Origin of the sequence: Pseudoalteromonas sp. ECSMB14103, assembly GCF_000813065.1 — a bacterium.
Classification (GTDB): domain Bacteria; phylum Pseudomonadota; class Gammaproteobacteria; order Enterobacterales; family Alteromonadaceae; genus Pseudoalteromonas; species Pseudoalteromonas marina.
Genome location: NZ_JWGY01000006.1, coordinates 173,015 through 230,685, shown reverse-complemented (window position 1 = coordinate 230,685; position 57,671 = coordinate 173,015). Strand labels below are relative to the sequence as shown.

Below are 57,671 nucleotides of genomic sequence, written 5' to 3'. Positions count from 1 at the left end.
CACATCTTCAAGACCGACCAAGCCTAGTTTTGCTAAAATTGGGTAAAGGTCAGGCTCATTTGAATAACCGTTGATACGTAACCAAAAGCGTACATTTTCAACAGCGCTCAGCTGAATGTTAACACCCGTTTTATGGCCTATAAAAAGTAAGTCGTGGGCGAACTCTTCATAGTATTTATTTATTGAGCGTTCTTGATACAAAACCTCGCCTTCATCAGGCGCAGAAAAGCCAGCGATGATACGCAATAACGATGTTTTACCAGCCCCATTAGGACCCGCTAATTGCATGATTTGACCGCTTTTAAGGCTAAAATTAAGGTCCGCAAACAAACAACGTTCTTGCTTGATGCAGGAGACGGACTTAATGTGTAACAAGATGACGATTCTCTCTGCCAAAAATTAGGCGTTAGTCTACCATAATGATAGGGTAATACGAATATTGCTTTAAAATCGATTCACTTAAAATAGAGAAAACTTGATTTAAAATAATGAATACGCCAACGCAAATAACATTATCCAATTCATTGGTTATCAATTCATCAACTAATAACCAAACCAATGAGTTACCACAATTACCAAGTGAAGTACTTGCGGCTAAAAACATTCAATTTTCAAAAGACTCTATCACGCTAGAAGTGCTGGTTAATAAGCAATGGCAAACGCTCAGACTAGGCACAAGCAATGCCCCTCAATCTTTAGATAAAATTGCTAGCGCGCGCATTCAACTAAGCGAAGACGGAAAGCAGCTATCTATTTTGCCAAATGTAGCAACAATTAAACTTAACCAGCCTGCCCAATTACAACGCTTATTAAATTTTATTAGTACCGGCGCAGAGGTTGAAAGCAAGCCACTTTCAGTTCAGCTTGCTTTAGCGCCTACACCAAAGCTAATTATTGATAAGCTCAATGCTAATATTGCCATTAATAAAGATGTTGCTCAGCTTCTCAGCACAGAGCAACCTTTAAAACTAGCCATAAGTACCAACAGTAAAGGCGCACAAATTGATGTTATTAACCGCTTTGCTGATACCGTTCATACCCAGCCGTTAAGCCAAACAAAGCTAGTTAAAATGCTAGCAAGCTTGTTACCCAATGCACAACTACAGGCAACGCCTAAATTAGCTATTTTAACGCATCCGCAAAAATCAGGCTCTTTCACCACGCAAGTAACAAACACGCAGCTTGCTGAACTGCCTAACTCGCCCGTGAAAGTGACTGTTGCAAATCAAGCCGATAAGCTTGTAATAACAACACAAGCTCAAAGCGTAAAAGTGATGCTGAGTAACTCTTTCACTAAACCTTTTAATGAATTACTTACTGCGCAACACGCTAATTTACAAACCGCGCCAGCGCAGTTCAATAACACCACGAAAGTAAGTCCGCTGGTGAGTAGCCATAGCCCTATAAAGTCTTGGCTGCAAACTAGTTTTAGTGATTTAAAAACACGAATCAATGATGCAGTAAATTATTTTGAAAACAAATCGTTTGCAAACGAAAACAAAACTCAAATCGCACCATCACTCACCTTACAAAAACAGTTTATCGCCCCGTCCTCACTAACAAGTAGAATTAATTTAATTGAAAATGCAGGTATACAAGTTGCTAATAGTGCGCAAAAGCCAAGTACTGAACTTGTTAATATTTTACCTAAGCATTTCTCTCAATTACCCCCTATTGTGCAGTTAACACAGCTAATAAAAGCAAATGTTGCTGTTTGGCAGCCTCCTGGTGGCAAAGTTATCAGTAGTCATTTGCATATACCCAATGCTAATACAACAAATACACCAGAAAATAAGCAGCCACCAATCGAAAAAGTCTCAGCCCACAGTAAAACAGAGGTAGGTACACAATCAGGTGCACTGTTAAGCACTCAAATAAAGGCAGAACCCGCAACCAAAAATACAGAGCAAGTATTAAAAAACCAAACAGTGCAAGTCCAACCCACCTTGAGTAACGACCTACAAAAACAAACGACAATTAAAGAGTTAAATTCTCTTCCTGTTACAAAAGTGGGGCTTAGCCATGCTCAACAAGCTAATGCAGATAACAAACTGGCTACCCTCCCTATCCTAAAAGCCACTAGCCCAGCAACCCAACAAACACGTGCTGTAGCTTCTATACCAGCAAGTAACCCCCTATTTAGTGCAGTATTTAGTAACACAACGACTATTGCCTCACCAAGCCAAATGTTGCAACCTATTGAAGCTAAAATATTAACGCCGCTTTTAAAGCTGCCACCATCGCATAATTCAACTCACAAACTCACTGAAGAAAAAATTTCAGTGAGCAGTCAAATAGCCGATATTCAAGTTAAAGCGACTAAGCAAACACCTGACCTCAATGCGCTGGTTAATCAAGCTTTTAATCGTATGGTATCAAGCAGCAACGTTAGCCCGAATGCCGTACAAAGAGAGATATTAGCGACACTGCAACCTCACAGCCTCACGCATGACACCCTGCAAAGTAGCTTTACCAAAGGGCTTGAGCAGCTAGCGGTTAGTATTTTGGCGGCGCCTATTATTAACCAATCTGTAGCCCCTATTACCTTTGACTCAAAAACAGGCATTGATGCATTACTACAGGTACTTATGCCTACGTTTAAAGCAGGCAAAGCAAGTTCAAAAATACTAGAGCAACTTCAGCAATCACAAGTGCAAGCGCTTGCTGGAGAGCTTACTCAGGTTAAAAACACGCTCACACAGGTAAGTATTTCAACACCAAATCAGCAACCCGAAAGTAACCCGCTGGCACAGTTTTTACTTCCGATGAAATTACCCCCAGAAGCGGCACAAACAGAAATAACGTTAGGGCAATATAAAAAACCATCGGCCGATAAACTAGAGCCTAAAAATGTCTGGTTTGTTAGATTAAATTTTGATTATGCAGATCTCGGTCAACTACAAATTACCGCCGAGCTAATGGACAAGTCGCTCGATTGCCAATTATTAGCATCAAGCCAAGAAGTGAGTGCCATTGCCCACCCTCACCTTGATAACCTGCGCTCAAAACTGGCTAAACACGGCTTACAAGTTGCTGAACTAAACCTAAAACGAGGGGAGGCAACCCATGCTGCTTTTTATAAATCCCATGCAATTATTAATATTAAGGTGTAGCTATGAGTGATTCCCCTAAGAGCAAGTCGGCAATTGGCCTTTTATACGAAGCAGGAAGCACGCCTTCAGTGAGTGTTAAGGGGTTTGGGGAGTTGGCGGAAGAAATAATCGCTGCAGCAAAACAAAAAGGGATCATGATCCACGAAGATCCTGATTTAGCTAAAACCTTATCGCACCTCGAATTAGGTGAAGAAATTCCAAAAGAGCTTTATTTTGTGATTGCAGAACTGATTGCGTTTTCGTATGTATTACGTGGGCAGTTCCCACCAGGGTGGCAGGACTTTCAAGGTAAGCTAAATATAAAAGCTTAAAATTGAAAAAAGGCGCAAAGCGCCTTTTTCATTTACTTTGGTAAATTAGTCATTTTTTTCTGCTCAAGCATTTCTTTCCAGTGCATTACTTCGCTGGGTAAAATAGGGGTTTTACCTTCAAAGCCAGCCACTTCAAGCATTTCTTCAATACTTATAACACCTTTTTTGCTTTTAAATACGCCACGTACGTACGCAATCGCATGCAAACCACGATCAGAATGAAATTTCTGCTCGATGTAAAAATACTTATGATCCCAGCCCACTAACTTAGTGCTAATAGTGTATTTTTGCATGGGTTTAATATCACGAATGTAAGTAATAGCTGTTGCATTAACAATAGGAAACCAACGTCGTTTCATTATTTGTTTTAGCAAACCTACTCGCTCAGTCATCCACGTACGCGACAAGTCCATCATGGCCAAATAGCGCGAATTAGTTAAATGTAAATTAATATCACAATCTGTAGGAAGTGCTTTGTAATCAATATCTACCGTATCGAGTAAATCTTGATAGTGTTTATTACGCTTAATTTTAAAAAATAATAATAGGAGTCGAATATATAAGTTCACAACAAAGGTCTTACCAGCAAAATTTTACTGAGTGTATCACAAGCACTTGCTAAGACGTATGTTCTCCCTTACTCTTTATTACTCATATATATAAAAATAAAATGCTTATGAAACCTCTACTACATATAATTACGTTTATTGGATTACTCGTACCAAGCTATTCAGCGCTAGCTGATTTTTCATTACCCGGCAAAGGCACTATTACCTACTCAACGGGTATACAGAAAGAATTTGACTTTGGTTTTGCTTGGCAACAAAAAGCTGAACAATTTAAAATTGGCGCTAAAAGCTACAATATGCAAAGTATTCCAAGTTCATACTCAGTTGCAATTACACTATCAAAAGATGAAAGCCAGGTATGGGTTCAAGAGTTTAACAATGGTTTTATTGAAGGGTTTAATTGGCAAATTGGTGAGCATACTGTGTCACTAAAAAAACAAAAGTTTAGCGACCGAGTAAAAGGCGACTATGTAATTGAGCTTAACAACCGTAGTTACTTTTTTACGCGCAACAATGCCAGTATTGTTATTAACTTTAATGAAGACGGTATAGAAACGATTGCTATTGATGGTGTTACAAAAAACATGGGGACTAAAAGCTAGTCCCCTGTTTTAATTTTAGAGTCATCTAAACCTTAACGGTTTTTCTGTTTATACCGTAGTCACGCAACTTATTTGCCACTGCGGTATGACTAAGCCCTAAACGTTTAGCTAGTTGCCTTGAGCTTGGGTAAGCAGGGTAAAGTTTACGCAGCAACGTTGCCTCAAAACGCTTCACAGCTTGATCAAGCGAGCCTTCAAAGTCTGACTCCAAATACCCTAACTCATGTGTAAAGGTAGGTAGTTGTAAATGCTCTAAACGTAACTCGCTATCATCTAACAATGAGACTGCGCGGTAAATAGCATTTTCAAGTTGGCGAACATTACCAGGCCACGGATATTCTTGTAAAAAACTCAAACACTCTTGTGATAATAACGGAATAGCATGGCCATTTTGCTGGGCATATTTTTGGATAAAATGCTCTGCCAGAGGACCCACATCGGCTTTGCGGTCTCGTAACGGAGCAATTTCGAGAGTTAATACATTAATTCGATAGTACAAGTCTTCTCTAAACACACCTTCTTGTACCATTGCGGGCAAGTCTTTTTGAGTAGCGGCTACAATACGAACATTAACCTTTACTTCGTTCTCATCGCCTACTTTTCTAAACGTTCCGTCTTGTAAAAAGCGCAAAAGTTTAGTTTGTAACTGGGTCGACATTTCACCCACTTCATCTAAAAATACGGTACCGCCGTCAGCTTGCTCTAGTACACCGCGTTTAGGAGCTGCATTTTCTTCGTAGCCTGCATAACCAAAAAGCTCAGACTCCGCTACATCATCAGGTAACGACGCGCACGAAAGCGCAATAAATGGTTTAACAGAACGGTTTGACGCATAATGACACGCTCGCGCAAGTAACTCTTTACCTGTGCCTGTTTCACCCGTGATGAGTATGGGTGCTTCTAACTGTGCCATTTTTCGTGCTTCACGTACAACACGGCGCATAGCAGTACTAAAGTTATGAATGGTGGCAAAGCTTTCTTGTCCGTAGCGTCTAAATGCACTAACTTGCTGACCTAAACGGCTTTGCGACTTAATGTTAATAACCGCACCAGCTAAAACATCGCCTTCACTGCCTTGTGGCACGGCAATTGGTAAAATATCTGCAATAAAGTCTTCGCCAGCTACTTCAACCCGAGTCGTTTGGCCTAACACTTCCTTACCTTCTAACCAACGCGTAAAGTTAAAGCCCTTTAGTAGGTTATTTATGTTAGCGCCAATAACTTCTTTTTCACTTAACTGCAGGTCTTTACAGGCAGCATCGTTGCATAAACGGACCCAGCCCTTAGCATCAATAGAAATAACACCATCAGGTAATGCACGTAACAAGGTATTTAATTCGTTATGCTCTCGCTCAGAAGGGAGAAATGCGGTAGTGCGTACATCATGCACACCATCAATCAGACGGATAGAAGGCATGATTTTTTGAAACTGCTCAAACTCTATTTCTGGAAAGCTCACATACATACGGCAATTGACAGAATCGACCTCAATGCCTTTTAAATCAACACTGTAGTTAACTAAAATATTAAGGATTTCTTGGGCTATACCGATCCGATCAGCACAGTGAATATCTAGACGCATACATCCTCAAAGCAGGAAAAACTAAATTAGCCGAATAATACGCTAAGTCGCTTTGATAAGGTAGCTTATTGTAAACATTTTTGGACAAGTCTGCGTTTTAATTAACACATAAGAATAACAACATAAACACGCTACACAGCAGAGCTAGCCTGCTGCGTAGCTAAATTACTTTTAACCTTGAGGGTAAGCAGACCATTCTTCGCCATCAAGTTGTATGTAAGGTCGTTTATTCACGTACATCATGATTGTGCCCGCATTTTCGGCAACTTTTGGGGCTTTTGGCAAGTTTTCAACTAAATTGGCAATGCTGTTATTACCCCCAAAAACATTTGTCTCAAGTGTTTTTGCAACAATTTCAGATAAGGCAAAGTAACTAGTCGATTCGTTAATCATAATCTGCGAGTAGCTTTTAACGTCTGGGCCAATAAATTTAATAGCAGCTGGTACAGATACAATAGTAGGGCTTGGTATTTCACGAAGGCCAGCAAACTGTACCTTGTCACCTTTTAATGCTGCACCATGTTCGGGTACTATCATTAACATGACATTACGGCCGCGCTTTTCAAGGTTTTGAATAAAACGCTTAATATCAGATAATAAATTAGCGTGCCTGATTGGGTAACTTTCAAGGCTATTCATGCGTTTTTTATTGGCAAGCTGGTTACCATCGTGAAGGCTTGTTGTGTTGTAATACATTGCACACGGCTCACAATCTTGCGCTTCATTTTTAAGCCAACTATCTAGCACTGCACCGTCAGAATAAATAGGACTGTCGTCAAAGCCGTATTGCGCTACTGGAAGTGAATCAATATTAAGTGGTTTATCGTTTAGGCCACCAAAGCGATTAACCAAACCTTTAAAGTCATCGAAGTGGCCATCGTGGTTCATCACAACGCTGCTTTGATACCCTAATTTTTCTAAATTTTTAAATAGATAACATTGCTCTGGTGCATCACTAAATAAAGCCGTTTGGCTTGTTTGCCCACAACTTGCGCGTAAAAGCCTAATAGCTGCAGGCCCGCTGTATGATGTTGCTGAGTTAAAATCTGAAAACACCACATCAAAATCATTAAACATATCTTCAACACTAACGCCAATAGCGTTCAAGTCATCAATCGCCATTGAACAAATATTTAAAACGATGACATCGAACAGTTCGCCATTAACTTGCGAAGGAAAATGGCTAATTAAATGGCTTTGTTGTTGATAAAAGTCTGACAATTTTTGATCAGGTGTTTGGCTTTCGCGCGTGATGACTTGTGCTTGATTAGTAGGCTCATTTCTAATTGTTGTATTTGTAGAGTAGGCATTTACTACTGTGCCTGATTGTTCACCCTCTCCTTGCCATCCTATCAAAAGCAGCCCAACAATTGTTATTGTTGTAAAACGTAGCCACTGAGATGTATACCAAAAACACACGGTAATAACGAATAATGCCAATAGCATATCTACACTGATGACACGTGCTAAAAGTTCAAAAAAATAGCCAAAACTGAAATCTTGAACATTACCAGCTTGCTTTGTCAGCCTATTTATTGGGGGCAACCAAGAGTCTTGGTAAAGTATGACAATCGCAAAAATACCACCAAGTACATGTTTTAACTTTTCAATAATCGCTTTTTTAAATTTGATTGCTAAAAGTGCTGCAAGGGCTGCATTGGTTAATACATTAAAATCAATTGCGCCGTAATAAAACAAGGCAAATTTAGCTAAGAAATAAAGATTCCACGCTCCTAAACCTGATAATTTCACTGCTCATCCTTCTTTTTTTTATTCGGTGTATAAGGTTCAAGTACTTCGTGTTTAAAAGTAAGCTTGTAATAATATGTTTTTACTCTGGCCAATATTTGAGTTGCCGACATACAAAGCACAATACCGACTATAAGTGCCAAAATAACGGTAATAAAAAGCTGATTAATACTCATTGGTTAAGCCTTTAACCTCATTACAAATGACACAGCATCGGGGCGCGCATCATTTGTAAACTCAGGGGTGTCTAACGACTCAGTAATCCCTTTTGACACACCGGGTTCAAACTTATAGCTATCATTCTCTGTTAACTGTTTAGAATAGTCAGTAACCTGTTTACCGCTATAAAGCCGCCTTAATTGCTTACATTCTTGCTGTATATGAAAATGATCTGAAATAACATTTTGCTGCACAAAAAAGTCACTCGTTTGTAGCTTGAATAAATGCTTAATTGCATTATTTACGTCGTTCTCTCTACACGCATGCAAGTACAAATACACGGTGTTATCTGCAAGGCTAAATACATCCCCTTCACGCTTAATATGAAACAAGTGTAAAGGGTGAATGGGCTCTATGCGGGGTAATAACTCAAGCTTAACCAACACGCCGCTAACACCCAGATTAACAGCCGAGTCACTATGAACCTCTACTTGGCGCGTAAATTCATCAAAAGGTAAATAGCCTTTAGAAAACGTATTTTCAGTATATTTCAGAACGTGCTCGACAGATGGCGGTAACGGTCTAGAAAATTGAAACCCTTGAATAGATTGAATTTGAGATAATAATCGCGAAGGTTCAGAAAAGCTATACAAAATAAGGTTAACGCCTAAAGTTAAAAATAAACATTCATCTTGATGGCGAATAACGCCATCAACATTTTGTACTACCAATTTCAACCAACGACCGCAGCTTTTCCTCAGTTCAAAGCACTGTTTACCAAGCAGTGCTAAATCTGTGTAACGCGTAACAGCAAACACCAATGTTGCCGCTTTTAATTTGGGGCCTTTGTCAAACAGCTCATTATTGTCTTTTGCGGTATAATAATGCGTAGGCAATTTTGTACCGATTGGCACCGCGCTTTGCACTAACCAGACATCGTCCTCATCTGGAAAATGCGAGCCATTGAATACTTTTAGATCGTTTACAGTTCCCTCTTGTACCAAAAACTTATTATCTTCAAGCGACAGTTGAAACTGCATATCAGCAAATACACCCGTAGTGTGGTGCCAATAATCGTACTCTAAAACGCGGGTAGCGGAATCATTATCTACAAAAATTAATCCATCAAAAGATTTATTAAGCTGCCTTATTAAAAATCGATAGTGTGTTACTTCTGGACCAGATAGCAAAAATAATAAGGTAACCCCTGTTTTTTTTGCAAACTCACTGTAATCGTTCATTATTGTTTTTGTGCTAGCTTCGGTTGCTGCACTAAGTAGCTCTGTGTTGAAGTGGATAAACACTAGCGCATTTTTTAATTTTTTATACGCGCCTATCTCTTTAATTATACCTTTGTTTATTCGCTCTATTGAGTAATGCTGTGTCTCAGATGAGAGAGAGAATGGATGAACTTTACTACGTTTGTACGCAGTATTAATTGCTGCAGAAAATGACGACTCAAAAAAAGATTCAACGTCTTGAGAAACAATGTAAATATCGTTTGCGCAATTTTGGTTAATTGCATGTAAAGCAAATTCAATTACAAAATTATCTAAAGGCGCTAAAACAGCATAACTTGAAGCCGATTTTAACTCTTTTGCAGCCGGCTCTAAACCCGTTATGTTAAAGTTATGCACTTAAAAAGCCCTCAAAAAAAATACTTTTTTACTAGTTTTGCCTGCTATTCTATATATAATAGCCAAATATTGTCCACTTTTAATAAAAATAAATATTACGCTTACAAAGGTTGTAATGAATAATTTAGCTACAAAAAGCTCACAAATACTCACATCAAGTGACATAGAAAACCTAGCTCGCCGTTTTGGTGGGAAAAGTGACGACTATATAGAAATTATGAATACACAAAAAAATCAAAAAACAATTAACAAGTATGCGCTATTGAAAGAAATTGATGACGCATTAAAAACATCTAAAGAAAAAAAATAAAAAAGGTAAACTCCATTGCAAAGGATTTTTATTAAAGGTATCAAAGGCGGCATAGGTAGCACATCAGTTGTTGCAAACTTAGCGTGCGTTTTGAAAAAATCTGATGTTGATGTGGTTGCCATAGACCTAGATACTAAAAGTGACCTTGGTTTACACTTTGGCCTTAAGTGGACAGCCACAAAAGGTTGGAGCAACGAGAGCACTTTTGACGATGCGTTATTACATTTTCGCAAAGACAGTGATGGCGTTCTTTTTTTACCCCATGGCGATAATGAATCAACGTTAGATGAAATTATATCCACAATTAACAATTGCAAAAATCTGGATTATAAAGAATCTGCTTGGATAATATTCGATTGCCCTTCACACATTAATATTTCTCACTACCCGTTGGAAGAAAACGATATTGTTATTGAGCTAGTCACTTGCGATGCAATTTGTCATAGCCTCATATACAAGCGCCTACAAACCCTTAAGTCAGTAGAGTCAAGTTGGAAACACTTTTTTGTTGTTAATCGTTACAACGCAGCCTCAGTGTTAGAATTTGATCTATTTTCTCTTTGGCAATCTACATTGCCATTTATGGCGCCGTTTTTTATCAACAGTGATGAAGTTATTAAAGAGGCCACAGCTAATCGTAATGTAGCCCTTAATTGCGCACCATACAGTGTAGCGAACGATGACTTTGAAACACTGGCTGGTTGGCTTGTAAGTAAGGCGGCGAACTGACGATGAGCTTTACTCTTTTTTACAAAAGGCCCATACACAGCACATTGTATATTCTATTGAGTATATTATTCACTGATAAGCTTGTGCGTTACATTTTATTTAAATTTCATAGTTACTTTAACCAGCACAAGGTTAATGTAATTGAAGCATTTTTAATGCCCTTTATAACTTTGTTCGGTTCATTATTTGTGAATATAAAAAAGAACAAAGATAACTTTGAGTTAGCGTTATATAACTATTATCCACACTTAAGGCTACCATACAGAACTTATATCTATTCCAATATTATACGCTTTGTTATTCAGAGCATATTTTTGCTTTTTGCTGTTCATAAACCCAAAAGAAAATCAGTGTCTATAAAAAAGCATGCTGTAAATTATTTTTATGACGGGGTCAGTTACAGCCTAAGGCAACTTCGTTGGTACGACCTTAAATTAGGCCGATTAATAAGGCGCCTTTTTTCCAAAAACAACAAGCCTAAAAAAAGTGCTTTTAAAACAATGGCCGACGCTCGTATTTGGCAGAACAAACTTATTAAATACATCGTTGTTGCACTGATATTATTCTTGCTTGCCATATTTGTTACCATTCCCTTTAGCCTTGAAGCGCAAGCAGTGTTTATTAGCTTTATTTTACTGGTTGCTTACGCGCTCAAACGCGTTAAAGGCCATATGGCCACGATTGTAATGATTACCTTATCTGTCACTACATCTTCGCGGTACTTGTGGTGGCGATACACTGAAACACTTAATTGGGATGACCCTTTAGCACTTACATTAGGTGCAGGCTTGTTACTAGCAGAAACATACGCATGGATGGTACTTATTTTAGGTTTTTTTCAAACCATTAATCCACTTGAAAGAAAACCTGTCATGTTGCCAAAAAATACTGACCTATGGCCAACGGTAGATATTTACATTCCTACTTACAACGAGCCTTTAAGTGTTGTAAGGCCGACTACCCTTGCCGCATTAAGCATAGATTGGCCAGCAGATAAGCTGAAAGTCTATATTTTAGATGATGGTAAACGTCCTGAGTTTGGTGAATTTGCTAAACAAGTGGGTGCGGGTTATTTAACAAGACCAGATAATAACCATGCAAAAGCCGGAAATATGAATAGTGCTATGCGCTACACAGATGGTGACTATATTGCCATTTTTGATTGCGACCACGTACCTGCTCGTTCATTTTTGCAAATGACCATGGGACAGTTTTTAAAAGACAGTAAAGTGTGTTTAGTACAAACACCACATCATTTTTTCTCCGCAGACCCATTTGAGAGAAACTTAAATAACCACAGTCAAATTCCAAATGAAAACATGTTGTTTTACGGGCTTATTCAAGACGGAAACGATATGTGGGATGCTACGTTCTTTTGTGGTTCGTGTGCGGTACTCAAAAGAGAAGCGCTTGATGAAATAGGTGGCTTTGCTTTTGAAACCGTCACCGAAGATGCCCATACTGCACTGCGAATGCAACGCGCAGGTTATAAAACTGCCTATATAAATATTCCTCAAGCTGCTGGCCTTGCCACTGATAGCTTATCGGCTCATATTGGCCAGCGAATACGTTGGGCACGGGGCATGGCGCAAATATTTAGGCTCGATAACCCGCTGTTAGGCAAAGGCTTGAACATCCCTCAGCGACTTTGCTACTTAAACGCTATGCTGCATTTTCTATCAGGTATTCCGCGCATTGTATTTTTAACCGCGCCCCTAGCACTCATATACTTTAATGCATACATTATTTACGCGCCATTTTTAGCTATTTTTATCTACGTTGTACCTACACTTATTCAAATAAAAGCAACTAACTCACGAATACAAGGTAAGTATCGCTATTCGTTCTGGGGCGAAGTTTACGAATCTGTGCTTGCTTGGTACATATTAAAGCCAACAACAGTTGCTTTGTTTAATCCAAACAAAGGTAAATTTAACGTTACCGAAAAAGGTGGATTAAACGATAAAGAGCATTATGACTGGGGTATTTCTAAGCCATATTTGGTTTTACTCGCTATTAATTTAGTCGGTATGTTAGTCGGTATTTTGCGCCTGTTTTTTGGCGACCCTACGCAAGTTGGTGTACTGCTGATTAGTATGGGGTGGGCGCTTTATAATATTATCATTTTGGGTGCTGCGGTTGCCGTGGCAGCAGAAGCACGCCAAGTTAGGCATTCACACCGCATTAAAGCGAACTTCCCAGCGGGAGTTCGTTTAGCAAATGGCCACACGTTAAAAGTAAGAATTACAGATTACTCCGATAACGGCGTAGGAATAGAAACCGACCATGCACATGCTTGTCGTGTAAACGATAAAATAGAATTATTAATGAGCCGCGGTAATAAGCAATTTTCGTTTACTACCCATGTTTGTAATACTCGTGGTAATCAAATTGGCTTAACCATTAAAGATTTATCTCTTGAAAAACAGCGCGCGTTTATACAATGTACATTTTCACGAGCTGATGCGTGGCTTGACTGGCAAAATAACTTTAGACATGACCGCCCATCTTACAGTTTTAAAGAAGTGCAAAAAACAAGCCTCAGAGGGTTTAGTAACTTGCTCTTCCACGCACCAAGAGTGCTTCAACCTATCATTCAGTTTATGACTAATTTAGTTGTATACGTAAACTCATTTACTCCAAAAAGACCAATAGTGCATAATAATTATGATTAAAAAGTTGCTTAATATATCCCTAACATTGTCGCTTATTTGTTGCGCTTATTTTGCGCATGCAATTGAGCCATTACAAAATAAATCAATGTTCATTAATGGATACCCTGAGAGCGCTCAGGTGTCGAGTTTACGCTTAGAGTTTGAAGCGTTAGGCTTTACAGGCTTTAGGCTCAACGGGGTAAATAATAACTCCCGCGTTGACTTTACAAACCGAATAGATAAATTGAGCACCAATTTAAAGCTTAACTTTTCGTATACTAACTCGCCTTCATTAATCGCGAATGTTTCGCACTTAAAAGTATACTTTAATGATAATTTAGTCACTGTTTTACCTATTAACGAACAACTTAGTATTGTAAAGAACACAGTGCAGCATAGCCTCGATCTTAACGCTAAATACATTCAAGATTACAACCAAGTACGCTTTGAGTTAGTTGGTTATTATGACCTTCGTTGTCAAGATTATTTCAGCCGCACCATTTGGACTGAAATTAATAGATCAAGCAACATTATGCTCGACCAAAAGCAGCTTGCTATTGATAGTCGTTTAGAATACCTTCCTGAGCCGTTTTTTGATGAAAAGGATTACAACAAGCTTAACCTTCCATTTGTATTTGCTAAAACACCCAATACCCAAGCTATTGAGGCAGCAGCAACGCTATCGAGTTGGTTTGGAGCCCAAGCTGATTGGCGTGGATTTAATTTTCCCGTAACGTTAAATAAATCGCCTGATCAACACAGTGTGGTTTTTATTACTAATGATTCAAAACCTGATTTTTTGAAAGATTACCCAGATGTTGAAAAACCAACAATTGAAATCATTTCAAACCCATTTAATCGTTATTATAAAATGTTACTCATATTGGGCCGTGATGAAGCTGATTTAAAAACAGCGGTGACTGGCCTTGCATTTGGCCACAAAGTAATGACAGGAAGAAGCGCAAGTATTGAAGCCATAAATCAGTTGCCACTTCGAAAAGCGTATGATGCACCACGCTGGCTTAGAAGCGATCGTCCAGTGCATTTTGACGAGCTTATTGACTACCCTACACAACTACAGGCGCAAGGCCTTAATAATGGTCCTGTAAAACTAAACATTCGCTTTGCACCTGATCTATTCACGTGGCGTGAAAGAGGAATACCTATTACTCTTCAGTACCGTAGCACGCCAGAATCAGAAGCCATCGACTCTCGTTTAAATATGCTAATAAACCAAGAATTTATAAGTGGTTTTTTACTCGATAAAAACAACGATTTATTACAAACAACACAAGCGTTGTTGCCACTAGTTGCCAATACCGACACCACACAAAGCACAGAAGGCTTTTCTGTAAATGGCATTAATTTAGCTAACAGAAATGAGCTTAACTTTGACTTTAGGTTTGGTGTACTCAAAAAAGGCGAATGTGCTGTTGCACCTCCTGGCGGTGAGTTTGGTGTTATTGATGGCGATTCAAGCATTGACGTAAGTGAATTTGATCACTATATCGCATTACCAGATCTGAACGTATTTGCTAATAGTGGCTTTCCTTTTACCAAATATGCTGATTTACAACAAACACTTGTGCTTATTGATGAAAACCCAACACCAAATGCTTTAACCGTTTTATTTAACTTAACGGGTCACTTTGGCGCGATCACCGGTTACCCAACCCATAGAATGAGTGTTGCTCATTTAAATGAGGACGCTGATTTAGATGATAAAGACATACTCGTTATTGCTAAACCTAACAGTATTGCTAATGACTTAGATGAAGATGCACAAACAAATGTTTTGCTTAACAATAATCAGCGCGCAATTAAACAAGCAATTTATAATGGTGCATACGACGAACAAACGACCGATAAAGTAGAGGTTAGTATTAAAAGTAGTGGCGATATGGCTGTTATAACAGGGTTTCAATCACCGTTTGATTCAGACCGCTCTATCGTCTCGTTGAGTGCTACGACGCAAAATGCATTTACTATACTTGACGATGTTCTAATGAACTCAGAAAAATTAGCTCAAGTAAAAGGTAGTGCAGCCATTATCAACTCACAGGGTATTAAAACCATTCAAGTAGATGAGCAATACTTTGTAGGCCATATCCCAGTCCATACATTAGTGTGGTTTCACTTATCTGATCATCCATTTATTTTGGCATTACTGTCTATTTTAACGCTATTGCTGATCTCATTTATCTTATGGCGATTATTACAAGCACTAACTTACAAGCGTTTAGCTGAAGGAGACGAATAATGAAATCACTCGTTAATATGTTTTTTACTGTGATGGCACTATTTGCTTTTAATGCCAACGCACAAGTTGAACAGTGCCAACCTTGGCAGTCGTGGCAAGTGTTTAAAAATCATTTTATAAGCCAAGACGGCCGCGTTATTGACTTGGGCAGTGAGCAAAGTATCACAACCTCTGAAGGCCAATCATATGCACTATTTTTTGCGCTTATTGCCAACGATAAAGCCGCTTTTGATTCTGTTTTAAATTGGACCCAAGAGCATTTATCAGAGGGCGATTTAAGTACGCGTTTACCAGCATGGAAATGGGGGCTAGATAAAAACCGCGTAGGGGGGATTTTAGATTCAAACCCTGCGTCAGATTCAGACCTATGGATTGCCTACAGTTTATCGCAAGCGGCAATTTTATGGGATGAACGCCGCTATAGTATTTTAGCCGCAGTGCTTGCTCAGCGTATAATCAGAGAAGAAACCGCCTACATAACGGGCCTTGGCCTTTCTTTACTCCCCGCACCTGCCGGTTTTGAGTTTGACAATGAGCGCTATAAGCTAAATCCTAGCTACTCGCCGTTATTTATTTACCAGCAATTTAAAAAGCTTTATCCACATTCACCGTGGCACCAACTGCACGAAGGATCAGCTAAGTTAATTTTAGATACTGCACAGCAAGGCGTCAGCCCTGATTGGGTTATGTTTGATTCAAACCGCGGTTTTTACTACGACAGAAAAAATACAGATTTAGGTAGTTATAATGCAATTCGTGTTTACCTTTGGGCAAGTATGATGGCAAAAGATGCACCCTACAAACAAGAGCTTATTGCTCAGTTTACACCGTTTGTGGACACCATTGAAGAGCGTAGCCATGTCCCTTTAAATACGTATGCTCAATCAGGTAAATCTGAAAAAAGAGGGCCTTTGGGCTTTAACGCTGCCCTGCTGCCTTTGTTAGCAGAGCAAGGTAATGATGAGCTGGTAATGGCTATTCAGCAAAAGCTAATGATTGATAAGTCTTTTACACAAACACGTTATTACGACAGTGTATTGCATTTATTTGGTGAAAGTGCTGTAAACAAGCGCTTTAAAATAACGGCTGATGGAACGCTACAACCTACTTGGAGCACTGAATGTCGTTAAGGTTGGCCTTAGCTTGTACATTGGCACTAAGCACTAATTTAAATGCCGCAACAATAAATGATATTGATACACAATCGGTTGATTGGTTATTAAACCAAATTAGTATTGGTGAAGCACAACAAAACAAAAGACTTGTTGAAGATAGTCTGCAAAAATTGGTTGCAATTGCCCCTACGCGAATAGAAACGCAATGTGCGCTTGCACATTACGACTTTACGAATGGCAATACAGACCAGGCAAACTTGTTATTAAATAAGCTTGATAACCAACTAACACAACAAACACCTTGCGTAAAAAAACTCAAGGTTATGTCTCGTATTCAAGGTAAAGACAAGGCAGTAATTCAAGAAGCAAAGCTCCTTGCTCGTGCCGGCAGATATGAACAAGCACGTCAAATTTACAATAAAATATTTAATGATGTTTATCCTACTTTAAACTTTGAGCTTGAGCATTTAAGCTGGTATGCACAAGACAGCGCTCAATGGCAAGGGGTTAAAAATGGTTACAAGCAATTATTAAAACGCTATGACAACCTAGGCACTATAGAAGTTGCTTATGCCAGACATTTGCTAAGACGTAACCCACGCGATAAAGCAGCTATGCGTATTTTAGGTAAGTATGGATCGACATCGGGTTTTAGTGATGAAGTTGAAGGTATTTGGCTCTCTGCATTAAAAAACATGCCAATAAACAGTAATACTGACATGCAATTTCAGCAATACTTTATACTTTACCCGTTTAGTAATAAGGGAGAGTTACAGTATCAAGACTTTAAAAAGCAATTAAAAGCACGCCAAAAATTATTAGCCGATCCTGCTTATCAGCTTTGGTTAAAAGGCAATAAGCTACTCGAACAAGAAAGGTTAAATGCAGCAGAACCTCTTCTATTAAAAGCCTTAAAAGGCCGCCCTACTGACGGCGAAATCATGAACAGCTTAGGCATACTTTATCTACAACTAGGTGAGCATGGTAAAGCCTATAATTATTTTACACGTGCACAAAAATACACTGCCGACTTTGCAGAGCGAAATACCCTTAAAAGCATGGCTAAAACAGCTAAGTTTTGGCTGTATATTCGCCAAGCAAGAGACGCTATAGATAGCAGTGAATTTAGAGTTGCTAAATTAAAACTCGATTTAGCCGCCGCATTAGAAGAAGAACCTAATACCGTATTGGCAAATCGTGGCACCTTACAATTTACCCAAGGGCTATATTCACAAGCTGCGCTTACCTACCAAGTGGTGCTTAAAAGCGAGCCGTTAAACGAAGGCGCCCTATTTGGCTTACTTGAAATTGCAAAGCTTGAACAAAGTGAAAAAACGCTCACCTCTTTTTTTAATCGACTTTCATTTTCACAAAAAGAAATATTAAGATCGTCATATTTAAGCTCATTAAGTAGCGTGTATAGAACTAAGGCAACAAAGCTAACTGAAGCTGGTGAATTAGAAGAGGCTGAAAAAATATTAAAAGAGGCTATTCAAGCAACACCAGAAGAGCCTTGGTTATATTACGACTTAGCGTTTATATATCAACAAAAAGGACTCACCGACAAAGCCCGCTCATTGTTTAATAATGTATTGTGGCAATTTCCGCTAAATTCACAGCTTAGGTATAGCCATGCACTGTTTTTGCGTGCTTTAGACGATTACCAAGGTGCGCTTGCTACGCTTCAGTATATTCCATTTAAATCTCGCGATGCTGACATTGTATCTCTTGAACAACAGTTACAACTTAATGAGTCTTTAGCACAAAGCGAACGTTTTATTAATTCTCAAAATAAAGCGGCTGCTATTTATCATTTAAGTGCGTTAGAAGCGCAAAATTTAACGCCACCAATGAAAGCTGAGCTAGCACGAAGCTGGTTTAGCATAGATGAACAGAACCACGCTTTAAAACTCATGCGTGACGCCTTAGCTGAAGACACCTCATTATCAGCCTATTGGCATATGTTGTATGGAGAATGGCTTTTAGCACAGGGTAATAAAGCTCAGACTACGGATTGGTTTAATCACTATCGGCTTCCTGAAAATGCCTCTGAGAGTGAAATAGATCAGTTTGTGCAATTACAAAATGCCTATTATTCTGAGTATTTTAGTGGCAGTGATCTTATTGCGAAGCTAAATCAGCTTGATCAAAAATACCCAAGTTCATCAGCTACAACAACTGCGCTAATAAATGCAAACTTAGCACTTGAACAAAACCAATCTGCGATTATTTTATACGAACAAAAAGTAAAAAATAATCAGCTAATTGAACCTCAAGCTTTAATGGCAATATCTAAAGCCTACAGAGCGCTTGGTGATGATTTCCAATCGAAAGAGGTCACACAACTCGCCATTGAACAAAGTACAACGCAAGAAAGTTATTTTCAGCGTCAAATTATGGAGTCGTTAAACGATTTTAACTACGCAGGTGATGCCCTTTACTTAGCTGAACAGCTTATTCAAAAAGCACCTAATGATTTAGAGCTTCGTTATTTAGGCGCGCAAGTTGCTGCTAATTTTAATGAAACAGAGCAAGCACAAACGTGGTACGCACAAACGCTTTCACCTAATCGTCAACTAAATGAAAAAGAACTCTACGCATCACTTTCGCGCATTAATGAAAACGACGAGTGGTATATAAACGGTGCCAAACGAGAACTACTCAGCCAACAAAACAAAAACCAAGCCTACATTGCTGTTGGTGTAAATTTTAGCGGACAAGTAAGTACTGAAAGTGAGGCTACATTGGGCGCTGGTATAGTCCCTATTGAAGCGTACTTTCCGCTTTGGCAAGGGCAAGGCTTTGTAAAAATAGATCCTACAAGTATTAGCGCTCAAACAACACGATTTGACGAGCAATTTGCTGGCAGTCGATACGGACAAGGCGCTTTGTGTATATTTACCTGTGGTATTGACGAAGTAAGTCCTGAGCAAGATGGCGTTGATATTGGTATTGGTTGGCAAAACGAAAACTGGCGCGTAGATATTGGCACAACACCACTGGGCTTTTTAATCGAAGACATTGTATGGGGTGTTAATTACTCGGACGACTTTGGTGACTTTGGCTATAGCATTGAGTTAGAAAAACGACCAGTAACCAGCTCAGTACTCGCCTATGCAGGCCTTGAAGACGTTAATACTGGTAAAATTTGGGGGGGTGTTCGCTCAACCGGTTTAACCGCTAATGTTTCTCATGATTTAGGCGGCAATTGGGGATTTTGGTCTAGTGCTGACTTTACATTGTATAAAGGTCAAAACGTAAAAGATAACCAGCGCTACCGCTTGATGGGCGGCACCTATTATCGTGTGATAAGCAATCAAGACCGCGAATTTACAGTGGGTGCAAGTTTATTGCATTGGGCCTATAAATTTAATTTAAGTGAAGAAACCTGGGGCCACGGCGGCTACTACAGCCCACAGAACTATATTGGGTTATCGGTTCCTTTAACCTATGATGCACGATGGGGTGATGACTTTGTATACCGCGTAAAAACAGGCGTGTCGTATTCACAAACTAAAACGCAAGCAATCGACTTTTTCCCTAATGATCCTGACCTTCAAGCAGAGGCCTTTGTGCGTCAACTTGAAACCGGTGTAGATCCTGCCTTTGATTCAGATACCAGTGCGGGCGTATCGTACAACTTAGAAGGCAGCTTTGAATACAGAATAACCCCACATTGGTTCTTTGGTGGTTATTTAGCTATTGACCGTTCTGACTTTTACGAACCTAATTTTGGCCAACTGTATATCCGTTACTACTTCAATCCTGTTTACGGGACGCTCGAATTTCCGGGTACACCTATTATCCCTTATGCTGAGTTCTAACTTAGCATAAGGTGATACACCGCTCAGTACTTCCCCTCGCCTTGAGGTATATGTATACTTGTGCGCAATTGTAGCTAGGATAAGGGTGTGTCTCTTACCTTGTGGTGTTATAGCCATACAGCAAATCATTATCTTAGATACAAATAATATACTGGTGGTCGAGCACTTTAACCTTATAAACAGGCTAACTTAGCTAAAGCAAAAAATTATAAGGCCATCACAACAATTCTTTAAGTTAGGAAGTAAATATGAGTTCAGCTCCAGATAGTGGCTGGTTTGGCCACCCTAAAGGACTTTCGACATTGTTCTTCACTGAAATGTGGGAACGAATGAGTTATTACGGTATGCGAGCTATGCTCGTATTATTCATGACAGCAAGCTTACAACAAGAAGGCCTTGGCTTTACGGTTGCATCAGCGGCTGCAATTTATGGTTTGTACACAGGTGCAGTATACTTTTTAGGCTTACCTGGCGGTTGGTTAGCAGATAGATTATTTGGCGGCCAAAAAGCGGTTTGGTACGGTGGTATTATCATTATGTGTGGCCACATTATTTTGGCCGTTCCACATGAATATTCATTTTTTATTGGTTTAATTTTTGTTGCAACAGGTACGGGCTTACTCAAGCCAAATATCAGTGCAATGGTAGGCCAGTTGTACAGCGATGCTGATGAGCGTCGTGACGGCGGTTACGCTATTTATTACATGGGTATTAACTTGGGTTCTTTAATAGGCTACTACGTATGTGGTTACTTTATGGAGAACGTAGGTTGGCACTGGGCATTTGGTGCAGCAGCTGTTGGTATGGCCATTGGTTTAGTACAATACAAACTTACCCTTAATAACTTACCAGAGCACAGCGCTTTACCTGCTAATCCATTAAGCGCTAAAGGCACTTCACGTACTTGGGGCGCTATCGCGTTGTTTGTGGCTGTTGTTGCGGGTGTTACCATAGCCGCTATGACGGGTGCCATTATTATAAACCCTTCAGTTGTAGCCGGTTATACAGCTGTTATATTTACTGTTATATTCTTTGTGTACTTTGGCCTTATTTATTTTAAAGGCAAATTAACAGGCGAAGAAAAACAAAGAATGTGGGCACTATTTTTAGTCTGTGTTGCCTCTGCATGTTTTTGGTCTGGTTTTGAGCAAGCTGGCTCTTCATTAAACCTATTTGCCCGCGATTACACTGACCGACTTATTGGTACTTTTGAAATTCCAACTACGTGGTTTCAATCTTTAAATTCAATATTTATTATTGTCTTATCGCCATTTTTTGCTGCGCTTTGGATAAACCTATCTAAAAAAATGATATCGCCTACTTACAGCGTAAAATGTGCATTTGGCTTGATCATCATGGCCTCAGGCTTTTTAGTCATGTTTATGGCAGCACATTATGCAGCAGAAGGCTTAAAAGTAGCGCCTTACTGGTTGGTTACTACGTACTTTTTACACACAGTGGGTGAGCTTTGTTTAAGCCCTGTGGCATTAAGTGCAGTGAGTAAACTGTCGCCTCGTCGCTATACGGGCCAGTTAATGGGTGTGTTTGTTTTAACTTACTCTATTGGTAATGTTATCTCGGGCATACTTGCAGGTAACTTTGATCCTAATAACGTTCAAGAAATCCCTACCCTATACTTACAAATTGCATTATTTAGCATTGGTGTAGGTATTGTTTTAGTGCTTATGAGCTTTAAAGCGAAAATATGGGAAAAACAAGGATTAGAGACCTAATTCGGTTAATCCTTTTGTACTAATAATTATTTACTGCATATTCCAAATGTAGTAACAAATAAAAAATGCCCCCATAATTGTTATGGGGGCATTTTTATACAGCTATGCTCCCATACTTTTAACTGATATTATGCATTAATAAATTGTTAAATTAGACACCCGAGGACTGCTGTATATGTTATTGGACAAGTTATTAAAAATAGCTGCAATACCATTTTTGCTCTTTATGTTAAGTGCATGCGGTGGTGCGAGTGATGCAGTAACGGTTAACCCAAATGATCCTGTTGAACCCGAACCAACCCTACTTTCTTTAACTGCTGCTAACGGCTTAAACTCAACGTTAGATAACGGGGGTTTTGAATTAATTATCCCTGCAAATATAGCTTCATCAAATAGCGAAATCACTTACGAAAAAACGACGCTAGATGATGCCAACGCACAGTTAAACATTATCTCTGATTTACACACTCTTATACCCGACCCTGACATTTCATTTTCAGACTCCTTTACTATTAGAATAAAAATACCTGAAGACTATGTACTCGGTGGGCAATTATTCATAGCCAGACAGTTAGGCCTAAATAGGTGGGAAACGATTACTAACTCAACCGTAAGCGATGATTATGTCAGTGCACAAGTGAATCAAGTCGGCACTTATGCAATTCAAATGCAGCGTAAAGAAGCATTCGCCGATATTGGTCCAACATGTGAGGCGAGCGCAACAACACAATCGGTACGCTTTGTTCATGTAGCAGACTTACATGCTCGTTTTGGGTATCAGGAACAATACTTTAGCCGTATTAAAGCCTATTACAATCAAGTCGCCAACCAAACACCACACACCCTATTTACCAATGGTGGTGACGATTATGAAAAAGGCACGGTAGCAGAGCAACTTTCACAAGGTACAGCAACCGAAGAAGCCATTAAAGCGATGCAGTTTGACATTCGTGTTGTGGGAAACCACGACTATGCATGGGGACCAGAAAAACTACTGAGCTATTCGCAAGATGATAAAGCGATTGTGCTTGCAAGTAACACTCGCTATGAAGGGGAGCAACTTCAAGATTTTGCCGCTGTGAGCTTTGCAAAAGTGCAAGTGGGCTGTGTTACCTTAGGTGTATTTGGCATGACGTCGGTGCCATGGAATGAATTAGATGAGCCACAGCAAGACGATCCAATCCCAGATTTTATAAAACAATTTAAAATGAGCTGGGAGTGGCAACAAGTCGCACAAAGCATTGTAAACCAATACCGTGATGATGTTGATTACATGGTAATGCTAAGCCATCTAGGAGTAGGCCTAGACACAGATATGGCAACTGACGTTGCAGGTATTGATTTAGTATTAGGGGGCCATACCCATGGCGGCGAAAGCTTTGATACACTAGAAAATGGCGCCATTGTTATTCAACCTGACTTTTATGCAAAAGGGATAACCGACTTAACACTTGAGTTTAATTTAGCTGATAAAACATCACCTGTTGTGAACTATCAAACGATTGCCACTGAAACCATCACTGAACGTGATGAACCAACAAAGCAAGCCATTGATGAAATTATGGGCCGTTACGCGCCTGATGCACAAACCGAAATAGCTATTTCAGAAAACTACCCTAGTGCAATTGAGTTAGCTGAAATAACAGCATTAGCCGCGCAACACGAAAGCTCAATCACAGCTGCACTTTTAAACCCCGAACTGGTTCAAAAGCGTTGGACACCCGGCACGCTCACACAAGAAGATTTTCACGAAGCATTTTACGTAGAAAGACAGCCTTCAAATACACCCGGTTTTAACGCAATATATAAAGTGACAGTAACAGGTACAGACTTAACATCTATGTATGCAAGCCAACCTGACTGGTTTTTACTCACACCCGAAAACATTCAAGCAACCAGCAATTATGATGTCGCTTTATTTAAAGGCGCAGCGCTTAACCCTGAATTATTTTTTAATGGTGTCACATTTTCAAACGTAGAACCCATTGCCGAAGCATGGTGGTTACTAGATCAGTACGCCCGATTTAGAACAAGCCAGTGCTTATACCTAGATACCAACAATCAACTGTTTTCATGTACAAACGAAGAAAACATAACGGTATGGAATTTTGATAATACAGCAAGCCCACTTGCAGCAGATTTTGGACCTTCAGTACTCAGTTACTTCGATCCTGAAGAAAAAGACTGGGGCCCAGAAGAAACTCAATATAAAACCACTGCCGAACTGGGCATTAGTGATTTGAGTGATGGGCCGTCAGGTGTAATGGCATTTTCAAGGCATGCACCAACCGAAGGCCTACATATTAACTTAAACACACCCGCTAACGGCGATTATGCCGCTGATGGCATGGTTTCAGACTACACACTTGTAATGGATTTATACTGGCCAGCAGAAGGCCAAGATATTTACCGTGCGGTTGTTCAAGCGGATACCGTTAACTACTTAACCGACGATGCCGACATATTTATTGACCCAAGTGGGGGTTATGGTAAATCAACCAGCGACAGCGGCTATTTTGGCAATACACAACCCGACTCTTGGCATCGTGTCGCTTTAGTATTTTATACTGCACCTACCAATGGCGTATTTGAAGTGTACGTAGATGGCGAACTAGTGGGTGTAAAGGAAGATGGAGAAATAAACAACCGCTGGGCACTCAAAGACGCAGTACTGCTGTTTAATGATAACAACTTTGAAACCGAGCCAGGCTACTTAAATGCTATGCTTTATGCCGGTCGTGCAATGAGCCGCGACGAAATAAAAAGCTTAGGTAATGCGCAGCAAAAACTCACTTACGAGCAAGCAACACGCGTACTTAATCAAACCATTGAACGCCATTACCAAGCTGCGCCTGAAATAAAACCAAACTTGTGGTTACAACAGCGTAGCAAGTTTTTTGGTGAACGCGCCAAAAATGTAAACAATTAATTACACTTAACCCTATTTCATACCACTTCAAAAAAGAGAGTTTAGCTACTTAAACTCTCTTTTTTATTACTATAATTCATAAGCTTAATCAAAAAACAGCCACTAAAACTGTTTACTTTTACAGCGTGAAAATTTTCTACTGTATTGACTCAAAACAACTTGGCCACAAGCGTCCTATAAAATTTACACACCACTCAATTACTAAATACCCGGCTGCTCTTCCCCTAAATCTAATTCTGGTTAATTATCTTGCCATTAACACAACAACAAATAATCACAGTGCTTACATTGTGGGAGTAATTAAAATGAGTGAAGTAACTAACTATTTAGGTTTAGTCGGTATTGAATTTACTGAATACGCCACGCCTGATGCAGATTACATGGACAAAGTATTTACTGACTTTGGCTTTTCAAAGCTTAAAAAGTTTAAAGGCAAAGACATTGTTTATTACAATCAAAACGACATTCACTTTTTACTGAACAACGAGCGTGAAGGTTTTTCAGCCGAATTTGCTAAAAGCCATGGCCCTGCAATTTGTTCAATGGGTTGGCGTGTTGAAGATGCTCAAAAAGCATTTGAAACTGCAGTAGAGCGCGGTGCAAAACCTGCAACCGATTCTACACACAAAAACCTTCCTTACCCTGCAATTTACGGTATTGGCGATAGCCTAATTTACTTTATTGACCAATTTGGCGATAAAGGCACCATTTATGAAAGTGACTTTGAAGATTTAGCAACGCAAACGGTTGTTGAAGATAAAGGCTTTAAGCGCATCGACCACCTAACTAATAATGTTTATAAAGGCACAATGGAAACATGGGCAAACTTTTATAAAGATGTGTTTGGTTTTACAGAAGTACGTTACTTTGACATTAAAGGTCAAAAAACGGCGCTAATTTCATATGCGCTTAAATCTCCATGTGGCACCTTCTCAATTCCAATCAATGAAGGTAAAGGCAACGACAACAACCAAATTGACGAATACTTAGGTGAATACAATGGCCCAGGCGTTCAACATTTAGCATTTTTAACTGACGATTTAGTTAGCTCGCTAGACAAGCTAGATAAATCAACTATTGCAACGCTCGATATTATTCCTGAGTACTACGACACCATTTTTGACCGTGTGCCGTGGGTAAAAGAAGACAAAGACAAAATTCGCGAACACCAAATACTGGTTGATAGCCAAAGCGAAAATTGTTACCTACTACAAATTTTCTCTAAAAACTTATTTGGCCCAATTTTTATAGAAATGATTCAACGCGTTGATGATGGCGGTTTTGGTGAAGGTAATTTCCAAGCGTTATTTGAATCAATTGAACGCGATCAAGAGCGCCGCGGCGTTTTATAATCTTTTTGAGTAAATTAAAAGCAGCGACCTTCGCTGCTTTTTGTCGTTTTAATATTTAAAATGTATGGCTCAAAGTGCAAGTATGCTTAAATAAATACTTCGTTGTTGCCATACAGTTAAACCAAAGGAAATGTAATGAGCCTAATTAACGAAACCCATGATATTAATTTAACAAGCTGGGTAGAGTCAGCGAATGTCGCCAATTGCGACTTCCCTATTCAAAACTTGCCATTTGCCGAGTTTCGTCGCAAAGGCACTAACGAAGTATTTCGTGGTGGTGTTGCAATAGGTGATCAGGTTATCGACCTTGCAAAACTAAATGAGCTAAATATATTTACAGGCGACGCTAAAATAGCACTCGATGCAGCGAGCGAGTCAACGCTAAATACATTTATGGGTTTAGGGCAGCAATACTGGTCAGCACTTCGTTTAGCCCTTTCAAAAGCATTACGCGAAGGCGCTGAATGTCAAAAAGATATTGCGAGCGTATTAATATCGCAAGCTGAAATTGAATTTTCATTACCATGTCGTATTGGTGACTACACCGACTTTTACACCTCTATTTATCATGCAACGGCAGTAGGTAGTTTATTTCGCCCTGATAACCCACTATTGCCAAACTATAAATGGGTACCAATTGGTTACCATGGCCGTTCTTCATCTATTGATGTGTCTGGGCAAACATTTCACCGTCCTAAAGGACAAACTAAAGCACCTGATGCTGATGTACCCTCATTCGGCCCATGTAAACGCCTTGATTACGAGCTAGAGCTTGGCATTTACTTAGGTAAAGGAAATGCGCTTGGCGATGCAATTGCAATCGAAAATGCAGAAAATCATGTATTTGGCTTTTGTGTGTTTAACGACTGGTCGGCACGTGACTTACAAGCTTGGGAATACCAACCATTAGGTCCGTTTTTAGCGAAAAACTTTGCATCAACAGTGTCTCCTTGGATTGTTACAACAGAAGCACTCGCACCGTACAGAACAAGTTGGACCCGTGATGAAAACGATCCTCAACCTATGGAATATCTAGAGTCTGCCGCTAATCGCGAGCAAGGTGCATTTGATATTCAAATGGATGTAAAAATTCAAACCGAAAAAATGCGTAGCGAAGGGCACTCTCCTACCCGCGTATCTACCTCTAGCTTTAAGCACTCTTACTGGACTGTAGCTCAAATGGTCACTCACCATACGGTTAACGGGTGTAACTTTATGCCGGGTGATATGCTGGGTTCGGGTACGCAATCGGGCCCTACACATGAAGAAGCGGGTTCTTTACTTGAACTTTCTCGTGGCGGTAAAGAAAAAATAACGCTAAGCAATGGCGAACAACGCAGCTTTTTAGAAGATGGCGATAACGTTATTATGCGCGGCTGGTGTGAAAAAGAAGGCTTTGCGCGTATTGGTTTTGGTTCAGTTGAAAGCACGGTTTTAGCCGCAAAATAATCTCAATCAAACATACTTAAATGAAAGGGCTGCTTTTAAAAGCAGCCCTTTTTTATTAATTTTTGAACAGTTACAATTTTTTTCTGGCTTTTTAAGCTCAGATTGATACATTATTCCGGTTAGTAGCCAGTGTTTATATGCCATGTCAGTATTTATAAAGTCTTACAAAAAACTTTTTCCAGCTCGCCAACTCCTTATTCGTCAAAATGGCGAGGTTAAGCATGTTGTTTTAGCGCCTTGGTTACAACTTTTTGCAATAGTGCTTATTTTAGCAACACTTGTTTGGGTGAGCATTTCTAGCTTTCGTGTATACACACAAACTAACCATATCTCTGACATAGAAAAAAATCAGCTTAACAAACAAGTACTATGGGAACAAAAAGTTAGCGAGCAACAACGTCTTCACGAGCAACAACTCAAACAGCTAGTAACTCTTGAACAAAAACAAGCGCTACTTCAAAGCATGATCGAATCTTTACCTGCTTCAATCAGTCAAGACGTTATTCAGTTAGGTGAAGAGCTTGAGTCACCTATTAACGAAAATAAAAGCGAATTTCATGAACCCTTAGTTGATGAAGACCCAAATGCTAAGCAAGTTGATTTAGGTAAGCCTATTAGTTTTGAAACACGTTTGGCACATTTAAATGAGCAATACGAACAAAGCTTTAATTACCTAGACAAAAAAATAAACGAACGACATAACGCTATTTTAGCCATGCTTAAAGGCGCAGGCCTTGATGCCGCTTTGGAAGAACACCTAGCAATTAACTCTTTGCATATTGCTCAAGGTGGCCCGTTTGATGTATTCGATGAAACAAATATACCCGGTCATTTTTTGGCTATAGTTGATAAGTTAGTCGCGTTAAATAATCTAGAAAATTTATTAACTGAATTACCTAACACCCTGCCCTTACCCGCTGCAAAATATTATATTTCAAGTAGCTTTGGCTTACGCAAAGACCCAATGAATAATCGCCGAGCATTTCACAAAGGCGTAGACTTAGCGGGTTGGCACAAAACCGAAATTTTTGCTCCGGCCGACGCTGTGGTTCTTCGTGCAGGGCGTAATGGCGGATATGGTAACTTTATTGAACTTGAACACAAAAATGGCTTAGTAACTCGCTTTGGCCATTTAAATAAAATAAAAGTGAAAAAAGGCCAGCACATTGCCAAGCACGATGTAATTGGTTTAATGGGGAGCACTGGTAGAAGTACTAGCACTCATTTACACTACGAAGTATTGGTTAATGGCGAACAAGTCAATCCTCTAAAAATAACAAAGGCGCTTTCTCGTGTTCGGTAGAAAAAAATCAACAAGTACTAACCTAAGAAAGGTTAATCATACCCCCTCTATTATTTCTGAAGATGTGCGCCTTACTGGCACTTTAATAAGCCAAGGTGAGGTTCAACTTGATGGTCGCATAGATGGCGACATAAAAGCCGAGCAGTTAGTTATAGGCTCCTCCGGTGTAGTTGAAGGAATTGTTGAAGCAGTAGGCATTGTTGTTAAAGGCACTGTTATTGGTTCTATCAATGCAAGCGAAGTAAAAATACAAAGTGGTGCTCACGTCCATGGCGACGTATTTCATGATTCATTGAGTATAGATGCTGGCGCTATAATTGAAGGCAACTTAAAGCAACGCACTGAAAAAGAGACGGTAGAGTTAACTGCTGAACCAATTGAAAAAGAAGTTAAAACACTGATTGAAGAAGATGACAGCGGCTTGTCGTTTGTAAATAAACAAGCCACGGATAAAAGCGAGCGGTAGGCTATTTTTTCTCAGTAATATACATTGTAATATCTGCAGTGAACACGAGTTCGTTGCGGGTATTATAAAGCTTTACTGGTACTACTAAATCTTCTTTATCAATCCACTGGCGTGGCAAATCAATTTCAGCAATAGCCGTAACGTCTGTATCAACCTTTGCCAAATATTGTACGGTCATTCCCTTGGGTATCCAACGATGGGTTTTTACCGGTACAGTCGCGTCAACCATCACCCCTGCACATAACTCAGCCAAATTACACTGCGCAATTGCATGAATGGTTCCAATGTGGTTATGAACACTACGACGATTTTTAACAACAGCACTACAGTGCCCTTCTCGCAGATCTAATACGTAGGGCTTCATTGAGCCAAAGTAAGGTGCTTTAAAACAAACAGCTTTAGTAAAAAGCCAATTGCCAAAGGGTAAGTTTTTAAATTTATGCCACGTTTTAACTAGTGGTGATTGATTTGCCATTTTTATTATCCAGTTACAGTTACTTTATTAACGCTAACACATCAGACCAGTTTAAAAAAGCCGTTTTAATTACTGCTTTTATTATGTGTTTAACAAAAAATACGAATGACGACGTATGCATAGGCCAAAAGCCCTTTCTTTTTTACGAGTGCCCCCCTAAAATACGCGAAAAAGGAGACTCAATGCATACACAGCCCGCAAAACCTAATCTAACTTTATTACTTATCTTAGCGTTGCTCGTTATTTTTTGCCCTATGGCTATTGATATTTATCTGCCCGCTTTTCCTACCATAGCAGAGCAATTCTTGGTGACTGAGCAACAAGTGCAGCAAACTGTTGCCATTTTTATGTTAACCGTTGGACTAGGTCAATTAATTGCAGGGCCATTAGCAGATAGATTTGGCCGAAAGCCTGTCGCATTAGTGGGTATTAGCTTATATGCAGGCTCTGCGTTACTTGCTTACTGTGCCCCTTCGTTTGAAGTATTACTTTCTGCTCGTGCATTACAAGGGTTAGGTGCATGCGCCACATTTGTTGTCGCTTTCGCTATTGTAAGAGATAAATTTGGTAGCGAACGTAGCGGCCAAATTATTACCTACTTAAATGGCATTGTGTGCTTTATTCCTGCGTTAGCGCCCATTTTAGGTGCTTGGTTAACTGTTAAGTTTGGCTGGGAAATGAACTTCTTATTTTTAACTGGGTTTGCATTGGTAGGCTTTATTGTTACGTTTTTCTTTTTTAGAGAAACACGACCAGCCGATAGCGTTTATAAGGGGCATATTCTCGATTTAAGACGCTTTATACCTATTATTTCAACGCCACTATTTTTATTTAATAGCTTGCTTTGCATGGTTACTATGTCGGTTATTTTAGTGTTTGTCACCCTCGCACCTGGCTGGATAATTACTGAACTTGGCGGAAGCGTAGCTAATTTTACATTTTGGTTTTCACTTAATGCCGTTTTAAGCATTATTGCCAGTTTTATTATGCCACTGTACATCAAACGCCACCCCAAACGTGCTTTAAAAATAGGGTTACTGCTATTGGTTGGCTCGGGGTTACTTATGTTCCTGTTTAGCCAATATAAATCAGCTTTGGCGTTAATGATCCCCATGTTTGTGGCTGCATTTGGTTTTGCGCTCACTCTTGGCTCTGCAGCAGGAAGAGCATTAAGCTTGTTCCCTAAACAAGCGGGCACAGCTTCAGCGTTGCTTGGTGCAATGCAAATGAGTGGGGCAAGTTTGCTGGTATTTATTACTCAATTTTTACAGTTGCAGACCCCTATATTAATTGGCGTCCACTTTTTATTATTGGTCCCTTTTAGCTATTTATTGTTTCGCAAAGCGCAGTTTTCATAACCCCCCCCCCAACAAAAATACATCATTAATGGGTAAGTAATTTTTATTTACCCCTTTCACTGCACATTAATCACCCAATCAGAATTATTTCATTTTTATTAACAATTCACTATTGCAATCTAGGTACAACTGCTCTATCGTTGAATTAAGTTAACACATGGTTAACAAGATAATTCTAGGATGTAAAAATGAAAAAAAATAAACTTGCCTTAGCATTAATTTTATCTGGTCTATGTACTGCAGGTAATGCAAGTGCACAAAACGATCGTTTCATAATTCAAGTCGATAACAACAAAAAAGGTGTGGTAAAAGCACTTACTAAAAAACTCGGTGGTGATATAAAAGTTGACGGTAATGGGTTTATTGCCGCTAAATTTACTGGTCACGATTTAACAAGCTTAAAAGGTTTACTAAATAACCCTCACATAAAACTTATTGAAGAAGACCAAAAACGTGTTCCTTTATCATTATTCAATGATGACGCCGGCAATGCAATGCAACAACAAATTACACCGTATGCTGTTTATCAATCTCAAGCTGATCAGGTAACATTTGACGCGAATGCGGGTATGAAAGTATGTGTTATTGACTCCGGTTTAGACAGCACAAACCCTGATTTCATTTGGGGAAATATCACTGGCGATAATGACAGCGGCACAGGTAACTGGTTCGATAATGGCGGACCACACGGGACTCATGTGGCGGGTACTATAGGTGCTGCAGATAACAACTTAGGTGTTGTAGGCATGGCACCAGGCGTTGCTATGCACATAATAAAAGTGTTTAACGAATCTGGCTGGGGTTATTCATCAGACTTAGCACAAGCTGCTAACTTATGTTCTCAGGCAGGTGCAAATATTATCAGCATGAGTTTAGGTGGTGGTGGCTCGAATAGTACTGAGTCAAACGCTTTTGCTAATTTCACTAACGCTGGAGGCCTTGTAGTTGCAGCGGCAGGTAACGATGGCAATAACGTTCGTTCATATCCAGCTGGTTATCCATCAGTTATGATGGTAGGCGCAAATGATGCAGATAATCAAATTGCTGACTTTTCACAATTTCCAAGCTGCTCATCAGGTAAAGGTAGACGTGTTACAACTGACGAAACAGTATGTGTTGAAGTGACTGCTGGTGGTGTAGATACGCTTTCAACATACCCTGCTGGCATGGCATCCGCAGCAAATATGTCTGCTGACGGCACACCCTACGCTTCATCCGCAATGGAAAATACTGGTCAAGCATCAGCATCTGCGTACTTTATGGGAACTGCACAAAATATTGATAATGGTGCTGCTGGGAAAGTATGTTTAATAGACCGTGGTGTCGTTTCTTTTTATGACAAAGTAGCAAACTGTGAAAACTCAGGTGGAATAGGCGCTGTTATCATTAACAACGAAGCTGGTATGCTTTACGCAACACTAGGCGATACAAACAATACAACAATTCCGGCTGTGGGTGCCGCATTTGAAGATCGCACTGCACTGCTTGGCAGCACAACGATTACAATAGATATTGGCGCATCAGATTATGGATTCATGAGTGGTACATCAATGGCAACGCCTGCAGTGTCGGGTATTGCTGCTCTTGTATGGTCAAATCATACTGACTGTACGGGTACAGAGATTCGTGATGCTCTAAAAGCAACTGCACAAGATCAAGGCGCAACAGGGCGTGATGATTACTTTGGACACGGTATTGTAAAAGCAGCCGATGCTGATGCCTATTTAACTGCGAATGGTTGTGCAGGTAGTGGTAATGGGGGCGGCGGTACCGACCCAGAGCCTGTAGGTGACATAACGCTTTCTGCTTCAGGTTATAAATCAAAAGGCACCAAGTATGTTGACCTTAATTGGGCTGGCGCAGCAACAAGCCAAGTTGATGTTTACCGCAACGGAAGCAAGGTGACAAGTACAGCTAATACTAATAGCTTCACTGATAGAATATCGACCAAAGGTGGCGGCACATATACCTATCAAGTATGTGAAGCTCAAAGCACAAGCGCTTGCTCTAACAACTCAACCGTTACTTTTTAATAAAACGTAACTTAAAAAAGCGGGCAACAGCCCGCTTTTTATTTACCTAGTTGCTTGATAAACTCACTCATATTTAGCAATCAATTCTAATAATGATTAATCCCGATTTTCTCTTCTCTTTTTTAATTGCTAGTTTTTTAATGGCGGTTGCCCCAGGCCCCTCGAATGCATTTTTAATGGCACAAACATTTGCAAATGGCCGCACTGCGGGTATGCAAAGTGCGTTTGGTTTTGCATTAGGTGGGGTTGTACATACCTTTTTTGCAGTAATAGGCTTAAGTGCTATTTTAAAAGCATCACCAGTTGCCTATAGTGCTGTTCAATATGCTGGTGCAGCTTATTTGTGTTATTTGGGCTTTATGATGATAAAAAGCACGCTAAAAAACACGACTACTGCCACCCCAACTCAAAGTGAAGATAAGCCACACGTAAGCACTGCTAAAAAGTCTAATGTTATGTTTCAAGCCATGATGACCGAGGTACTTAACCCTAAGGTCGCTTTATTTTTTATTGCTTTTATTCCACAGTTTGTAGACCCGAGCTTATCATCAGCCACTTTTCAGCTCGCATTTTTTGGCCTGCTATACCCTATTTTTGCTTTTCCAATAGACTGCACGTATATTTATTTTGGCGACAAGATCGCACAGTTTTTTAGGCAGCATCCAAATAGTCAACTTTGGATTGATAGAGTAACGGGAATAATATTTATTGCTCTCGCTATTAATCTACTATTATAACTTTCCTAAATTTTGCTAACAGTTGGTTTAACTATGAGCATTTAGGCACAAATAAAAAGAATTAATATGGAACAAAAAACGCAATCTCTCCCTGCAAAAAAGAATATTGCCCTTGTTGCTCACGATGGCAAAAAAGCCGCACTAAAGCTGTGGTGCGACAAACATAAAAACACACTGAGCAAACACACCTTATACGGCACAGGTACAACGGGGCATTTAATTCAAAAAAGTACAGGGCTTGATGTTGTTCAGCTTTTAAGTGGCCCAATGGGTGGCGACCAACAACTGGGCGCCAAAATAGCAGAGCATGAAATTCATGTTTTAATATTTTTTTGGGACCCTTTAGCTTCTCAGCCTCATGACCCTGATGTAAAAGCATTACTGCGCTTAGCGGCAGTGTGGAATATTCCTGTAGCGTGTAACGAGGTAAGTGCTGATATGCTGTTAAGCTCTCCTTTAATGGAAAACGAGCTTGAGCGTACCTTGCCAGATTACGAAAAATACCTCGCAACCCGACAAATAAGTCTATAAGCCTTTTAAGTTACTTATAAAGCATGCTGGCCCATTTAGTCAGGCCAGCAGTTACGCTACCAAAATGGTCACCATTGACCATATTAATATCACCTAAGTGCTCGCTAAGTGCTGCTTTAATTAGTGGAGACTGCGCACTGCCCCCCGTTAAATAGATAACGTCTGGTGTTGTTTGTGCATCGTTTATTGCTTGTTTTGCCAAAGTGACTATTTGGCTAATACTACTCTCTACAGCTAGCGATAAATCATGAACAGATAAGTTTTTACTAAGTTCAGTATCTAAAAAGCGCAAGTCACAGTTAAAGTCAGGTGTTGACGAAAGGGCTATTTTTGCGGCTTCACCTTGTTGAACAAGTTGATGCCCTTGCTTATTTTGTTGTAAGTGAATTAAGCGTTTATAAAGATCTGGTGCACTTACATCCCGCAACTGTGCATTAAGCTCTCGCGCCTGACTTTCACTGTAAAATTGGCTTTGCAAATTAACATCGTTAATTTTACATGCCTGCCAAAATGGCTGATTTGGCAAAGGCAATCCCGACTTAAATGTACTGCCAAGCCCTAATAAGGGCATTAACCCATGAAAGCTCAATGCAATATCTAAATCGTTTCCGCCAACGCGTTTACCGCTGTGGGCTAAAAAGTCGTTATCGCGCTGACTATTCCCTCTAAAACTTGGACCCATTTGCACAAACGAACAATCACTGGTCCCCCCACCAATATCTATAACCAACACTTTCTGATCGTGTGTTAAATCACTTTCGTAATCGATACCTGCTGCTAGCGGTTCGTATAAAAAATTAACGTCTTTAAAGCCTGCACGTTTTGCAGCTCGCTCTAAAATACCCACAGCTTGCTGGTTCGACTGTTCACCGCCTACCGCCTGAAAGTTTACAGGGCGGCCAATAACAGTTTGAGTAAGTACTTTTTCTAAAGACTGCTCTGCGCGTTGTTTTATTTTTAAGATCATTGCCGTTGCAATGTCTTCAAAAAAGTTAATTTGGCCTTGCTTTAAACCGGTTGCACCAAAAAACGATTTGGGTGACTTAACAAAGTATCCTTCTTCAGGAAATTGAACGTATTCACTAATTGCTTCACGACCAATAAATAAGGTCTCATCTGAAGGTTGTAAATCAAGGTCTGATTTAATTCGAGGCAGTGAGTTTAAAAGGGCTTGGCGCTGAGATTTAAAATCTTGTTCATGCGCGGTTCCTTTTAAATGCTTAGCAACAAAATCAACCACCAAAGCACTGTGATGAGTATAAAGTGTAGAAGGTAAGTAATGCTTGCCTTGCTCTAAAGGCACTAACTGAACATTATTATTGTTCATTACACCCATAGCACAATTTGAACTACCGTAATCAAAACCTACAAACATATACCACCACACGTTACCAAAAAGGCCGCGCAATTTAGCATATTTAAGATCACTTTTAAATTGCTATATGCTTTCTCGCACTCTTAAAAAGCTAGCAAAGCGAGGAAGGCCATTTTTAGTCAACCCATGAAAACGATAGGTAACGGTGCTACCAATGGCCGGTGGGTTTTGACGTTGTGCATCGCTAAATCCTGTACCAATTGAAAATAGCTGCCCAGAGGCTGACTTAACGCGCAGCGCACCAAGCATCCCCGTGTATTTCCCTTTACCCGGCAAATGAGCTATGACAACCGCCTCAGCATCAAGGTAAGGCTTTAACTTTAACAAAGCACCACTTCGTCCACTTTTGTGTTTAGCATCAGCTAAGTGCAACATAACGCCTTCAGCACCCTGCGCAGTTATGTTATTAAAATAGTCAGAAAGCTGTTTGTTATTTTTAAATCGACGCTGTTTAACAGCTTGGATATGGGGCTGATTAATGTGTGTAACAAGTTGGGAATAATTTTTATAACGCTCGCTAAAAACTAAGGTTTTATCTGGCATATCAAATATCTTGTAAGTGACGGCTTGCCAGTCTTTGTTATTTGGGATTCTAGTTCTTACTATACCGCTTAATGCAGCAAAGTGTTCTCGTTTAGTCCAAAGCTCGCCATCTAACCACGTATTGGGCAAGGATGCAGTAAACCAATGTGGTGCATTAATTATATTCCCTTTGCGAGTAACAAACTGTGTGCCCGTCCATATGGCTCTTACACCGTCAAATTTTTCGCTGACTAAATACGCACTAATATCATTGTGCTTTTCTTCATCATACACTTTGGCTAATAATACAGAAGGCTGAGAAGTATAAGCCGGGCAACTAAACAAAATAACCGTAATAAATAACATCCATTTTATAGCAATCATTAGCGCATCCAAGCTAGGTAATAGTGACTTACACTATAGTTGAGATTGCACCCATTGCCAAAACTCATCAAGGTTACCCATGCAATAGGTCGCTTTGCTAAAGTCATGATCTTTAGTGTGGCTATTAGCAATAGCAACCACCCTTAAACTTGCATTATTTGCGGCGCTTACGCCTGTAAATGTATCTTCTACGGCTATCGCATTTTCTGACTTTACGTTTATTTGCTTTAAAGCGAGTAAATACGGGTCGCCTGCAGGCTTAGGGTTAATTACATCGTCTTTAGTAACAAGAGTATCAAACAGCTCATAAAACCCTAACCCTTTTAGAATTGGCATAGCTTCGCTTGTTGCACTTCCGGTGACAAGCGCCATTTTTAAGCCACTATTTTTAACCGCTTTTAGCGTTTGTTCTACATATGGCATAAGCGGTGGTAAGTTCGTTTTGACGTATTCACCAAATAATCGATATTTTTCAGCAGCTAAAAACTCAGCACTAACTGATAAATTATTCTCACTTTTAATTTCAATTGCCGCTTCTAGTGTAGAACGCCCTGAAAACCGCTGACAAAATTCATCTTCTAAATAACTTACCTCAAATGGCGCTAACAGTGTGCTCCAACATACAAAATGCATCGCTTCTGAATCGACTAGCGTGCCATCCATATCAAATAAAACGGCCTGTAAGCTCATGATCTCTCCTTAAATTAAAGTGCTAAAAAAAGGTGCTAGAGCACCTTTTTTGTTTTTTCATTATTACTGGGTTAAACCCGCCGGCGGCTCACCAAAAGCTTCTTCACCGGTTTCAATATCAACTAACTCATAGCCACGGGCTTTACGAACCACCTTAAGCACAGGTTTTTCAAAAGCAGTTTTTAAGCGCTCCGAGTCATCTTTTAATTCATCAAGCGTTGTACCAAACGGTGCTGCGCCTGTTTCTGACCAGTTAGTTACTTTACCATTTAGGTTATATTCTACTTCGTGTATTTGATATTGCGCCGCTTCATCTTTTGTTGCTTCACAAAAAATCACACGGTAATTCCAAAATCCAGCCATTATATTTCTCTATCAATAAACCAATTATGCGCTACTTTAACAGCTCTAAAAGGGATCACAAAATAAAAAGCCTGCACAAGGCAGGCTTTTAAATGTAAATTTCTAATCTATTAATTAGAAAAATTTAACTTTAAATTCAGCACCAACATAACGCTCTTCATTAACAATACCCGTGTTATTGTTAAAGTCGATAGCGCCTATTGCTTGTTGCTCATCAAATAAGTTACGAACAAAACCAGCAACTTCATATTCGTAGTCACCTTCTGCCCATCTGTAACCTGCACGAAGACCAACTTCAGTTAAAGGCTTGCCTTCAAACTCTACCGATTCATATAAGAACATGTTAATTTTGCTGCGGTAAGATATATCACCGTTTGCAAAGAAATCACCATCTTCAAGCTCTTTAGTGTAACGAAGCGTAAAGTTAGAGATCCACTCTGGTGCATGCGGTAAGCTGTTACCGTCTAAAATCGCACGATCTTCAGGCCCAAAGGCACCTGCAACTTGGAAAGTTGGATCTGTCACTGTACATTGGCCACACACAGCTACCGCTAAGTCATTATCTTTAAGCTCAGTTTTGTTATAGCTTAAGTTAAATGTTGCATTAAGCTCGTCGCTTAATACCCATTCAGTGTCTAACTCAAAACCGTAGCCTGTCGTTTTGTCTGCATTAATTAAGCGGTTAAAGTTTGCACCACCACCTACAGCGGTCAATTGCTGATCGCTCATTGTGTAGTAGAACACAGTTGCATTTACACGACCTTGTCCGTCTAGCACGTCTGATTTAATACCTGTTTCGAATGAAGTCACTGTTTCAGAATCAGCGGTTGTTACTTCATCACCAAACAAAATACGACCTTGCAAGCTTGGTGCACGGAATGTGTTAGCTACACGGCTGTACCAGTTTACGTCTTCGTTTACTTTGTAGTTAGCAGATAAATCCCAGCTCACGTGGCTATCGCTAACATCTTGCTCGATAAATAAAGCACCACCGCCAATAGGGCTTAGTGTACGATCTGCAGAGAAGTCTTTTTCATCATCAGAGTAACGAAGGCCCGCTGTTATTTTTAAATCATCAGATACAACATAATCAACAGAGCCAAATACTGCCCAAGCAGTTGTATCTTGTTGCTGTTTAACATACCCATTTAAAGCGCCGGCCGGTGATGAAAACGTGTCATAGCTAAAGTTTTCAATTGTTAGCTCTTCGTCAAAGTAAAAAACACCTACTTGATAGTTTAAGTCGCCATCAAAGTTACTTGATAAACGAAGCTCTTGAGTAATTTGATCTTGCTCAGGAATACCATCAGCACTTTCTGAAGGGAAAGGAATAAAGCCAGGCCCCATGTAATCAGGAAGGAATACAGCACCGTAACCACCGTCAATATCACCACGAGAGTATATTTCAGCGCTTTCCCATGCAGAGATAGACGTTACAGTGTGGTTTTCAAGATCCCATTCAAGTCTTAGGCTCATACCCTCAGATTCTACTTGTTGAGTAGAACGAGCACCGGCATCTTGGTATACAACATCGTGCTCGTAGTTATCGACTAATTCGTTAGAACCAGACTCAATAACATTTGCACGGAACGCGATAGGTGAACCATCTAAATCACGTGTGTGATAGTTTAATAAAGCAGAAAAATCATCGCCTTCGTATAAAAACTGAATACGTGCTGCTTTTTCAGTATAACCGCCCTGTTGATCTTTAGCTTCAAAACCAGGTGCTTGGTTATCAATGTAATCATCTTTATCTTGCCATAATAATGAAACGCGAGCAGATAAACGATCTGTTAACGCACCACCTACAGCACCTTCAGTATCTACAGCGCCACGGCTACCGTATGAAACCGCACCGTAACCGTCAAACTCTTGGCTAGGTTTAACTGAGTCAAATTTAACAAGGCCTGCAGGCGTATTACGGCCAAATAAAGTACCTTGCGGACCACGTAATACTTCTACGCGTTCAACATCAAATACAGGAAAGCCTTTTAAAATCGCATTTTCTTGAACAACTTCATCAACTACTAACGATACAGGTTGAGACGCATTTAAATCGAAATCTGTGTTACCTAAACCACGTACGTAAAAACGTGGGAAAGAACGGCCAAATGAAGATTCGATAGACAAGCTCGGAATTTTTGCGTTCATAAAACGAATATCCATGCCTGCCGAGCTGTATGCATCAAGGTTATCACCTTGCAGTGCAGATACAGCTACAGGAACCTCTTGAGCATTTTCTACACGTTTACGCGCAGTAACTTGAATAACTTCTAATTGGTTATTTTTTTTAGCCGTTTCTTCTTCAGCAGCAAATGAAGAAACAGAAGTGCCAGCAGCAGATAATAGTGCGGCATTGATGATTGTCGCTATTGCAGATTTTTTAATTGCTTTCATGTCGGGTTTTAACCTTTTGTATGCACTCTTGTTCAACGGTTTTTTGTGTTGCGCAATGTATTCATTGCGGGCTCGTACAATTTTTCGCGACTTGGCTATATGCGCGCGGACCTCATTATCGAGAGTACAAAAACGAAATAATAAGGCTGAACGAACGTAAGAGATTATACCACTGTGTAATAAATTTACTGCATAAAACTTTTCAATTTCTGAAACTTTTTTGCAACATTTAACCACAAGATAGCGACTTTTTATTACTTTTTAGATGTAAAAACCCAAATATAAGGACATATGTCCTTATCAATAAAACTACAAATAAAGTAGCAGTTTTAACGTTTTAACTAAAAAACCTAACTTAGGAACAGTTTTTGCTAAGGTGAAAAACCGCACTTGGCGGTTTTTTCCTCAATGCTTTATCACGTTCGTTTTAAGGCTATTTCTCCATCTATGTGAATGTCTCGTTGAGGGAACGCAATCACTACATTATTTTGCTCAAATACATCGTACAGACTAAAGCGAATATCACTGCGCACGGTTCTAAGCATGGTTTCAGATTCAGCACATACCCAAAAAACAGCGTTAAAAACTAATGAGCTATCGGCAAAGTCGTCAAAAAGCACTGCCGATTTTGGTGTTTTTAAAATCGCTTTATGCTCATCAAGCACCTGTTGGATGAGTTTTTTAACTAAAACTACATCCGATCCATAAGCAACACCTACGCTTACCGACGAGCGTGCATTCCCATCAATTAACGTCCAGTTTGTTACGGTGTTTTCTAATAATTGGCTGTTGGGGATCAACATATGTACGCCATCATTTCGACGAATCCGCGTTGAACGTGTATTAATAGTTTCGACGACACCCTTGGCACTGCCTACTTCTAAAAAGTCACCTATTCGAATAGGACGCTCCCACATTAATATCCAACCGCTTATAAAGTTATTAATTATATTTTGCGCACCAAACCCCACACCTATTGCAATAGCACCCGATACAAATGCAAAAGCCGTCAATGGAATATTTAATACTTCTAGCGAGGTAAAAACTAATATGGCGATACTTAAAATAAAATAAATACGCGTGAATAAATGAACAGCATCTTGGCTTATTTTTTTGGCGAGTAAAGTTCTTTTTATTAACTTACCAATGTGTGTCACCACAAACCACATTGCAAATAAAATAAGCGGCACCTGAATTATTTTTGCCACTGTCAGTTGTATATCGTTGTAACTAAATACAACAAAAGAAAGGATTTCGTTTATTTGTTCTAAATTCATTTATTTTCCAATCAGGGGGTCTTTAATATTATTATAGAGTGAATGTGTTTTAATTAACTAACATTAGCACGCCACAATGCAATTTAACTGACTTTAAAAATTACACTTTGTTATTTTGCAGTACTTGTGCCACCAAAAAACAAACAACACAAGCTACTTTTACCTACCTAAACATCTATTTTTAGCTAATTTGCGTTTAAATCCTGCTTAATCTCGATAAACTTTATTGTATATAAATCAAAATTTGGTAAGTTAAGTGGGTTTTTCGACTCGAAAAGCCTATCCCGGCTAATCTTTCTATGGAGTTATTATGCGTAAAACCCTAATCGCCACTACAATTGCTAGTGCATTATTACTATCTGCCTGTTCAGAAAATAAATCAGAAACACAAACAATGGCAAAAGAAAGCGCAGCACAAGTGCAAGACGTAAACGCAAGCAATGTGTTATTCAAACCAAGTCCTTTACAATACATGGCACCTGAGTTTGATAAATTTGGTACTAAAGATTACGAAGCTGTCTTCGACGCGGGTATTGCAGAGCATACAGCTCAAATTCAAGCAATTGCTAATAACCCAGAGCCAGCAACATTTAAAAACACATTAGTTGAAATGGAACTATCTGGTGAGTTATTGAACCGTGTATCAACGGCATTTTATAACTTATCGGGCTTAATTTCAGATGACGAATACCAGCGCATTAGTAAAAAAATGGCGCCAGTATTATCGGCTCACTCTGATGACATTTATTTAAACGGCGCTTTATTTGAGCGCGTTCAAACAATCTACGATAACCAAGCAACACTAAGCGCTGAAGATCAACGCCTTGTTGACTTTTACTACAAGCAGTTTGTAAAAGCCGGTGCTAAATTAAGTGACGAAGAAAAAGCAAAAATGCGCGAAATTAACGCACAACTTGCTAACTTATCTACTGCGTTTTCGCAAAACGTTTTAAAATCGTTTAAAGAAGATGTGATTGTTGTTACTGACAAGTCTAAACTTGCAGGCCTTTCTGAAGGTGAAATTGCAGGTCTAGCAGCTGCAGCTAAAAAAGCAGGCAAAGAAGGTTACATGATCACGCTTGTGAACACCACGCAACAGCCTATTTTATCAAGCCTTGAAAACCGCGAGTTACGTGAGCAAATTTTTACTGCGTCAGCAAACCGTGCAGCACAAACAAATGGTCCTATCATCATTGAAGAAACAAACTTACGCGCACAAAAAGCAGAGCTTTTAGGCTACAAAGATTGGGCTTCGTATGTAATGACCTCGCGTATGGCGCAAACAACTGAAAATGTATACGGCATTTTAGATGACCTTGCCCCTAAAGCAGTTGAAAAAGCGAAAATTGAAGCCGCTGCTATTCAAAAAGTAATTAATGATTCGGGCGAAAACTTCGAACTTAAACCTTGGGATTGGGCATTTTACGCTGAAAAAGTACGTGCTGAAAAATACGACCTAGACCCTGCGTTAGTTAAACCTTACTTTGAAATGAGCTCAGTAATTAACGATGGTTTATTCTTTGCGATGAATAAACTATACGGTATTACGTTCAAAGAACGTCAAGACTTACCGGTTTACCACGAAGATGTAACCGTTTATGAAGTATTTAACGCTGACGGCAGTGCAATTGGTTTATTTTACATGGACCCATACGCACGTGAAGGCAAGCGTGGCGGCGCATGGATGAGTGCATACGTAAGCCAAAGCGGCTTAAAAGGCACTAAACCTGTTATTTACAACGCGCAAAATATTCCAAAGCCTGCTGAAGGCGAGCCAACGCTTATGACCTTTGACGAAGTGTCGACTATGTTCCATGAATTTGGTCATGCGGCTCACGGTTTATTCTCAGATGTTAAATACCCAAGTCTTGCAGGCACTGCAACAGCGCGTGACTTTGTTGAGTTTCCATCTCAAGCACATGAAGATTGGATGATTGAGCCTAGCGTACTTGCTAATTACGCTAAGCACTACAAAACAGGTGAGCCAATTCCACAAGCATTACTTGATAAAGTATTAGCATCGCAAAAATTCAACCAAGGTTTTGGTACGACTGAATATTTAGCGGCTGCTTTACTGGATATGGAATGGCACTCATTTGGTTCAGATAAGAAAATCAATGATGTTCAAGAGTTTGAAAACGCAGCGCTAAAAGCTCATGGTATTGATTACTACCCTGTACCACCGCGTTATAAATCAAACTACTTTAGCCATACATTTGCCGGCGGTTACTCTGCAGGTTACTACGCCTACCTTTGGACTGAAGTATTTGCAGCCGATGCATTTGCACACATGGAAAACAACGGTGGTTTGACACGTGAAAACGGCGACAACTTCCGTAAAGAAATCTTATCAAAAGGTAATAGCCGTGACTTAATGCAAAGCTACATTGAGTTTAGAGGTCAAAAACCAACAACAGACGCACTACTTAAGCGCCGTGGTTTAGTAGAATAATAACTTAACTTATTATTTTTAATATAAAAGCCCGCTTGCGGGCTTTTATTGTTTATACCTTAATTTATAACAGATAAACTTAGCCAATTAGTTATTACACAATGATGGTTATGGGCTATTTATTTGCAGTGACCCTACTTTGGGCATTTTCGTTTAGTTTAATTGGCGTATATTTAGCTGGGCACGTTGATGCATGGTTTAGCGTATTAATCCGTATTGCGCTAGCTACATTGGTATTTTTACCGTTTATCAAACGCCTTCCTCCCGCTACCGCAATTAAGCTTATGTTGATAGGCGCTGCGCAACTTGGGGTTATGTACAGTTTTTACTACCACTCATTTTTGTTTTTAAGCGTCCCTGAAGTATTGCTTTTTACGGTTATGACGCCGCTCTATATTACTTTATTAAACGATACCCTTAACAAACAGTTTAATCCGCAATTTTTTATTGTTGCCTTAATTGCCGTGCTGGGTGCAGTAGCAATTCGTTATGAAAATCTCGACAATGACTTTTGGCTAGGGCTGTTGCTTGTACAAGGAGCCAATTTAAGTTTTGCAACTGGGCAAGTTACTTACAAACGGTTAATGCAAGGCAAGCAGCTTGACGACAAGGCGGCATTTAGCTGGTTTTTTATTGGCGCCCTTATTGTTGCAGGCTTATGTTACGCATTATTTGGTAACTCGAGTAAGCTGCCAAGCACAAATACACAATGGGGGATTTTAATTTATTTAGGGATAGTGGCCTCAGGCTTGGGTTATTTTTTATGGAATAAAGGCGCAACGCTTGTCAATGTTGGGGCGTTGGCGGTCATGAATAACTTACTCATCCCTGCCGGTATTATTGTTAATATTGTTATTTGGAATAGAGATGCCGATATTTTTAGGCTAAGTATTGGTGCAGCAATAATGCTTTTAGCGTTAGTGGTTAATCAAATAATGGCGAAAAAATAAGTTCACTTTTCTGTCGTTTAATTGTCATTAAGAGTTACTAAGGTAGTGCAACTTTTATTTTTTAAGGATAAACAATGAAGCGTATTACCTTATCTGCCAGTTGCCTTCTAATTGCTGCACTTACCGGTTGTGACGATGAAGTTAAAGTAGTCGAAAAAGACGTTTTAGTAACAAACACTGAAGTTGAAATTGTAGAAGTACCCACGCCAGTCGTTGTAGAAGTTGCCCAAGGTAGCAATGTTCAACTTGGCACACGCCCTGATTATTTAATTAACGACATGGCGCCAAGCGAGTTAAAAACACAATTAGTATCATGCCAAGATGGCCCATTTTATACGACAGACTTTTCAATTGGGCATCGCGGTGCGCCAATGCAATACCCTGAACATACTAAAGAATCTTATATTGCAGCAGCGCGAATGGGCGCAGGTATTGTAGAGTGCGATGTAACGTTTACAAACGATAAAGAACTAGTGTGTCGCCACTCACAATGTGACTTACATACCACCACTAACATTTTAGCTATCCCAGAACTTGCCGCCAAATGCAGTGTGCCATTTACCCCAGCCAATCCAAATACCGGGACTCCCGCTTCAGCAAAGTGCTGTACAAGCGATATTAGCCTGAGCGAATTTTTAACCCTTGAAGGAAAAATGGATGGTGCGAACCCTAAAGCCAGCACAGTGGCAGAATACCTTGACGGCACCCCAAATTGGCGTACCGATTTATACTCAAAAACAGGAACGCTATTAACCCACAAGCAAAGTATTGAGTTATTTAAAGAGTTGGGTGTAAAAATGACCCCAGAGCTTAAGTCGCCTCAAGTTAGCATGCCTTTTGATGGTATGAGCCAAGAACAATACGCACAAAAAATGCTTGATGAATACACGCAATTAGATGTTCCCGCAAATCAGGTATACCCACAATCGTTTAATTTAGACGATGTTAAATATTGGATTAACACCAACCCTGAATTTGCAGGTCAAAGTGTTTATTTAGATGGTCGCGATAGTGAAGCTGGTTTTGACCCGAGCAATCCAGCAACATGGCAACCAAGCATGGCTGAACTGGTTGCTGACGACGTTAAAATACTTGCGCCTCCCATTTGGATGATGCTTACCATCGATAACGATAACAATATTGTTCCTTCACAATACGCAATTGACGCAAAAGCGGCAGGTTTGAAGCTCATAGCATGGAGCCTTGAGCGCTCAGGGCCGCTAAATGAAGGGGGTGGTTATTATTACCAGTCTATTGCTGATGTAATCAATAACGATGGCGATATGATGACTGTAGTTGATGTTTTAGCAAAACAAGTGGGTGTAATGGGTATATTTTCTGATTGGCCGGCCACGGTAAGCTACTACGCAAGCTGTAATAAAATGCCAGCTAGCATTTAAAAACGCATTTCAGCGGTCGTTTATTCTGCTGCCCTCAGTTACCATAAAGAAATTACCCAACCTTTTTAACTGAGCGCTTTTATGATCATCCAACAACATAATACCGACTTACCAACGCCAACAGGCCTAATGCGAACCACAGTGTATCGTCCACAAGCCGATGGGCAGTTTCCTGCCATTGTTTTTTATTCTGAGATTTTTCAGCAAACGGCTCCTATTGCTCGAAGTGCCGCACTTTTGGCAAGCCATGGTTTTGTTGTACTCGTGCCTGAGGTATTTCATGAGTTAAACCCTATCGGGACTGTACTTGCTTACGATGATGCAGGTAAAGACAAAGGCAATGCGGATAAGTGGAAAAAACCGCTTGAGCATCATGATAGCGACACACAAACATTAATCGATTTTGTAAAATCGCAGCAGTATTGCTCAGGTTCAGTGGGGGCGATGGGTGTATGTATTGGCGGACATTTAGCTTACAGAGCTGCACTTAATCCCCAAATTAAAGCAGCGTTTTGCTTATACGCAACGGATATTCACAGCAATACATTACCAGCTCAAGAAGGAAACAATTCATTTGAGCGCATGGCCGATATACAAGGTGAAATACATTTTATTTGGGGTAAACAAGACCCTCATGTACCACAAGAAGGCCGCAGTAAAATTTATCAGCAATGTGTAACGACGGGCATTAACTACCAGTGGCAAGAAGTTAACGCGCAACATGCCTTTATGCGTGATGAAGGTGAGCGATACGACGGCGCATTGGCAATCGCAATGTACCAACAAGCCGTGACGCTATTTAGTCGCACTTTATAAACACTTAAAAAACGTCTTACTAAGTACTTTTCAGCATACCCAGCGCGGTATGCTGCTTTACAAAGTACGCTTTTAAATAATCAATAAATAACCTAAGTTTTTTAGAGCCTGTAGCACCTGGCGGAAACACCCCGTAAAGCTCAATATCTTTAGTTTTGTAATCGTCTAATATGATCTCTAGTAGCCCAGCTTGCACCTTTGGCCAGGCATCATATAAGGGAATACGGCCAAGACCATGCCCTGCCTCTACAAATGCCGTGCGTGCTGCCGCATTATTTGTGCTTAAACCACCTTGCATTGTAATGTCGTGTTTTTTGCCATCTTTTTGAAGCGTTAAAGTTTTACTCCCCAACTGATACACAACCCATTTATGCGCTTTTAACTCAGCTGGCGTTTTAGGTTTACCAAAATAGTTAAAGTAATCTGAAGAGCCACAAATACAGGTACTCATTGTGGTCAGTTTTGTCGCTTGTAAGTTTGAGTCACTTAACGCAACACCACGAATGGCAATATCAAAACCATTTTTTATTATATCTACTACGTCGTCGGTTAGCTGTAGGTCGATTTCAATTTTTGGATATTGGCGCTTAAACGTATTTATAGCGGGTACAATTAATTGCATCCCTACATTAACGGGGCAACTCACTTTAAGTAAACCTTGCGGCTCGCTTTTTATATTCTCTATTTGTTGATTAGCGGCATTGGCTTGCTCAGTGATAACGCGACAACGCTCGTAGTACGCTATACCGGCCTCTGTAAGTGTCATCGTGCGAGTAGAGCGATTTAAAAGTGTAACTTCAAGCTGGGTTTCTAATTTTTTTAAGTGATAGCTTGCCACAGCGCGTGTTAAACCTAATTGCTTAGCGGCGGCTGTTAAACTTCCCTGCTCTACAATTTGTGCAAACACCACCATACTTTTTAATTGCTCGAATGACACTTTCATGGCTTTTCCGCCTAGTTAAAATTCAACCCATTCATTGTATCAATTATTAAACCAATAAAGTCAAATTTATCATCGTTGTTTAAAGTAATTTAAATGCATATAGTAATGATACGAGTTTGGTGAATACCAAATACTAATTAACTCAATTATCGAAGGAATATAGTTATGGCTAAAAAAATACTTATGGTACTTACTTCACATGCGGATCTTGGTAACACAGGTGAAAAAACCGGTTTTTGGGTTGAAGAATTTGCAGCACCTTACTATGCATTTGTCGATGCTGGCGCTGAAGTGACACTTGCGTCTCCTGCTGGTGGCCAACCGCCAATTGACCCTACAAGCACACTTGCTGATTTTCAAACCGATGCAACTAAACGTTACGATGCAGACAGCGCAGCACAAGCACTAATGGCCAACACACATGCACTAAGCGAAGTAAACTCAAGCGATTACGACGCAGTGTTTTACCCAGGCGGCCACGGCCCATTATGGGATTTAGTAGATAACACCGATTCTGTATCACTAATTGAAAGTTTTGTTAAAGAAGAAAAACCAGTTGCTGGCGTTTGTCATGCAAGTGCTGTGTTTTTAAATATTAAAGATGCAGACGGCAACGCATTGGTAGCAGGTAAAAAAGTAACTGGTTTCACCAACAGTGAAGAAGAAGCTGTACAACTGACCGACGTAGTTCCTTTTTTAGTGGAAGACGAGCTAATCAAAAAAGGTGGCGACTACCAAAAAACTGAAGATTGGGGTGTACTTGCCCTAGAAGACGGTTTGCTGATCACGGGTCAAAACCCTGCAAGTTCAGAGCTTGCTGCTAAAAAACTATTAACTAAATTGGGTTAATAGCATTTAAATACTAAAGGCCAACGCGGCCTTAATTAAGCACAGCATTTGAGCTGTGCTTTTTATTTGCTTTTCATTACCAAATACAATTCCTATACTGGCAACTGTTTAAGGTCAATTAGGGAAATTTATGACAACCAAGCCTACGTCTCTGTCATTACTAACAACGACTCGCTTTGCTATATTTAGCATTGTCGCTGCTTGCTTTGTACTTCAAGTTATTAATAGCCTTCCTGGTATAAACCTTAATGGTTTAGGTATTTACCCGCGCAGCATACAAGGTTTAATAGGCATACTTTGCGCTCCCTTTTTACACGGTAGCTGGTGGCACTTTGCCAGTAACATGCTGCCTTTTGCGGTGCTCAGCTGGCTCATTTGTCAATACAGTGTTAAACGGTTCTACTCTGTATTTATTTTCACCGCACTTTTGGGCGGGTTATTAGTTTGGGCATTTGGCCGTAGTAGCCTTCATGTTGGTTTGAGCGGCGTAATATACGGGTTGTGGGGTTTTATTCTCTGCTATGGCGTGGTCAGGCGTTCGCTAAAATCAATCGTAATCGCTATCGTTGTTGCCATACTTTATAGCGGATTTATTTGGGGCGTATTGCCGCAACGCTTTCATATTTCGTTTGAAAGCCACTTATTCGGAGCCCTAAGCGGGTTGTTTTTGGGTTATAAATTAGCAAAAGCAGATAGACAAAAAGGTTTATAAAAAACTATTTTAAGTGAATCAATCTAACAGTGAGGTTATTTATGAGCGATACAAACGATTACACACCAGCTAAAGTGTGGACGTGGGAAAGTGAAAGTGGCGGTAAGTTTGCCAGTATTAATAGACCCATAGCTGGGGCAACTCATGACAAAACCTTGCCTATTGGCGAGCATTCATTTCAACTGTACTCGCTGGCAACGCCTAATGGCCAAAAAGCCGCTATTATGTTTGAAGAACTTTTAGAGCTTGGCCTTAATGATGCGCAATACGATGCTTATCTAATTAATATTGGCGAGGGAGATCAGTTTGGTTCTGACTTTGTTGATATTAATCCAAACTCAAAAATTCCTGCGTTACTCGATCACTCAACAACACCGCCAACTCGTGTATTTGAGTCGGGCTCTATTTTACAATATTTAGGTGAAAAGTTTGACGCACTTATACCCAAAAGCCTTGTAGCAAAAACCGAGTGCCGTAACTGGTTATTTTGGCAAATGGGCTCTGCACCCTACTTAGGTGGCGGTTTTGGCCACTTTTATAGCTATGCGCCAAGTAAAATGCAATACCCCATTGACCGCTTTACTATGGAAACCAAACGCCAACTCGATGTACTTAATCAGCATTTGAGCAGTAAAGACTATATGGCAGGTGATGAATATTCTATTGCCGACATTGCTATTTGGCCTTGGTATGGCTCACTGGTTTTAGGCGACTTATACGATGCTGCTGAGTTTTTAGACGTTGCCTCTTATACGCATGTTGTTAGATGGGCCAAACAAATTTCTGAGCGTCCAGCGGTTAAAAGAGGTCGTCGTGTTAATCGCACATGGGGGCCCGAGGAAGAACAGTTAGCCGAACGACATAGCGCAGACGACTTTAAATAAAGTGCTAGAATGCATCAAAAAAGCCAGCTTAAATGCTGGTTTTTTATGTCCGCTATAAATATGGCGGTACTAAAATGATCACATTAACCTGCCTGAAAGTAGAATATTTAAACATATCAACCTAGTATAAATTTACTTACCTAAAAGCAGTGTAAAGCCGTGGTCAAACTAACAAAAGAGCAAATTTATAAGCGCCTTAACAATGAAGAAGATGCTAAAGCTTGCAAAGAAATTGATGAGTCTGCATGTAAAGAGGTGCCCGGTAACTTCATTATTTTATTACTGAGTCAGCTGTTTAGTAAGTTTGCAGACGCACTACTCAACCCCAAAGTTACGCTTCCCTGGTTAATGCATAGCTTAAACGTACCTGGCAGCTTTATAGCGTGGCTTGTGCCAATAAGGGAGTCTGGCTCTTTACTTCCGCAGTTGGCTATTGCCGATGTGATCCGCAAATTATCTGTTCGTAAATGGGTGTGGGTAATTGGCGCTATTGCGCAATCGATATGTATATTAGCCATGGTAGGCGTTGCTTTTGTATTAGAGGGAAAACAAGCAGGCTTCGCTATTTTAGGTTTGTTAATATTATTTAGTATAGCGCGAGGCTTTAATTCAGTCGCAGCAAAAGATGTACTGGGTAAAGTGATCCCCAAAAAACAGCGAGGCAATATTAGCGGCTTAGCGGCAAGTATTGCAGGTTTGGCAACCCTAACCTTTGGACTACTGATGTGTTTTTTTTCACAGCAGAAAGAACAAAACACAGTATTAATTGCCTTGGTATTGGGCGCAATAATGTGGATTGTGGCGGCCTTTTTTTATAGCCGCATAAATGAATACAAAGGGGCCACCGATGGTGGGAAAAACGGGCTACTGCATGCATTTACAAAACTTAAACTCCTTTACCAAGATAAGCAATTTGCCCACTTTGTTGTCACACGTGCTTTTTTATTGTGCTCAGCTTTAAGCGCGCCATTTTATATTATTTTAGCGAGTCGCCAATCGTTTGAGTTTTCGTTACTTGCAACATTTATTGCTGTATCGGGCTTAGCCAGTTTAGTGTCCGCGCCAATTTGGGGGCGATTAAGCGACCTATCAAGCCAACGAGTTTTAGTGCTTAGTGCCATGCTAGTAACTTTTAATGGTTTAACGGTATTTGTTATTGCAACCTGGTTTAACCATTTATTGAGTGCTTGGTGGTTGCTGCCTACACTTTACTTTTTACTCTCTGTTGCTCACCAAGGTGTACGCCTTGGCCGCAAAACGTACTTAGTCGATATGGCACAAGGAAACAAGCGCACCGACTATGTTGCAGTAAGTAACACGGTTATTGGCGTGCTTTTACTCATGTTAGGCAGCATTGGATTACTTGAGAGCTTTTTATCTACCGCTGAACTTATTTTGCTCTACAGCCTGCTTGGGTTTTGTGGCGCCATTAGTGCATTATTTTTACCTAAAATAGAGTAATCCTAACCATACCAACTTGCACAAACACCTAAAACAGCTTACGTGATTAACCTGAATACTGGACAATAAACCTATCCCTAGCAGATATGCTCAGCGCTTAGGCTAATTAAGCTAACTAGCATAAACATTTTATTACAATTACTTACACCCTAACGTTAGTTTTTGCCGTAGGCTGAAAAGAGTTAAATATTCGCCTACTTAAAATTATACAAAGGGATTTACCATGTTAAAACCGTTTAGTGCATTACTTATATTGCTTGCACCTAGTACTTTATTAGCGCAAACCATGTCGATTAAAACCACTGAAGGGTTAGTAACAACCGGCTCGACAACGTTATTTGCTTTTAACAAAGAGCTTAAGCAGCTAGAACGCATTGATTTACTATCAGCACAAAACTCTCAGCTCGTTCTGCCTGACAATGCAATTGGTTTTGACGTGGCAACACTTGCTAATACAAATGATAAGCAAGCGCTTGTGGTAGCTAGCGATGGCATTTACAAAGCGGATAAAGAAAAACCTTCACTTTTATTTGCATATACATCAGTAATAAACCAGTTAGAAGTAACAGAGTTTGAAAAAATAAACTTTATCATTGATGCCAACAAAGATGGCCTAAGTGATATTTTGCTCCCAGACTTAAACCAAACAACCCTTTATATTCAAACTAACAACGGCCAATTTACCCCTCATACTTTTGAAAAAAAGACGCAGTTTACTGGTGACTTTTCAAAAGATGGTCTCACCCTTGAGGTTGATATTAATAACCAACCTACAATTACGGATTTTAATCACGACGGCCTAAATGACTTAGTGTTTTTAAATAAACAAGGCGCCGATGTGCTTTACGCAAATACTAATGGTTACAACAAAGCCATGGCTGACGTTAATTTTAATATTGAGTTGGGCGAGCTTAGTAACGGTGAAAAACGCAAAATAAAGCAGCTTCTTGATATAAACAACGATGGCTATTTAGACTTTATTACCAAGCAATATAAGCCAGTGGAAGGTATGGATTCGCTCGATATTGACATAGCGCATAACCTTTATTTAGGTAATAAAACAGGGTTTAGTCAAACACCTATTAAATTGTTAAATACCAGCGGCCCTAGTCAGCTTGTATTTGAAACAGACTTTAATAACGATGGCTTAATAGACCTGCAAACAATGGACTTAGACATTGGCCTTGGCACTATTGCCTCTATGGCTATGGGCGGTGGTAAAACTGACGTAGATGTAGAAATGAATATTTATAAGCAACAAACCGATGGCTCATTTGCTAGTAAATCAAGTATAGAAATTGACCTTGAGATGGAAATAAATATGAGCAATGGCGATGCAACCCCACCTTTATACATAGGCGATATAAACGGGGATGACAAAACTGATGCGGTATATAAATACAGCAAAAAAACGCTCTATGTTTACTACGGCGAAGAGGACAATTTGCTGAACAAAAAGCGTAAAAAAATAAAGTTAACCCTACCTAAAAAAAGTAAAGATATTTTGTTAGTTGACATTAACCAAGACGGTAAAAAAGACTTTGTATTTAAATTTACCGAAGAAGATGGCACCAGTAAAATTAAAACCCGCTTAAACTAACCACCTACACAAAAAGCCCAGTATTACTGGGCTTTTAATGTCAGCTTTTACACATACTTACGCTTTAATACTGAGTAACGAATCAGATTCAGACAAGCCAAACTTTTCTTGAACAGCCGATAGTATAGCGTCTTTATCTTCATCGTTTATTTGGCTTGAATACTGCTCGAGTAATTCATCAAGGTAACTTACTACATCGTCTGTATTAACTTGCTCTAGTGAATTTTGTGGCGGTGGAGGCGGTCTTTGCCCTTCAGGTCGGCCAGCATCACCAATACTTTTAGCATCAAATTCAAGCTCGCTCATTAATTCTGCTAGCTCTTTAGTGGGTGAAATACCCTGCTCTTCAAACGCAGCTTGAATGCTCTTTGCATCTTCAGAGGTTAAGTTTTCGGGATCAAATTGCGCTAGCGTTTCTTTTACAAAATCACTTTGTTCTGATGTTAGCGATACAGCTTGGCTTTTTTGCTGCGGCATAAAACTAGTAGCGTTATTGTTTATTGAATTGATCATGTTAGTTTCCTTTCAACGTTCACGACGAGGTGGTTTATGTTCACTTAATTCTTGCTCGCTGATTTCCCCATTACCGTCAGCATCAATTTCATCAAAAATAGTCTGTGCGTCACCGTGAGGTGGCTTTTTAGTATTAAATTCATCAAAACTAATTGCACCATTGCCATCGGTGTCGAGAGTTGAAAAGTCTGGCTTAGGCGGTTTGTTATTACTTCCTTTTGCAGCAATATTGGCCGAAAAAACAATGCTAAGTAATACAATTATTGCCGTTGATGTTAAATGCTTCATAGTAATAACCTTATATTTAGGGCGTGTTGATACCGTAAACTTACACCTTAAAAACGCAAAAAATGTGCAAACAATAAGGAAGTATTAAATAATTTAAAAAATTGATTTGTTCTAGGGCGTTCTGGTTGCTCAATTTACAATCAGCAGATAAGCTAACACAAGCATGTGTAAATGCGCGTAATACTGCCCTTAATTCTCAAAGCTGATATACTGCTTGAGCATATAAAACAACTAATTACAGAGCACTTTCTTAAATAATGATTAATAACCAACTCCACTTAGCAGGCAAGCTGTGAAAACACCAAAACGCTTACAACCCCTTATCGATGACGGTTTAATTGATGAAGTACTTAGCCGACTAATGAGCGGTAAAGAAGCCGATGTATTTGTAGTTCGCTGTGGTGAACACATTCGGTGTGCAAAGGTTTATAAAGATGCTGTTAAACGCAGTTTTAAAAAAGCCGCACAATACCAAGAAGGCCGAAAAGTTCGCGGTGGTCGCCAAGCTCGCGCAATGGGAAAACGCTCAAGTTACGGGCGCCAGTTAGAAGAAGAAATTTGGCAAAATGCTGAGGTTGATGCTCTTTCTCGTTTAGCTAGAGCCGGTGTGCGTGTACCCGATACATATTTTTGTGTTGATGGTGTTTTACTCATGGAGCTTGTGTCTGACAGCGAAGGCGATGTTGCGCCGCAGCTAGGCCATGTAAGTATGAGTAAAGAGGAAGCTATAAAACAACATACACTGATGATGCATTACATTATGCTTATGCTGTGCGCGGGTATTATTCATGGAGACTTATCAGAGTTTAACGTGCTTGTTGACGATAAAGGCCCTGTGATTATTGATTTACCGCAGGCTGTAAATGCGTCTGCTAACAATAGCGCTGAAGCCATGTTTGCTCGTGACGTAAACAACATGCGTCGTTACTATAGTGAGTTTGCACCTGAGTTGTTAAATACCCAATACGCTAAAGAAATGTGGGCGCTATTTGAAGAGGCAAAACTTACACCTAATTCTATACTCACCGGTGAATTTGAAGATAACAGCGAAGAAGCTGACGTTGATTCAGTACTAGACGAGATACAAGCTGCAGCCGATGAAGAGCAAGAGCGACTAGCGCGCATTAACTTTTCAGACGAAGAATAAAACGCCAACGTTTATGTTAATCGCTTTGCTCCCTTATTGCGGGTGTACAAAGCGATAACCTACCCCATAAACAGATTGAATCACACTCTCTGTTTTAGTTAATTCATCCAGTTTTTTACGCAATTTTTTTATGTGGCTGTCAATCGTTCTGTGACTCACAATACGCTGATCGGTGTACATGGTATCCATTAAGCTATCTCGTGAATAAATTCTACTTGGGTTATTAAACAAAGGTTTAAACAACTGAAACTCAAAGTTAGTTAGCTCAATGTCGTTATCTTGGTATTTTACTTTATAGGTGGTTTCATCTAATTGCATTACCGATGTTTGTACTGCTGAAACGTTGAGACGCCTTAAAATAGCTTTTACCCGCGCAACCAACTCTGCGTAACTAAACGGCTTACAAATATAATCATCTGCGCCTAACTCAAGCCCTAGCAAGCGATCTATCTCTTCTACTTTGGCCGATACCATAATAATAGGCACATTGGAAAAACGCCTAATCGCTTTACATAATTCGATTCCGCTTTGACCTGGTAACATTACGTCTAGCAAAATAAGGCTTGGCCTATTAATTTCAAGCCATGGAAGTACGTCATTCCCATGGTGTATTTGATGAGTATTAAAATGATGATTCATTAAAAAATCACTCATTAAATTAGATAATTTTTCTTCATCTTCAACTATTAAAATGTGTTCACTCATTGGCACCTCTATTCGTAACGTAAATTCAAACCACTTAATAAAGTAGGCAATTTAAAGATTAGGTTTAAACATTGTTAAATGGTTGGCAGGCGTATAATAATAGCTAAACCACCTAGGTCCGCTTTTTCTGCGACTATCTCACCATTATGACCTTCAACTATATGTTTACAGATTGATAAACCAAGGCCTGAACCACCTTCTTGGCGGTTACGCGCACCATCAACTCGATACAGGTATTCAAACAAATGCGCTAAATGTGAAGACTCTACCCCAACTCCATTATCCTCAATACTCAGCTCAATAAATGACTGCCCTTTTTTACTTATGTTTTTAGCAGTTATTGAAATAGTCGTGCACTGAGCATAATGAACTGCATTCATTAAAATATTATCAAACAACTGCAGTAGCCGTGTTTTATCAGCCTCAACATTAGCGTATTGAGCGCTATTTAATAGATAAAGTTTGATTGTATGCTGCTCAAATATAACCTGATATTTTTGCTCGATTGTATTTAACAGTATTGTTAAATCGGTTGGCTGCATGGTGTAATGCATCCCCCCTAATTCGGCACTATTTAGCATATGTAAATCATCTATTAGGCGCTTTAAATGCATCGCCTCATCATTAGCTGAACTAATATTTTTGGTATTAGGCTCACGTACCCCAAGTAACATTGCTTCAAGTTCACCCAGCAAAATACTCATTGGTGTTCTTAATTCGTGAGAAATATTAGCTAACCAGCGTTTACGTACTTGCTCATCTTTAGCTAGTGTAAAGGCCAGTGTATTAAAATCTTCACTTAATTGGCCTAATTCGTCTTTTCTATCAAGAGTCAGCTTAGTAGTGAAGTGACCTTGCGTAAGCTGATGCATCCCGGTTGCTATTTTTTTTACCGGGCTTACTAAATGCCGTGATAGTAAAAAAGTTAACAGCAACGTAAATAAAGCAGCAGCTATAGCAATA

47 protein-coding genes (2 of these 47 running past the window's edge) are annotated in these 57,671 nt (G+C 39.8%); 29 read left to right on the top strand and 18 right to left on the bottom strand.

Annotation, left to right across the window (positions count from 1 at the left end; translation table 11 throughout):
- Window positions 1-375, bottom strand: partial view of a cytochrome c biogenesis heme-transporting ATPase CcmA gene (ccmA, locus tag RF53_RS11975; RefSeq protein ID WP_096801179.1) — the 5' portion only. 246 nt of this gene lie to the left of the window's left edge; only the first 375 of its 621 coding nucleotides appear in the window; it begins with the start codon at window positions 373-375; its stop codon lies beyond the left edge, outside the window.
- Between the two features lie 113 nt (window positions 376-488).
- Between ccmA and fliK the strand changes: the two genes are divergently transcribed.
- Together fliK and RF53_RS11965 are read left to right on the top strand one after the other, a co-directional pair.
- The gene (fliK, locus tag RF53_RS11970; protein WP_039037798.1) at window positions 489-3,113 is read left to right on the top strand and encodes a flagellar hook-length control protein FliK; all 2,625 of its coding nucleotides are present in this window, start codon (window positions 489-491) and stop codon (window positions 3,111-3,113) included.
- 2 nt (window positions 3,114-3,115) lie between these two features.
- Window positions 3,116-3,424, top strand: coding sequence for an EscU/YscU/HrcU family type III secretion system export apparatus switch protein (locus RF53_RS11965; RefSeq protein WP_008127583.1), 309 nt, complete (start codon window positions 3,116-3,118; stop codon window positions 3,422-3,424).
- 32 nt (window positions 3,425-3,456) lie between these two features.
- On the opposite strand, the gene RF53_RS11960 is transcribed toward RF53_RS11965, so the two are convergent.
- Window positions 3,457-3,993 carry a thioesterase family protein gene (locus RF53_RS11960; RefSeq protein ID WP_006791400.1) on the bottom strand — a complete coding sequence of 179 codons (537 nt, stop codon included), beginning with the start codon at window positions 3,991-3,993 and terminating at the stop codon, window positions 3,457-3,459.
- Window positions 3,994-4,100: 107 nt separating this feature from the next.
- Here RF53_RS11960 and RF53_RS11955 point away from each other — a divergent pair, with 107 nt between their 5' ends.
- Entirely contained in the window at window positions 4,101-4,595 is a 495-nt protein-coding gene (locus RF53_RS11955; RefSeq protein ID WP_008127581.1) for a hypothetical protein, read from the top strand.
- Between the two features lie 25 nt (window positions 4,596-4,620).
- Here the strand turns inward: RF53_RS11955 and tyrR are convergent, their stop codons facing one another.
- From tyrR to bcsE, 4 genes are all read right to left on the bottom strand, one after another.
- Window positions 4,621-6,177: a transcriptional regulator TyrR gene (gene tyrR, locus RF53_RS11950; protein ID WP_006791402.1), complete on the bottom strand. Its 1,557-nt coding sequence runs from the start codon at window positions 6,175-6,177 to the stop codon at window positions 4,621-4,623.
- Window positions 6,178-6,348: 171 nt separating this feature from the next.
- Entirely contained in the window at window positions 6,349-7,929 is a 1,581-nt protein-coding gene (bcsG, locus tag RF53_RS11945; protein WP_039037797.1) for a cellulose biosynthesis protein BcsG, read from the bottom strand.
- Window positions 7,926-8,102: a hypothetical protein gene (locus RF53_RS19525; RefSeq protein ID WP_167378157.1), complete on the bottom strand. Its 177-nt coding sequence runs from the start codon at window positions 8,100-8,102 to the stop codon at window positions 7,926-7,928. Before RF53_RS19525 ends, bcsG begins: the two co-directional genes overlap by 4 nt.
- 3 nt (window positions 8,103-8,105) lie before the next feature.
- On the bottom strand, window positions 8,106-9,722 hold the full coding sequence (bcsE, locus tag RF53_RS11940; protein WP_039037796.1) for a cellulose biosynthesis protein BcsE: 1,617 nt from the start codon (window positions 9,720-9,722) through the stop codon (window positions 8,106-8,108).
- Between the two features lie 115 nt (window positions 9,723-9,837).
- Between bcsE and bcsR the strand changes: the two genes are divergently transcribed.
- The 12 genes from bcsR (at window position 9,838) to RF53_RS11880 (ending at window position 29,846) form a co-directional block, all read left to right on the top strand.
- On the top strand, window positions 9,838-10,032 hold the full coding sequence (bcsR, locus tag RF53_RS11935; RefSeq protein ID WP_006791406.1) for a BcsR/BcsP family cellulose biosynthesis protein: 195 nt from the start codon (window positions 9,838-9,840) through the stop codon (window positions 10,030-10,032).
- 15 nt (window positions 10,033-10,047) lie between these two features.
- Window positions 10,048-10,761 (top strand): cellulose biosynthesis protein BcsQ, encoded by a 714-nt coding sequence (gene bcsQ, locus RF53_RS11930; RefSeq protein WP_006791407.1) that lies wholly within the window; start codon window positions 10,048-10,050, stop codon window positions 10,759-10,761.
- Window positions 10,762-10,763: 2 nt separating this feature from the next.
- Window positions 10,764-13,436, top strand: a complete 2,673-nt coding sequence (gene bcsA, locus RF53_RS11925) for a UDP-forming cellulose synthase catalytic subunit (RefSeq protein ID WP_039037795.1) — start codon at window positions 10,764-10,766, stop codon at window positions 13,434-13,436.
- Entirely contained in the window at window positions 13,429-15,675 is a 2,247-nt protein-coding gene (bcsB, locus tag RF53_RS11920) for a cellulose biosynthesis cyclic di-GMP-binding regulatory protein BcsB (RefSeq protein ID WP_039037794.1), read from the top strand. Before bcsA ends, bcsB begins: the two co-directional genes overlap by 8 nt.
- Window positions 15,675-16,805: a cellulose synthase complex periplasmic endoglucanase BcsZ gene (gene bcsZ / locus RF53_RS11915; protein ID WP_039037793.1), complete on the top strand. Its 1,131-nt coding sequence runs from the start codon at window positions 15,675-15,677 to the stop codon at window positions 16,803-16,805. The genes bcsB and bcsZ overlap by 1 nt, the downstream gene beginning before the upstream one ends.
- Window positions 16,796-20,614 carry a cellulose synthase subunit BcsC-related outer membrane protein gene (locus RF53_RS11910; RefSeq protein WP_039037792.1) on the top strand — a complete coding sequence of 1,273 codons (3,819 nt, stop codon included), beginning with the start codon at window positions 16,796-16,798 and terminating at the stop codon, window positions 20,612-20,614. Before bcsZ ends, RF53_RS11910 begins: the two co-directional genes overlap by 10 nt.
- Before the next feature lie 248 nt (window positions 20,615-20,862).
- Window positions 20,863-22,347, top strand: coding sequence for a peptide MFS transporter (locus RF53_RS11905; RefSeq protein WP_039037791.1), 1,485 nt, complete (start codon window positions 20,863-20,865; stop codon window positions 22,345-22,347).
- A 175-nt stretch (window positions 22,348-22,522) separates the two neighbouring features.
- Window positions 22,523-25,276, top strand: coding sequence for a metallophosphoesterase (locus tag RF53_RS11900; protein WP_039037790.1), 2,754 nt, complete (start codon window positions 22,523-22,525; stop codon window positions 25,274-25,276).
- 305 nt (window positions 25,277-25,581) lie between these two features.
- Window positions 25,582-26,628, top strand: coding sequence for a 4-hydroxyphenylpyruvate dioxygenase (gene hppD / locus RF53_RS11895; protein WP_006791414.1), 1,047 nt, complete (start codon window positions 25,582-25,584; stop codon window positions 26,626-26,628).
- Between the two features lie 135 nt (window positions 26,629-26,763).
- Window positions 26,764-28,077 (top strand): fumarylacetoacetase, encoded by a 1,314-nt coding sequence (gene fahA / locus RF53_RS11890; protein ID WP_010557062.1) that lies wholly within the window; start codon window positions 26,764-26,766, stop codon window positions 28,075-28,077.
- Between the two features lie 142 nt (window positions 28,078-28,219).
- The gene (locus tag RF53_RS11885; protein ID WP_006791417.1) at window positions 28,220-29,380 is read left to right on the top strand and encodes a M23 family metallopeptidase; all 1,161 of its coding nucleotides are present in this window, start codon (window positions 28,220-28,222) and stop codon (window positions 29,378-29,380) included.
- Window positions 29,370-29,846 (top strand): bactofilin family protein, encoded by a 477-nt coding sequence (locus RF53_RS11880; protein WP_008127546.1) that lies wholly within the window; start codon window positions 29,370-29,372, stop codon window positions 29,844-29,846. Before RF53_RS11885 ends, RF53_RS11880 begins: the two co-directional genes overlap by 11 nt.
- 1 nt (window position 29,847) lies before the next feature.
- On the opposite strand, the gene RF53_RS11875 is transcribed toward RF53_RS11880, so the two are convergent.
- The gene (locus tag RF53_RS11875; RefSeq protein WP_006791419.1) at window positions 29,848-30,321 is read right to left on the bottom strand and encodes a hotdog fold domain-containing protein; all 474 of its coding nucleotides are present in this window, start codon (window positions 30,319-30,321) and stop codon (window positions 29,848-29,850) included.
- Between the two features lie 182 nt (window positions 30,322-30,503).
- Between RF53_RS11875 and RF53_RS11870 the strand changes: the two genes are divergently transcribed.
- The 4 genes from RF53_RS11870 to RF53_RS11855 all read left to right on the top strand — a co-directional run bounded on the left by RF53_RS11870 (window position 30,504) and on the right by RF53_RS11855 (window position 34,980).
- Window positions 30,504-31,679, top strand: a complete 1,176-nt coding sequence (locus tag RF53_RS11870) for a multidrug effflux MFS transporter (RefSeq protein WP_039037807.1) — start codon at window positions 30,504-30,506, stop codon at window positions 31,677-31,679.
- Between the two features lie 188 nt (window positions 31,680-31,867).
- Window positions 31,868-33,712: a S8 family serine peptidase gene (locus RF53_RS11865; RefSeq protein ID WP_039037789.1), complete on the top strand. Its 1,845-nt coding sequence runs from the start codon at window positions 31,868-31,870 to the stop codon at window positions 33,710-33,712.
- A gap of 92 nt (window positions 33,713-33,804) precedes the next feature.
- Window positions 33,805-34,449 (top strand): LysE family translocator, encoded by a 645-nt coding sequence (locus RF53_RS11860; protein ID WP_039037788.1) that lies wholly within the window; start codon window positions 33,805-33,807, stop codon window positions 34,447-34,449.
- A gap of 66 nt (window positions 34,450-34,515) precedes the next feature.
- On the top strand, window positions 34,516-34,980 hold the full coding sequence (locus RF53_RS11855) for a methylglyoxal synthase (protein WP_006791424.1): 465 nt from the start codon (window positions 34,516-34,518) through the stop codon (window positions 34,978-34,980).
- 10 nt (window positions 34,981-34,990) lie between these two features.
- On the opposite strand, the gene yegD is transcribed toward RF53_RS11855, so the two are convergent.
- The 6 genes from yegD to RF53_RS11825 form a co-directional block, all read right to left on the bottom strand.
- Window positions 34,991-36,355: a molecular chaperone gene (yegD, locus tag RF53_RS11850; protein WP_039037787.1), complete on the bottom strand. Its 1,365-nt coding sequence runs from the start codon at window positions 36,353-36,355 to the stop codon at window positions 34,991-34,993.
- Between the two features lie 63 nt (window positions 36,356-36,418).
- Window positions 36,419-37,261, bottom strand: a complete 843-nt coding sequence (locus RF53_RS11845) for a DNA ligase (RefSeq protein WP_039037786.1) — start codon at window positions 37,259-37,261, stop codon at window positions 36,419-36,421.
- 33 nt (window positions 37,262-37,294) lie between these two features.
- Complete coding sequence (locus tag RF53_RS11840; RefSeq protein WP_039037785.1) at window positions 37,295-37,951, bottom strand: HAD family hydrolase; 657 nt, start codon at window positions 37,949-37,951, stop codon at window positions 37,295-37,297.
- Window positions 37,952-38,014: 63 nt separating this feature from the next.
- Window positions 38,015-38,314 carry a hypothetical protein gene (locus RF53_RS11835; RefSeq protein WP_006791428.1) on the bottom strand — a complete coding sequence of 100 codons (300 nt, stop codon included), beginning with the start codon at window positions 38,312-38,314 and terminating at the stop codon, window positions 38,015-38,017.
- A gap of 114 nt (window positions 38,315-38,428) precedes the next feature.
- Window positions 38,429-40,711 (bottom strand): TonB-dependent receptor, encoded by a 2,283-nt coding sequence (locus RF53_RS11830; protein WP_033018864.1) that lies wholly within the window; start codon window positions 40,709-40,711, stop codon window positions 38,429-38,431.
- Window positions 40,712-41,127: 416 nt separating this feature from the next.
- Window positions 41,128-41,988 carry a mechanosensitive ion channel family protein gene (locus RF53_RS11825; RefSeq protein ID WP_006791430.1) on the bottom strand — a complete coding sequence of 287 codons (861 nt, stop codon included), beginning with the start codon at window positions 41,986-41,988 and terminating at the stop codon, window positions 41,128-41,130.
- 310 nt (window positions 41,989-42,298) lie between these two features.
- Between RF53_RS11825 and RF53_RS11820 the strand changes: the two genes are divergently transcribed.
- The 4 genes from RF53_RS11820 to RF53_RS11805 all read left to right on the top strand — a co-directional run bounded on the left by RF53_RS11820 (window position 42,299) and on the right by RF53_RS11805 (window position 47,606).
- Entirely contained in the window at window positions 42,299-44,440 is a 2,142-nt protein-coding gene (locus tag RF53_RS11820) for a M3 family metallopeptidase (protein WP_039037784.1), read from the top strand.
- A 110-nt stretch (window positions 44,441-44,550) separates the two neighbouring features.
- On the top strand, window positions 44,551-45,390 hold the full coding sequence (locus RF53_RS11815; RefSeq protein WP_200888050.1) for a DMT family transporter: 840 nt from the start codon (window positions 44,551-44,553) through the stop codon (window positions 45,388-45,390).
- A 74-nt stretch (window positions 45,391-45,464) separates the two neighbouring features.
- Window positions 45,465-46,790, top strand: a complete 1,326-nt coding sequence (locus tag RF53_RS11810) for a glycerophosphodiester phosphodiesterase family protein (RefSeq protein ID WP_039037782.1) — start codon at window positions 45,465-45,467, stop codon at window positions 46,788-46,790.
- Between the two features lie 81 nt (window positions 46,791-46,871).
- On the top strand, window positions 46,872-47,606 hold the full coding sequence (locus RF53_RS11805; RefSeq protein WP_039037781.1) for a dienelactone hydrolase family protein: 735 nt from the start codon (window positions 46,872-46,874) through the stop codon (window positions 47,604-47,606).
- Window positions 47,607-47,625: 19 nt separating this feature from the next.
- Here the strand turns inward: RF53_RS11805 and RF53_RS11800 are convergent, their stop codons facing one another.
- A complete protein-coding gene (locus RF53_RS11800) occupies window positions 47,626-48,549 on the bottom strand; it encodes a LysR family transcriptional regulator (protein ID WP_039037780.1) in 924 nt (307 codons plus the stop codon).
- A gap of 165 nt (window positions 48,550-48,714) precedes the next feature.
- Between RF53_RS11800 and RF53_RS11795 the strand changes: the two genes are divergently transcribed.
- The 5 genes from RF53_RS11795 (at window position 48,715) to RF53_RS11775 (ending at window position 54,055) form a co-directional block, all read left to right on the top strand.
- Window positions 48,715-49,398: a type 1 glutamine amidotransferase domain-containing protein gene (locus tag RF53_RS11795; protein WP_039037779.1), complete on the top strand. Its 684-nt coding sequence runs from the start codon at window positions 48,715-48,717 to the stop codon at window positions 49,396-49,398.
- A 130-nt stretch (window positions 49,399-49,528) separates the two neighbouring features.
- On the top strand, window positions 49,529-50,110 hold the full coding sequence (locus tag RF53_RS11790) for a rhomboid family intramembrane serine protease (protein WP_008132289.1): 582 nt from the start codon (window positions 49,529-49,531) through the stop codon (window positions 50,108-50,110).
- Between the two features lie 41 nt (window positions 50,111-50,151).
- Window positions 50,152-50,994 (top strand): glutathione-dependent disulfide-bond oxidoreductase, encoded by an 843-nt coding sequence (gene yghU / locus RF53_RS11785; protein WP_039037778.1) that lies wholly within the window; start codon window positions 50,152-50,154, stop codon window positions 50,992-50,994.
- Between the two features lie 159 nt (window positions 50,995-51,153).
- Entirely contained in the window at window positions 51,154-52,455 is a 1,302-nt protein-coding gene (locus RF53_RS11780; protein WP_039037777.1) for an MFS transporter, read from the top strand.
- A 223-nt stretch (window positions 52,456-52,678) separates the two neighbouring features.
- Window positions 52,679-54,055 carry an FG-GAP repeat domain-containing protein gene (locus RF53_RS11775; protein ID WP_006791440.1) on the top strand — a complete coding sequence of 459 codons (1,377 nt, stop codon included), beginning with the start codon at window positions 52,679-52,681 and terminating at the stop codon, window positions 54,053-54,055.
- Window positions 54,056-54,112: 57 nt separating this feature from the next.
- On the opposite strand, the gene RF53_RS11770 is transcribed toward RF53_RS11775, so the two are convergent.
- Together RF53_RS11770 and RF53_RS11765 are read right to left on the bottom strand one after the other, a co-directional pair.
- Window positions 54,113-54,568 (bottom strand): hypothetical protein, encoded by a 456-nt coding sequence (locus RF53_RS11770; protein ID WP_039037776.1) that lies wholly within the window; start codon window positions 54,566-54,568, stop codon window positions 54,113-54,115.
- 12 nt (window positions 54,569-54,580) lie between these two features.
- The gene (locus tag RF53_RS11765; protein WP_039037775.1) at window positions 54,581-54,856 is read right to left on the bottom strand and encodes an EF-hand domain-containing protein; all 276 of its coding nucleotides are present in this window, start codon (window positions 54,854-54,856) and stop codon (window positions 54,581-54,583) included.
- 292 nt (window positions 54,857-55,148) lie between these two features.
- On the opposite strand from RF53_RS11765, the gene RF53_RS11760 reads away from it, so the two are divergent.
- On the top strand, window positions 55,149-56,003 hold the full coding sequence (locus RF53_RS11760) for a PA4780 family RIO1-like protein kinase (RefSeq protein WP_039037774.1): 855 nt from the start codon (window positions 55,149-55,151) through the stop codon (window positions 56,001-56,003).
- Between the two features lie 33 nt (window positions 56,004-56,036).
- Here RF53_RS11760 and RF53_RS11755 read toward each other — a convergent pair whose 3' ends face one another.
- Window positions 56,037-56,708, bottom strand: coding sequence for a response regulator (locus tag RF53_RS11755; RefSeq protein WP_006791444.1), 672 nt, complete (start codon window positions 56,706-56,708; stop codon window positions 56,037-56,039).
- 74 nt (window positions 56,709-56,782) lie between these two features.
- A protein-coding gene (locus RF53_RS11750; protein ID WP_039037773.1) for an ATP-binding protein crosses the window boundary here: on the bottom strand, window positions 56,783-57,671 show its 3' portion. The gene runs 554 nt beyond the window's last position; only the last 889 of its 1,443 coding nucleotides appear in the window; its start codon lies beyond the right edge, outside the window; the stop codon is at window positions 56,783-56,785.

What these genes read in the sequence shown, in the direction of transcription:
- RF53_RS11900 (WP_039037790.1), top strand. Translation starts at nt 22,523, where the DNA reads ATGTTATTGGACAAGTTATTAAAAATAGCTGCAATACCATTTTTGCTC.
- RF53_RS11815 (WP_200888050.1), top strand. Translation starts at nt 44,551, where the DNA reads ATGGGCTATTTATTTGCAGTGACCCTACTTTGGGCATTTTCGTTTAGT.
- RF53_RS11810 (WP_039037782.1), top strand. Translation starts at nt 45,465, where the DNA reads ATGAAGCGTATTACCTTATCTGCCAGTTGCCTTCTAATTGCTGCACTT.
- RF53_RS11755 (WP_006791444.1), bottom strand. Translation starts at nt 56,708, where the DNA reads ATGAGTGAACACATTTTAATAGTTGAAGATGAAGAAAAATTATCTAAT.
- bcsA (WP_039037795.1), top strand. Translation starts at nt 10,764, where the DNA reads ATGAGCTTTACTCTTTTTTACAAAAGGCCCATACACAGCACATTGTAT.
- RF53_RS11965 (WP_008127583.1), top strand. Translation starts at nt 3,116, where the DNA reads ATGAGTGATTCCCCTAAGAGCAAGTCGGCAATTGGCCTTTTATACGAA.
- yegD (WP_039037787.1), bottom strand. Translation starts at nt 36,355, where the DNA reads ATGTTTGTAGGTTTTGATTACGGTAGTTCAAATTGTGCTATGGGTGTA.
- RF53_RS19525 (WP_167378157.1), bottom strand. Translation starts at nt 8,102, where the DNA reads ATGAGTATTAATCAGCTTTTTATTACCGTTATTTTGGCACTTATAGTC.
- RF53_RS11835 (WP_006791428.1), bottom strand. Translation starts at nt 38,314, where the DNA reads ATGGCTGGATTTTGGAATTACCGTGTGATTTTTTGTGAAGCAACAAAA.
- RF53_RS11875 (WP_006791419.1), bottom strand. Translation starts at nt 30,321, where the DNA reads ATGGCAAATCAATCACCACTAGTTAAAACGTGGCATAAATTTAAAAAC.
- RF53_RS11885 (WP_006791417.1), top strand. Translation starts at nt 28,220, where the DNA reads ATGTCAGTATTTATAAAGTCTTACAAAAAACTTTTTCCAGCTCGCCAA.
- RF53_RS11855 (WP_006791424.1), top strand. Translation starts at nt 34,516, where the DNA reads ATGGAACAAAAAACGCAATCTCTCCCTGCAAAAAAGAATATTGCCCTT.
- RF53_RS11795 (WP_039037779.1), top strand. Translation starts at nt 48,715, where the DNA reads ATGGCTAAAAAAATACTTATGGTACTTACTTCACATGCGGATCTTGGT.
- RF53_RS11775 (WP_006791440.1), top strand. Translation starts at nt 52,679, where the DNA reads ATGTTAAAACCGTTTAGTGCATTACTTATATTGCTTGCACCTAGTACT.
- RF53_RS11790 (WP_008132289.1), top strand. Translation starts at nt 49,529, where the DNA reads ATGACAACCAAGCCTACGTCTCTGTCATTACTAACAACGACTCGCTTT.
- RF53_RS11820 (WP_039037784.1), top strand. Translation starts at nt 42,299, where the DNA reads ATGCGTAAAACCCTAATCGCCACTACAATTGCTAGTGCATTATTACTA.
- RF53_RS11905 (WP_039037791.1), top strand. Translation starts at nt 20,863, where the DNA reads ATGAGTTCAGCTCCAGATAGTGGCTGGTTTGGCCACCCTAAAGGACTT.
- RF53_RS11830 (WP_033018864.1), bottom strand. Translation starts at nt 40,711, where the DNA reads ATGAAAGCAATTAAAAAATCTGCAATAGCGACAATCATCAATGCCGCA.
- fliK (WP_039037798.1), top strand. Translation starts at nt 489, where the DNA reads ATGAATACGCCAACGCAAATAACATTATCCAATTCATTGGTTATCAAT.
- RF53_RS11805 (WP_039037781.1), top strand. Translation starts at nt 46,872, where the DNA reads ATGATCATCCAACAACATAATACCGACTTACCAACGCCAACAGGCCTA.
- RF53_RS11870 (WP_039037807.1), top strand. Translation starts at nt 30,504, where the DNA reads ATGCATACACAGCCCGCAAAACCTAATCTAACTTTATTACTTATCTTA.
- RF53_RS11800 (WP_039037780.1), bottom strand. Translation starts at nt 48,549, where the DNA reads ATGAAAGTGTCATTCGAGCAATTAAAAAGTATGGTGGTGTTTGCACAA.
- RF53_RS11825 (WP_006791430.1), bottom strand. Translation starts at nt 41,988, where the DNA reads ATGAATTTAGAACAAATAAACGAAATCCTTTCTTTTGTTGTATTTAGT.
- bcsR (WP_006791406.1), top strand. Translation starts at nt 9,838, where the DNA reads ATGAATAATTTAGCTACAAAAAGCTCACAAATACTCACATCAAGTGAC.
- RF53_RS11765 (WP_039037775.1), bottom strand. Translation starts at nt 54,856, where the DNA reads ATGAAGCATTTAACATCAACGGCAATAATTGTATTACTTAGCATTGTT.
- RF53_RS11845 (WP_039037786.1), bottom strand. Translation starts at nt 37,261, where the DNA reads ATGATTGCTATAAAATGGATGTTATTTATTACGGTTATTTTGTTTAGT.
- hppD (WP_006791414.1), top strand. Translation starts at nt 25,582, where the DNA reads ATGAGTGAAGTAACTAACTATTTAGGTTTAGTCGGTATTGAATTTACT.
- RF53_RS11770 (WP_039037776.1), bottom strand. Translation starts at nt 54,568, where the DNA reads ATGATCAATTCAATAAACAATAACGCTACTAGTTTTATGCCGCAGCAA.
- bcsB (WP_039037794.1), top strand. Translation starts at nt 13,429, where the DNA reads ATGATTAAAAAGTTGCTTAATATATCCCTAACATTGTCGCTTATTTGT.
- RF53_RS11840 (WP_039037785.1), bottom strand. Translation starts at nt 37,951, where the DNA reads ATGAGCTTACAGGCCGTTTTATTTGATATGGATGGCACGCTAGTCGAT.
- fahA (WP_010557062.1), top strand. Translation starts at nt 26,764, where the DNA reads ATGAGCCTAATTAACGAAACCCATGATATTAATTTAACAAGCTGGGTA.
- yghU (WP_039037778.1), top strand. Translation starts at nt 50,152, where the DNA reads ATGAGCGATACAAACGATTACACACCAGCTAAAGTGTGGACGTGGGAA.
- RF53_RS11910 (WP_039037792.1), top strand. Translation starts at nt 16,796, where the DNA reads ATGTCGTTAAGGTTGGCCTTAGCTTGTACATTGGCACTAAGCACTAAT.
- RF53_RS11860 (WP_039037788.1), top strand. Translation starts at nt 33,805, where the DNA reads ATGATTAATCCCGATTTTCTCTTCTCTTTTTTAATTGCTAGTTTTTTA.
- bcsZ (WP_039037793.1), top strand. Translation starts at nt 15,675, where the DNA reads ATGAAATCACTCGTTAATATGTTTTTTACTGTGATGGCACTATTTGCT.
- RF53_RS11955 (WP_008127581.1), top strand. Translation starts at nt 4,101, where the DNA reads ATGAAACCTCTACTACATATAATTACGTTTATTGGATTACTCGTACCA.
- RF53_RS11865 (WP_039037789.1), top strand. Translation starts at nt 31,868, where the DNA reads ATGAAAAAAAATAAACTTGCCTTAGCATTAATTTTATCTGGTCTATGT.
- tyrR (WP_006791402.1), bottom strand. Translation starts at nt 6,177, where the DNA reads ATGCGTCTAGATATTCACTGTGCTGATCGGATCGGTATAGCCCAAGAA.